48 protein-coding genes (2 of these 48 cut by a window edge) are annotated in these 57,671 nt (G+C 36.4%); 17 read left to right on the forward strand and 31 right to left on the reverse strand.

Annotated elements, in window-relative coordinates:
* Together celB and ACZSMY_RS16910 are read right to left on the reverse strand one after the other, a co-directional pair.
* Positions 1-500 carry the start of a PTS cellobiose transporter subunit IIC gene (celB, locus tag ACZSMY_RS16905; RefSeq protein WP_193064632.1) on the reverse strand. Its footprint begins 784 nt before the window's first position, so the window shows 500 of its 1,284 coding nt (coding positions 1-500); it begins with the start codon at positions 498-500; the stop codon falls past the left edge of the window.
* A gap of 21 nt (positions 501-521) precedes the next feature.
* The gene (locus tag ACZSMY_RS16910; protein WP_193064631.1) at positions 522-830 is read right to left on the reverse strand and encodes a PTS sugar transporter subunit IIB; all 309 of its coding nucleotides are present in this window, start codon (positions 828-830) and stop codon (positions 522-524) included.
* Positions 831-1,147: 317 nt separating this feature from the next.
* Here ACZSMY_RS16910 and ACZSMY_RS16915 point away from each other — a divergent pair, with 317 nt between their 5' ends.
* From ACZSMY_RS16915 to ACZSMY_RS16940, 6 genes are all read left to right on the forward strand, one after another.
* A complete protein-coding gene (locus ACZSMY_RS16915) occupies positions 1,148-1,570 on the forward strand; it encodes a PTS sugar transporter subunit IIA (RefSeq protein ID WP_289585063.1) in 423 nt (140 codons plus the stop codon).
* On the forward strand, positions 1,570-2,037 hold the full coding sequence (locus ACZSMY_RS16920; protein WP_226895060.1) for a PTS sugar transporter subunit IIB: 468 nt from the start codon (positions 1,570-1,572) through the stop codon (positions 2,035-2,037). The genes ACZSMY_RS16915 and ACZSMY_RS16920 overlap by 1 nt, the downstream gene beginning before the upstream one ends.
* 24 nt (positions 2,038-2,061) lie before the next feature.
* Positions 2,062-2,808, forward strand: a complete 747-nt coding sequence (locus ACZSMY_RS16925; protein WP_193064629.1) for a PTS mannose/fructose/sorbose/N-acetylgalactosamine transporter subunit IIC — start codon at positions 2,062-2,064, stop codon at positions 2,806-2,808.
* On the forward strand, positions 2,808-3,629 hold the full coding sequence (locus tag ACZSMY_RS16930; protein ID WP_193064628.1) for a PTS system mannose/fructose/sorbose family transporter subunit IID: 822 nt from the start codon (positions 2,808-2,810) through the stop codon (positions 3,627-3,629). The genes ACZSMY_RS16925 and ACZSMY_RS16930 overlap by 1 nt, the downstream gene beginning before the upstream one ends.
* Positions 3,630-3,643: 14 nt before the next feature.
* On the forward strand, positions 3,644-4,717 hold the full coding sequence (locus ACZSMY_RS16935) for an SIS domain-containing protein (RefSeq protein ID WP_465148016.1): 1,074 nt from the start codon (positions 3,644-3,646) through the stop codon (positions 4,715-4,717).
* 70 nt (positions 4,718-4,787) lie between these two features.
* Positions 4,788-7,553, forward strand: a complete 2,766-nt coding sequence (locus tag ACZSMY_RS16940) for a sigma 54-interacting transcriptional regulator (protein WP_052484894.1) — start codon at positions 4,788-4,790, stop codon at positions 7,551-7,553.
* A 350-nt stretch (positions 7,554-7,903) separates the two neighbouring features.
* Here the strand turns inward: ACZSMY_RS16940 and ACZSMY_RS16945 are convergent, their stop codons facing one another.
* The 3 genes from ACZSMY_RS16945 to ACZSMY_RS16955 form a co-directional block, all read right to left on the reverse strand.
* Entirely contained in the window at positions 7,904-8,146 is a 243-nt protein-coding gene (locus ACZSMY_RS16945; RefSeq protein ID WP_465148017.1) for a hypothetical protein, read from the reverse strand.
* 576 nt (positions 8,147-8,722) lie between these two features.
* Positions 8,723-10,237, reverse strand: a complete 1,515-nt coding sequence (locus tag ACZSMY_RS16950) for a sodium:solute symporter family protein (protein WP_465148018.1) — start codon at positions 10,235-10,237, stop codon at positions 8,723-8,725.
* Between the two features lie 103 nt (positions 10,238-10,340).
* The gene (locus ACZSMY_RS16955; protein ID WP_042529745.1) at positions 10,341-11,210 is read right to left on the reverse strand and encodes an N-acetylneuraminate lyase; all 870 of its coding nucleotides are present in this window, start codon (positions 11,208-11,210) and stop codon (positions 10,341-10,343) included.
* 282 nt (positions 11,211-11,492) lie between these two features.
* Between ACZSMY_RS16955 and ACZSMY_RS16960 the strand changes: the two genes are divergently transcribed.
* From ACZSMY_RS16960 to ACZSMY_RS16975, 4 genes are read left to right on the forward strand one after another with little or no spacing between them, the layout of a single operon-like run.
* Entirely contained in the window at positions 11,493-12,200 is a 708-nt protein-coding gene (locus ACZSMY_RS16960) for a FadR/GntR family transcriptional regulator (RefSeq protein ID WP_256705082.1), read from the forward strand.
* Positions 12,187-12,864: a FadR/GntR family transcriptional regulator gene (locus ACZSMY_RS16965; protein WP_042529741.1), complete on the forward strand. Its 678-nt coding sequence runs from the start codon at positions 12,187-12,189 to the stop codon at positions 12,862-12,864. The genes ACZSMY_RS16960 and ACZSMY_RS16965 overlap by 14 nt, the downstream gene beginning before the upstream one ends.
* Positions 12,865-12,874: 10 nt before the next feature.
* Positions 12,875-13,747 (forward strand): ROK family protein, encoded by an 873-nt coding sequence (locus ACZSMY_RS16970; RefSeq protein WP_465148019.1) that lies wholly within the window; start codon positions 12,875-12,877, stop codon positions 13,745-13,747.
* 4 nt (positions 13,748-13,751) lie between these two features.
* The gene (locus ACZSMY_RS16975; protein WP_256705083.1) at positions 13,752-14,423 is read left to right on the forward strand and encodes an N-acetylmannosamine-6-phosphate 2-epimerase; all 672 of its coding nucleotides are present in this window, start codon (positions 13,752-13,754) and stop codon (positions 14,421-14,423) included.
* Positions 14,424-14,535: 112 nt separating this feature from the next.
* On the opposite strand, the gene ACZSMY_RS16980 is transcribed toward ACZSMY_RS16975, so the two are convergent.
* The 8 genes from ACZSMY_RS16980 to ACZSMY_RS17015 all read right to left on the reverse strand — a co-directional run bounded on the left by ACZSMY_RS16980 (position 14,536) and on the right by ACZSMY_RS17015 (position 23,097).
* Positions 14,536-15,309 (reverse strand): excalibur calcium-binding domain-containing protein, encoded by a 774-nt coding sequence (locus ACZSMY_RS16980; protein WP_465148020.1) that lies wholly within the window; start codon positions 15,307-15,309, stop codon positions 14,536-14,538.
* A gap of 412 nt (positions 15,310-15,721) precedes the next feature.
* On the reverse strand, positions 15,722-16,492 hold the full coding sequence (locus ACZSMY_RS16985) for an IclR family transcriptional regulator (RefSeq protein WP_465148021.1): 771 nt from the start codon (positions 16,490-16,492) through the stop codon (positions 15,722-15,724).
* A 182-nt stretch (positions 16,493-16,674) separates the two neighbouring features.
* The gene (locus ACZSMY_RS16990) at positions 16,675-18,069 is read right to left on the reverse strand and encodes an NAD-dependent succinate-semialdehyde dehydrogenase (protein ID WP_368900953.1); all 1,395 of its coding nucleotides are present in this window, start codon (positions 18,067-18,069) and stop codon (positions 16,675-16,677) included.
* Positions 18,070-18,100: 31 nt separating this feature from the next.
* Positions 18,101-19,381: a TRAP transporter large permease gene (locus tag ACZSMY_RS16995; RefSeq protein WP_465148022.1), complete on the reverse strand. Its 1,281-nt coding sequence runs from the start codon at positions 19,379-19,381 to the stop codon at positions 18,101-18,103.
* 2 nt (positions 19,382-19,383) lie between these two features.
* Positions 19,384-19,857, reverse strand: a complete 474-nt coding sequence (locus tag ACZSMY_RS17000; RefSeq protein ID WP_465148023.1) for a TRAP transporter small permease — start codon at positions 19,855-19,857, stop codon at positions 19,384-19,386.
* A 172-nt stretch (positions 19,858-20,029) separates the two neighbouring features.
* On the reverse strand, positions 20,030-21,055 hold the full coding sequence (locus ACZSMY_RS17005; RefSeq protein ID WP_368900956.1) for a TRAP transporter substrate-binding protein: 1,026 nt from the start codon (positions 21,053-21,055) through the stop codon (positions 20,030-20,032).
* Between the two features lies 1 nt (position 21,056).
* Positions 21,057-22,004, reverse strand: coding sequence for a phosphotriesterase family protein (locus ACZSMY_RS17010; RefSeq protein ID WP_465148024.1), 948 nt, complete (start codon positions 22,002-22,004; stop codon positions 21,057-21,059).
* A 16-nt stretch (positions 22,005-22,020) separates the two neighbouring features.
* A complete protein-coding gene (locus tag ACZSMY_RS17015) occupies positions 22,021-23,097 on the reverse strand; it encodes a zinc-dependent alcohol dehydrogenase (RefSeq protein WP_465148025.1) in 1,077 nt (358 codons plus the stop codon).
* 110 nt (positions 23,098-23,207) lie between these two features.
* On the opposite strand from ACZSMY_RS17015, the gene ACZSMY_RS17020 reads away from it, so the two are divergent.
* Together ACZSMY_RS17020 and ACZSMY_RS17025 are read left to right on the forward strand one after the other, a co-directional pair.
* Complete coding sequence (locus ACZSMY_RS17020; RefSeq protein ID WP_368900958.1) at positions 23,208-23,945, forward strand: SDR family oxidoreductase; 738 nt, start codon at positions 23,208-23,210, stop codon at positions 23,943-23,945.
* A gap of 18 nt (positions 23,946-23,963) precedes the next feature.
* Positions 23,964-25,664 (forward strand): acetolactate synthase catalytic subunit, encoded by a 1,701-nt coding sequence (locus tag ACZSMY_RS17025; RefSeq protein ID WP_368900959.1) that lies wholly within the window; start codon positions 23,964-23,966, stop codon positions 25,662-25,664.
* A 265-nt stretch (positions 25,665-25,929) separates the two neighbouring features.
* On the opposite strand, the gene ACZSMY_RS17030 is transcribed toward ACZSMY_RS17025, so the two are convergent.
* Positions 25,930-26,493, reverse strand: coding sequence for an HAD family hydrolase (locus tag ACZSMY_RS17030; RefSeq protein WP_368900989.1), 564 nt, complete (start codon positions 26,491-26,493; stop codon positions 25,930-25,932).
* Positions 26,494-26,714: 221 nt separating this feature from the next.
* Between ACZSMY_RS17030 and ACZSMY_RS17035 the strand changes: the two genes are divergently transcribed.
* Positions 26,715-27,437: a GntR family transcriptional regulator gene (locus tag ACZSMY_RS17035; protein WP_465148026.1), complete on the forward strand. Its 723-nt coding sequence runs from the start codon at positions 26,715-26,717 to the stop codon at positions 27,435-27,437.
* Positions 27,438-27,717: 280 nt separating this feature from the next.
* Positions 27,718-29,178 carry an APC family permease gene (locus tag ACZSMY_RS17040; protein ID WP_193064655.1) on the forward strand — a complete coding sequence of 487 codons (1,461 nt, stop codon included), beginning with the start codon at positions 27,718-27,720 and terminating at the stop codon, positions 29,176-29,178.
* A 262-nt stretch (positions 29,179-29,440) separates the two neighbouring features.
* Here ACZSMY_RS17040 and ACZSMY_RS17045 read toward each other — a convergent pair whose 3' ends face one another.
* Both ACZSMY_RS17045 and ku read right to left on the reverse strand, forming a co-directional pair.
* A complete protein-coding gene (locus tag ACZSMY_RS17045) occupies positions 29,441-30,739 on the reverse strand; it encodes a S8 family peptidase (RefSeq protein WP_042529735.1) in 1,299 nt (432 codons plus the stop codon).
* A gap of 246 nt (positions 30,740-30,985) precedes the next feature.
* A complete protein-coding gene (gene ku / locus ACZSMY_RS17050; protein WP_341173276.1) occupies positions 30,986-31,843 on the reverse strand; it encodes a non-homologous end joining protein Ku in 858 nt (285 codons plus the stop codon).
* A 90-nt stretch (positions 31,844-31,933) separates the two neighbouring features.
* On the opposite strand from ku, the gene ACZSMY_RS17055 reads away from it, so the two are divergent.
* Complete coding sequence (locus ACZSMY_RS17055) at positions 31,934-33,718, forward strand: DNA ligase D (RefSeq protein ID WP_193064620.1); 1,785 nt, start codon at positions 31,934-31,936, stop codon at positions 33,716-33,718.
* Positions 33,719-34,237: 519 nt separating this feature from the next.
* Here ACZSMY_RS17055 and ACZSMY_RS17060 read toward each other — a convergent pair.
* The 5 genes from ACZSMY_RS17060 to ACZSMY_RS17080 form a co-directional block, all read right to left on the reverse strand.
* Complete coding sequence (locus tag ACZSMY_RS17060) at positions 34,238-35,647, reverse strand: M24 family metallopeptidase (RefSeq protein WP_042529730.1); 1,410 nt, start codon at positions 35,645-35,647, stop codon at positions 34,238-34,240.
* Between the two features lie 126 nt (positions 35,648-35,773).
* Positions 35,774-37,222, reverse strand: a complete 1,449-nt coding sequence (locus tag ACZSMY_RS17065) for a M81 family metallopeptidase (RefSeq protein WP_465148027.1) — start codon at positions 37,220-37,222, stop codon at positions 35,774-35,776.
* A 107-nt stretch (positions 37,223-37,329) separates the two neighbouring features.
* Entirely contained in the window at positions 37,330-38,727 is a 1,398-nt protein-coding gene (locus tag ACZSMY_RS17070) for a PTS transporter subunit EIIC (RefSeq protein WP_465148028.1), read from the reverse strand.
* 542 nt (positions 38,728-39,269) lie between these two features.
* Positions 39,270-40,682 carry a glycoside hydrolase family 1 protein gene (locus ACZSMY_RS17075; protein WP_193064617.1) on the reverse strand — a complete coding sequence of 471 codons (1,413 nt, stop codon included), beginning with the start codon at positions 40,680-40,682 and terminating at the stop codon, positions 39,270-39,272.
* Positions 40,683-40,938: 256 nt separating this feature from the next.
* Positions 40,939-41,724, reverse strand: coding sequence for a MurR/RpiR family transcriptional regulator (locus tag ACZSMY_RS17080; RefSeq protein ID WP_193064616.1), 786 nt, complete (start codon positions 41,722-41,724; stop codon positions 40,939-40,941).
* Positions 41,725-42,297: 573 nt separating this feature from the next.
* Here ACZSMY_RS17080 and ACZSMY_RS17085 point away from each other — a divergent pair.
* On the forward strand, positions 42,298-42,807 hold the full coding sequence (locus ACZSMY_RS17085; protein WP_256705087.1) for an excalibur calcium-binding domain-containing protein: 510 nt from the start codon (positions 42,298-42,300) through the stop codon (positions 42,805-42,807).
* Between the two features lie 61 nt (positions 42,808-42,868).
* Entirely contained in the window at positions 42,869-43,474 is a 606-nt protein-coding gene (locus ACZSMY_RS17090) for a class D sortase (RefSeq protein ID WP_368900964.1), read from the forward strand.
* A gap of 174 nt (positions 43,475-43,648) precedes the next feature.
* On the opposite strand, the gene ACZSMY_RS17095 is transcribed toward ACZSMY_RS17090, so the two are convergent.
* The 10 genes from ACZSMY_RS17095 to ACZSMY_RS17140 form a co-directional block, all read right to left on the reverse strand.
* On the reverse strand, positions 43,649-44,341 hold the full coding sequence (locus ACZSMY_RS17095) for a FadR/GntR family transcriptional regulator (protein ID WP_379585534.1): 693 nt from the start codon (positions 44,339-44,341) through the stop codon (positions 43,649-43,651).
* A 349-nt stretch (positions 44,342-44,690) separates the two neighbouring features.
* Positions 44,691-46,019: a glucarate dehydratase gene (gene gudD, locus ACZSMY_RS17100; protein WP_256705090.1), complete on the reverse strand. Its 1,329-nt coding sequence runs from the start codon at positions 46,017-46,019 to the stop codon at positions 44,691-44,693.
* A gap of 171 nt (positions 46,020-46,190) precedes the next feature.
* Positions 46,191-47,516 (reverse strand): gluconate:H+ symporter, encoded by a 1,326-nt coding sequence (locus ACZSMY_RS17105; RefSeq protein WP_465148029.1) that lies wholly within the window; start codon positions 47,514-47,516, stop codon positions 46,191-46,193.
* Positions 47,517-48,224: 708 nt separating this feature from the next.
* A complete protein-coding gene (locus ACZSMY_RS17110; RefSeq protein ID WP_332094556.1) occupies positions 48,225-49,913 on the reverse strand; it encodes a dihydroxy-acid dehydratase in 1,689 nt (562 codons plus the stop codon).
* A gap of 93 nt (positions 49,914-50,006) precedes the next feature.
* A complete protein-coding gene (locus tag ACZSMY_RS17115) occupies positions 50,007-51,437 on the reverse strand; it encodes an NAD-dependent succinate-semialdehyde dehydrogenase (RefSeq protein ID WP_256705093.1) in 1,431 nt (476 codons plus the stop codon).
* A gap of 53 nt (positions 51,438-51,490) precedes the next feature.
* A complete protein-coding gene (locus tag ACZSMY_RS17120) occupies positions 51,491-53,158 on the reverse strand; it encodes a thiamine pyrophosphate-dependent enzyme (RefSeq protein WP_465148030.1) in 1,668 nt (555 codons plus the stop codon).
* Between the two features lie 313 nt (positions 53,159-53,471).
* The gene (locus ACZSMY_RS17125; protein WP_455725924.1) at positions 53,472-54,158 is read right to left on the reverse strand and encodes a FadR/GntR family transcriptional regulator; all 687 of its coding nucleotides are present in this window, start codon (positions 54,156-54,158) and stop codon (positions 53,472-53,474) included.
* 377 nt (positions 54,159-54,535) lie between these two features.
* Positions 54,536-56,059, reverse strand: a complete 1,524-nt coding sequence (gene garD, locus ACZSMY_RS17130; RefSeq protein WP_465148031.1) for a galactarate dehydratase — start codon at positions 56,057-56,059, stop codon at positions 54,536-54,538.
* Positions 56,060-56,147: 88 nt separating this feature from the next.
* Complete coding sequence (locus ACZSMY_RS17135; RefSeq protein WP_256705097.1) at positions 56,148-57,161, reverse strand: mannonate dehydratase; 1,014 nt, start codon at positions 57,159-57,161, stop codon at positions 56,148-56,150.
* Positions 57,162-57,182: 21 nt separating this feature from the next.
* Positions 57,183-57,671, reverse strand: partial view of a tripartite tricarboxylate transporter substrate binding protein gene (locus ACZSMY_RS17140; protein WP_455725925.1) — the 3' end only. It continues 489 nt past the right edge of the window; the window shows 489 of its 978 coding nt (coding positions 490-978); its start codon lies off the right edge, out of view; the stop codon is at positions 57,183-57,185.

The following is a 57,671-nucleotide window of genomic DNA, read 5'->3' on the forward strand; positions in this document are numbered from 1 at the left end:
ACTCCAGCCGGCATTTTAATTGTCCAATTTTTTTGAGTGAAAAATCTATATAACTCAGCGGAAACGAATGCGGTAACAATTCCTAAAAACATGCCTTCCGCACCTAAGCTTACAGCCGGGATAGCACCAGCCACTCCTTCAAGAACTTGAGGTGTTAATATTAAGAAAGATGCGATGGCAACTGTACCACCATAAATAGCTTCCAAACCGTATCGCTGCGTTAACTTATAACCAATACCTACGATAACAAATAATCCCATAAGGCTTAACGTTGATTCTGATGCTGGCGCTAATGCATTTTGGTAAGTTGCAAACGCTTCTTCTCCAATTAACCTGTCTAAGAATGGCAGATTTGCCAAAACAACGAAAATGGAACCGAAAATAATAAATGGTAACGCAACCATGAACCCATCACGTAAAGCTGTTAAATATCTATTGTTGTTTAATTTATCCGCAATCGGCAACAGAATATTTTCCAAAAACTCCATAAACTTATTCATTTATTAGTCCTCCTTTGACGGTTATTTTTCAATCAATTCTAATGCTTGATTTAAAACAGCTTCCCCATCTACACGTCCATATGTCATTGGATCAATAACATCTAATGGAATTCCAACTTCTTCTGCTACAGGAGTATACTTCTTCTTCATGAATCTCATTTGCGGGCCAATCAAAAGAACATCTGCCTTTTCCATTTCACTTGGTGCTTTATCTTGCGCAACAGCCCAAATAGTTACTTCAATGCCTTTAGCTTCTGCTGCTTCCTCCATTTTTTTAACTAATAGACTTGTTGACATACCTGCTGAACATGCTAATAATATTTTTTTCATCTATAATTCCTCCTAAAGTGTTTTATTAAAATAATGTTTTGTGAAACTATCCTTATAGTAATTCTAAAACGCTTACAACTAAACACATTGTTTTTCCTCTTTGAAGGGGAAATACATTAAGATGCACAAAAAACATCTACACTCTCCAGTGTTGCACAAATCTTGCTTCATCTGCCTGTGCTTCGCCATATATAAAAATTCTTCAGCTTCTCAAATATTGATTCTACAACTTCCAACGAACATAACCAACACTAAAACCTTTAATACACACTATCTTGGCATGTTTTTTGCTAGATAAAAGTAAAGGAGGTGAACGAATGAGGTGTTTTATATTCGCAACACACGGCTATTTATCAGACGCATTTGTATATTCCATAGAAATGATACTGGGACAGCAAGAAAATATGCACTCTATCAAAATGAATCCAAATACGAGCACAGAATCTATCAAAGAACAATTGCAAAACATAGTTACCCAGCAAGAATCTGATACGGAATATGTAGTGCTCACAGATATTTTAGGCGGAAGTATTACTAATTTAATGGCCGAATGGATGACGAAAGAAAATATTCATGTTCTAACCGGAACCAATCTCCCAGTGGCTATTGAATTAATTAGTAACAACGAAGATATTAGTCTCAAACAACTTGTTCACAAAAGCATCTATCAAGGAAAAGAAGGGATTGTCTATGTTAATGAAGTTGTCGAAAGGCAGGAACAGGAAAGGATGGAATTCTGATGATTAAACTGGTAAGAATCGATGATCGGTTATTACATGGGCAGGTAGCTTTTGCCTGGTCAAAGCACTATGACATCAATATCATCTTGGTGGCGAACGATAATGCTGCTCAGGATAAAACGAAACAAATGGCTTTAAAAATGGCTAAGCCGCCAAGTGCCAAGCTTTATATTAAATCAGTTGAAGACGCTGTCAAAGATTTACCAAAATTGGACAACCCAAAAATGAAAGCGTTAGTCATCATTGATTCTACTAAAGACGCAAAAAGCCTTGTAGATGCCTCGGATAATATTAAAAGTATTAATGTTGGCGGAATTCGAATGGCAGAAGGAAAGAAATTAATTTCCCGAGCGGTGGCAGTAGATGACGAGGACATTAAAAATTTAAAGACCATTGAAGAAAAAATCGAAGTAGAGGTTCGCCAAGTTCCTAACGATACAAAAAAATTATTTAAAAACCTTGTTTAAAAACGCTTTGGAAGGAGGAAGAAAATGCTGCTGGAAGCGATATTGATAGGACTTGTTGGAGCAGTTGGAATCCTGGATGGCAGAATTTTTGGACAGACCATGATCGAACGACCATTAGTACTTGGTCCAGTGGTAGGGCTGATTCTTGGAGACCTGCAAACAGGGATCATCGTAGGTGCTACACTGGAATTAGTTTGGATGGGAATTGTCGGCATTGGTTCAGCCACTCCCCCAGATGTCACTACCGGAGGAGTATTAGGAACTGCATTTGCCATTATGACAGACAGTGGCCCAGAAGTTGCCTTAGCCCTAGCTGTACCAATTGCTATTTTAGCACAGTCTTTAGGAATTCTGGTTCGTACGGTAAATACTTTTTTCATTCACCGTGCCGACCGTTACGCCAAGCAAGGTGATTCAAGAAAGATAACCCTTATGCATTGGCTGGGAATTTCTTTATTCTTTTTAAATGGATTTGTACCAAATTTTTTAGGAATTATGCTGGGTTCAGAAACAGTTGAGGCTTTTGTTAATAACATTCCTGCTTTTATTACGAATGGATTAGAGGTAGCAGCTTCGATGTTTCCGGCATTAGGTTTTGCTTTGTTACTTCAAATGACGTTCAGTATGAAGCTTTCTCCATATTTCTTTTTGGGATTTGTCATTGCTATTTACTTTGGCGTAGATATCACTGGAGTCGCCATTATTGGAGCAATCATTGCAGTAATACTTTATCAGTTAGATAAATCTGATGAAGAGGAGGTTTCTTTATAATGGAAGAACAAAATAAACCGGGCGAGATTACTAAAAAAGATTTAAGAAAAGTGTTCTGGCGTTCTTTCACACTTCAGGGTTCCTTTACCTATGAAAGGATGCAGGCCTTAGGCTACCTTTATTCATTAATTCCGCTATTAATTAAATTGTATCCTAATAGCAAAGAACGAGCAGAAGCGTATCAGCGACATTTGGCATTTTTTAATACGACACCAGCTGTATCCAGTTTTATTATGGGTATATCCGGAGCCATGGAACAAAAAAACGCGAAAGACAAAGAGAATTTTGATAAAACTACAATAAATAATATTAAAGTTGCATTAATGGGGCCACTTGCAGGAATAGGTGATTCATTTTTTTGGGGCACATTTAGAGTCATTGCTGCTGGTATAGGCATCTCTCTGGCAAGCGACGGAAATATGTTAGGACCTATCCTATTCTTACTGCTATATAATGTTCCACATTTTTTAGCCAGATACTATGGAACTTTCGTAGGGTTTAATAAAGGAACAGATTTGTTAGACAAGATTCAGGAAAAAGGGCAATTTGAAAAAATATCTTTAAGTGCATCGGTATTAGGTTTGATAGTGATAGGAGCAATGACAGGAACATTGATTGACCTATCCACTCCTCTCTCTTTCAGTATGCAAGGCAGTGAAGTGAACCTGCAAGATACACTGGATGAGATTATGCCAAAAATGATACCGCTTGGTCTAACCTTATTTATACTTTATCTATTAAAGAAAAGCGTCAAAGTGAACTATATTATGTTAGGAATTATTGTAATAGGAATTGTAAGTTCAGTTTTAGGTATTTTCTAAAGGAGGAATTGAAAATGACTGTTAATTTAATGCATCAATATATTTTGGAAGAAAAGGAAGTACTGCTCCATTTACTCGAAAACAGAAAAAAGATTGTAGGACCTGTGATTCCATCTGTAAATAAAGAAGTGAGAAATGTATATATTATCGGTTCAGGGACTTCTTATCATGCGGCAGTAGCTGCCAAGCCACTAATAGAAGAAGTAACTAATTGGGAGGTTCAACCAACTTATCCCACCCATTTTATGCAAGAAAAAATATCGGACAGCAAAAACAATCTTGTTTTAGGTATTTCACAGGGAGGCAGCAGTCTGTCTACGATAAATGGGATAAAACATGCACAGAAAATGAATATCCCGACAGTTGGAATTTCAGAATATAAAGATAGTAATCTGGCCGATATATCTGATTATTATTTACCTATTGAAGTAGGAGATCAGGAAAAGGCTGGAGCAAAAACGAAAGGATATGTAGCATCTATCCTCACCTTAATGTTATTCTCATTAGAATTTAGCGAGTATAATCAGTTACTAAGTGACGAGAAGTACAATAATTATTTGGCAAGAATGAAGAAAACTTTCGAAAAGCTGGATGAAATTGTTCATGCTTCAGAAGAATGGGTTTATCAAATCAAAGATGAATTGACAAACGCCCGCGAAATCATGGTTATCGGGTACGGGTCCCATTATGCCACAGTATTAGAAGGGGCATTAAAACTTCTAGAAACGGTAAGGGTTCCAGTCATCGGGTATGAGATGGAAGAGTATATGCATGGTGTGTATAATTGCGTCAGTGAAGATAGTAACTTTATTTTTCTGGCATCCCAACACGAGAATCGGGAAAGATTACTAGCATTGGAAGAATTTCTGAGTAAAGTTACAAACCATTGTTATTTGATAGGAAGTGAAAAAACAAATGCTTCTCCGAAAGATTTGATTATTTCCAGAGATGAAGATTCAATATTTAGTGTCTTTGAATATATTATTCCTCTACAGCTTCTATCTGCTGTATTAGCAAATGAAAAAGGAATTGATCCTGCAGTTTCTAAATTCCAAAATTTCCATCAGCTGATGAAGAGCAAATCATAATAGGGCATTGCAGCGTATCTTCCGCCACGGATACGCTGCAATAACTATTTATTTTAAAAGGATGAGATAGATGGATATAGATCAACTAATTCAATTTCTAAGTCAACAATCCATAAATAGGAAAGCGCAGCAGCTGGGAAAAGGGGCTACGGCAACTTTGTTAAGCGATACATTTCAAATGAATCGAAGTGTAGCAAGTCGCCTGTTAAATGACTTATTTCACCGGCAAGAATTAATAAAAGTGAATTCGCGTCCCGTTCTATTCTATGAGAGAAAAACATTGGAAAACTTCTATCATAAAAGAGTGGATACATTTGTCTTTAAAAGTATTTCTGATTTAAAGAGCTATTTTTCTATCAATGAAAATATTTCAGATCCTTTCCAAGAGTTTATTGGTGAATCCATGGATACAAAAAATATGATTGAACAATGCAAGACAGCAATCAGTTACCCTCCGAGCGGGCTGCCAATTCTGATTACAGGAAATTCAGGTGTGGGAAAGAGTTACTTAGCAAAATTGATTTATGATTATGCTTCCAATGAAGAGATTATTTCAAACAATGGGAAATTCATTACTTTAAATTGTGCTGAATATGCAGATAATCCTGATTTAATTACTGCGAAACTATTTGGTCATGTAAAGGGAGCTTTTACCGGAGCGGATAATCACAAAATGGGTATTGTAGAAGCCGCGAATAACGGGGTATTATTTTTAGATGAAGCACATCGATTATCTTTTGAGAGTCAGGAAAAGTTATTTCTGCTAATGGATAAGGGAGTCTATAATCCCTTAGGTAGCAATGATATAGAGAAGAAGACAAATGTCAGGGTTATTCTTGCTACCACAGAGAACCCTGGCGAAGCTTTTTTACCTACTTTTACAAGAAGAATACCAGTGATTATCGATTTACCATCTCTTAATCAAATGTCTCTAAAAAACAGACAGACATTGATTAAAAAATTTTATAAAGATGAAAGCAAACGAATAAACAAAACCTTGGATATTTCTAAAAATGTAATCTACACACTCTTTAAATATGATCCTCCCGGCAATATAGGTGAACTTAAAAACGTTATTATTTTTTCCTGCGCCAGTGCTTTACAGGAAAATTCCATGGCTGATGACAATATTTCCATTAACATCAGACATTTGCCTGAGCATTTAATAAAACTATATGCAGACAATAAGTATTATTTAAACTATCAATTCAAACATATCTTTTTAGATGAAATGGTGATTGATTACGAAGATGGACCTACATTAGCTGACAAACATATTACAAAAACAGAAAGCATAATCCATCATTTGTTTAAAGATATACAGACTAAAGTAAAAAATCATCAAGATATACCTTTTTCGGCTCTAGTAGAAGATGTAAAAAAATATTTAGACGAACTGCAGTCTTTTTCTCTTTTAGAAAGCTCTGAACAGAAAGTTAATACTATCGAAAAATTATTGTTCAATGTTCTAAAAGTTTATGATTATACCTTCTATTCACAGCAGACTATTTCAAAAATAACGAAGTATATTATTTACCGAAATGAATCATTTTCAGCGTTAACAGATGAAGAAGGTGTTTTTAGAAAGCTTTTAGAAGGCTTAAAACATGTTTATCCAAGAGAATTCAATCAGGCAAATCTGATTAAAGAAGAAATGGAAAATGTATTAGGATTAACAATTAATTTACTAGATTTGAATATCATTATTTTGTTTTTAAGAAGTTTCGAGAAGCTGACGGATAGTAAAGGAATCAAATCAATCATTGTCTGCCACGGGGAGAATACCGCTTCAAGCATTGCAAATGTAGCCAATAGATTATTGGGAAAATATCTCTTTCAAGGGTTTGACATGCCTATAGAAGTCTCTGTTTCAGATGTTATCGAGAAAATGAAATTATTCCTTAAAACCATCGATAACCATAATGATATTATTATTTTTGTAGACATGGGTTCCCTTACACAATTATCTGATCGATTAGAAAATAGCTTTAAAGGAACGATTGGTTTAGTCAATAATGTGACGACCTCCATGGTCATTGAAGCAGGAGAAAGTATCCTTCAAAACAAACCAATCAAGCAAATATTAGCGAAAATGAAGAAACAGATACCAAAGTATCAAATCATTGAACCTCCTGCAAACAAAAAAGAAAATGTTATTATTACTACCTGTGATACTGGTATCGGAACGGCTATGAAATTTAAAGAGTTATTGGACAGGATATTTAAAAACATAAAAAATATTGATGTTATCGCATTTGATTATTCAACCTTGGAACATAACGAATCAGAAAGCGCTTTATTTGACTCGTACAACATTTTGGGTATTGTAGGAACATTGGATCCTGAAATAGAAGGAATACCCTTTGTAGCTATTGAAGACATAATCAACGGAGAAAATCAATTTAAATGGTATGAGATTCTTGGAACCGTATTGACAGAAAGCGAGATAACCGTACTTAACGATAAGCTTCTTAAGCAGTTTTCAATGCAAAGTGTGCTTGATCATATCACGATATTAAATCCTGAAAAAATCATTAATCATGTTGAAAGAGCATTAAGCTTGTTACAGGAAATATTTCAAATTAAATTATCTAATTCTTCCAAAATCAGTTTATACATTCATATCAGTTGTTTGATAGAAAGACTCGTCAAACAACAGCCAATAGAGATTTATGCAGAATTAGATAATTTTGAGCATAAGCATCGAGAATTTATAGGCGGTATTAAAAAGGCGTTCATTCAATTGGAAAATGTTTATAACATCACTCTGCCGACGAGTGAAATCGGTTATATCCACGATATTATAAAGCACAATCATCTGGATTTTGCGTATTAGAATTATAATTAAGACGCTTCAATGTGTTACTGGCTAGAATATTATAGATGTTTATCAAGGTTCAACCTATTAAAAACTCTCCGATATAGTAAAATTTTTTCATAAGTTCTTCACTATATCGGGAAGTTCATTTTTTAACTTTTAATATATCCTTTAGTTTTTCTAAGGAGGTCAGAGAATTCTTTTTAATAATATCTCATTATACACCTTAAAAGATGTGCTTACTTATCAGCATTCCGGCTGTTCATACAGTCGGGATATTAATTATTAATCCAGTATCTGAGGTGTAGATTTAGAGGATTAAAAATAGAGGTGGATTCATATAACATTAAATTTTTATAACCAATTTATCAACTACTTGATTTTATACCAGGAGTAAGTTCTAATTTTTTTAAATCAATCACAAAACGATGCTTTTTTAATATGTCCAAACCCAGTAAAGCATTATGGTTGTTCGGCAACAAACCGACATCTATTTCAAAATTTTTTATTGTGAAATTACCAATAACAATATGATTCATAGCCTTTGTATAAAAAGGTACTGTACTACCAATCCCATATGCTTCATAAATAGCATCTCCATTTTCATACATAACACCGATTTCTTCTAAAACATAAGTTGACCGTCATAGAATAATTTCATATCCCCTCCCCACTTTCACCATAGGATCTCTCCGTAAATGAATAATAAAATCTCGATTAGAAGTATGCTACAGCATTGTACCTTCTTTAGCATGAAAGAATTCTTTATTAGCATTCTTCTCTGAAACTGATTGAATCAGTTCTACTTCATCAACAATTTTTTTTCTCCTTCTTCATGATAATCCAGTATAGAAACCAATATAAACTGATTAGGAAATAATTCTCTCGCTTCTAGCCATCTCATATTCATATTCACCTTCCTATTATAGTATAAAGAAATACAGTATTTAGCTTAACCACCTTACCTTGTCAAAATATAGAAGATTCCCTCCCCGTTTTAACACAATCTCTAATACGTCCTTATATATTCAGTAAAGAAGGATTCATCATGATTAGTATAATCTTTGCTGCCTTGACAGAGTAATTGAAACATTTTAACTTCCCTATAGCTTCTCTTGATTAAAAGTATGATTTACCCCCACAAAAAAACACCTCTGCCCATCACAGCAACAGAAGTGTCTTTCACATTATTCCGCCTTACTTACCTCATCTGCATAACCTTCACTTTTCGTATAAATTGTTAACCCCTTAATATTCTTTCCTTTATCAGAAAAAACAAAACTCTCCAGATAACCGACAACAAAGGAAACTAAGAAGGAAACCATACTCACAGCAAATGGAGTCATATCCGTTCCTTGGACAAAATAAGCTACAATAGCCGCAGTTCCCAAACCTATAAAAACACCCGGCGTGTTTGCCCGTTTCGTTAAAATGCCTAATGCGAATACAGCTGCGATAGGTACTCCAAATAATCCAGTTATATCTAAAAATAGATTCCATGTTTCTGCTCTATTGGTAGAAACCAAGTATAACGCGGCAGTCATTCCTAATACGCCAGCAATAATAACTACCAACCTTGCAAGTAATACATCATTTCCCTTCTTCTTTTCAAAAAAGCGCTGTTTAAAATCAGTAATCACACAGGCAGAGATACTATTTAAACTGGAAGAAATAGTTGATTGAGCTGCTGCAAATATTGCTGCAATCAATAACCCTGCTACACCAGCTGGAAGCGTTGTTACAATAAAGTAAGGAACAATAGCCGACGTATTTACCTCTTCCGGTAAACCTCCCGAATTAGAGTAGTAACTATACAACATCGTTCCCATCCCATAAAATATCGGAATCGTAATAAGTGCAAGCGCTCCATTTGTCCAAAGTGATTTATTCGTTTCTTTCATAGATTTCGTTGTTTGGTAACGCTGTACAACATCCTGACTCGCTGTATATTGATGCAAGTTATTAAAAATCGAACCTAAGAAGATGATAGGTATCGCAGCTGCAGCAGTTCCAAACTGAAAGTTCCCTGCAGTGATTAACTTATCATTCTCTAAAGCATCCGAAATAATTGTTGAGAATCCGCCATTTATATAGTTTATCCCAACACCAATGACAAGGATAGCTCCTCCAAGCAGGATGATTCCCTGAATAACATCGCTCCAGATGACACCCTCTATTCCACCGAGGAAAGTATAAATAATACATAAGATACCTACGATAGAGGCAATCAACATGGGGTTTATATCTGAAACCGATGTAATGGCAAGCGTAGGCAGATACACAACAATTGCCACACGTCCAATATGAAATAAAATAAATAATAAACTTCCCACAACTCTTAATGACGCCCCAAACCGTACCTCTAAATATTCATAAGCACTGGTAACGTTCAGCTTTCTGAAAAAAGGGATATAAAAATAGATCAGGATTGGAATAATTGCAAAAATAGCAATATTCCCTGCTGCATAAGACCAATCTGTCAAAAATGCCTGCTCAGGTGTAGACATATACGTGATCGCACTTAATGTCGTAGCATAAATACTAAATCCTGCTGCCCACGCCGGGATTTTCCCGCCAGCAGTAAAAAATTCGTCTGTATTTTTACCAGCCTTCTTTGTAAAATAAAGACCCACTCCCAGCATTGCAATCAAGTATACAATAATGACCAACCAGTTAGCCGTTCCCAGCCCTATTTTATCCATCTTATTTCACTCCTCGAATTATAAGATTTTTTACACACCTTCTGATAAAGCGTTTTCTTATTCAAGCGCAAAAGCCATTAAAAATGACTTTTGCACGCATATATTACAATTGGAATTGCTCTACTAATTTAACTACTTCTTCCTGCTTTGATTCATCAAAAGCTTTCATTGGCTGCTTGGTTGTCCCTGCGTCGATTCCTTTTACTTTTAAAATTTCTTTCAATGTCTGATAGATTCCCAGTTCAAGCACTTTTTCAATTAAATCATTGGTAACATGCTGAATTTCATAAGCTTCGGAAACCTTATCCTGCTGGCAAAGTTCAAATATCTGTTTTGCCCGCTGACCGTTTACATTGTATGTGCTGCCGATGGCTCCATCCACCCCGGAAATAGCACCGTAAATCAACATTTCATCAAAACCGGAATAAATCAGTTTATCAGGAAACTTATTTCGCAGTCTTTCTAACAGGAATAAATTGCTATCTGTAAATTTAACACCAATTACTTTTTCATTCTCAAACAGTTCTTCAAATTGAGCCGTTGAAATAGCCACACCGGTTAAGGCTGGAATAGCATAAATAATCATATTATTATTCGTTTTTTCAATGATGGTTTCATAGTAGGTCTTGATTTCTTCAAAACCAAATGGATAATAAAACGGTGTCACTGCAGAAAGACTGTCATAGCCTAACTCTGTAGCATATTGTCCTAACTCTACCGCTTCATCTAAATTAATCGAACCAACCTGCGCAATTAATTTCACATCTGACTTTGCTTCTTCTTTCACTGTTTTAAAGATAAATTTCTTTTGTTCCAGCGACAACATGAAATTTTCTCCAGAGCTTCCATTAACATATAATCCATCGACTTTTTGCACATCTATATTCTGCCTTACAATTTCTCGTAAACCTTTTTCCTTCACCTTTCCTTCTTCATCAAAAGGAACCAATAATGCTGAGAAAATACCCTTCATAATAAAAAACCTCCAAAGTAGTTGAAATAAATAAGTCTTTAAATATATAATATGGTCAGACCAATTTTCGATATGTTCATCATAGAAGGTGTCACCTTAATTGTCAAGATAATTTTTAGTAAATTTCGATTCCTGTATGCGTTTTATTTCTTTGAACCTTGAGAACACGTTGGCAGGAATGATAATTCTTTTAGATGCAAAAAATTATTATTATCTTCTTTTTTGCCTTCTGCTTATGCTGCTTCCTTATGTGTTATGATTATTCTATTAGGAGTGGTGTAGATGGCAATTCAAAAAACATCATTAGTAGAAATAGCAATGGATAGGATTAAAACATATATTCTTGAAAATAAATTAAAAGAAAATGATAAACTGCCTACGGAAAAAGAACTTATTGCCAAGCTGCAGGTAAGCAGAACGGTAGTAAGAGAGGCGTTAAGATCTTTAGAATCTATTGGTATCTTAAAAATCAAACCCGGCGGCGGAGTTTTTGTAGGGGACTCTGATTTCCGTTCAATTAAATCCATTCTCAAACATCATTATGAAGCTCATGGCGTAAAGATTAGAGAGCTGGTTGAAATCAGAAAAATTCTGGAGCTGGGTGCTTTAAGGCTGATTATCGAAAAAAATTTAGATGTAGATTTCGATTACCTGGAAAGCTTGAATCAAGAGTACTACCAAGCAATTACCCATAATTGGGACACCAAAAAATATGATCAGCTGTTCCACCAGCATATTATCCGAGAAGCAGATAATGAAACGTTTTATAATTTCACCGAGGTGATTCAAGAGTATTTCTCGCTTGTAAAAATTGATTTAATGCAAAGCAAAAAAGACTTGTTAGCATCTTACAAGGAGCATAGCGAAATACTGGCAGGTCTCAAAAACAAAAATTTAGAATACAGTCATAAAATCATGTCTGTACATTTTGAACCTATCTTTGACTATATTTATGAAATGGAAGGGTTAAAAGAAGATGGAACCAATTAATGCATCGGAAAGAAAATCTTTAAAACAAACAATTATTCAAGAAATAAAACAATACATTATCGATAATAATTTAAAAGCAGGCGACAGGCTCCCCGCAGAAAGAAAATTTATGGAAATATTCGGGGTGAGCCGTTCTGTGATCAGAGAAGCATTAAGTTATCTGGAAAATACAGGTGTAACCAGAGTCCGCCAAGGGCAAGGTGCTATTTTAAATGAATCGAATATTGACAAATTACTTGATAGCTTCTTTTTTCTATGGCAGGTGAACGGCGGCGACTTAAAAGACATTCAAAGCCTGCGTGTCATATTTGAATCCAGCGCAATGGAAGAGATTATTAAAATTGAAAATAACAATAATCTTCTCAAACTGAAAGAGTCAGTTATAAATAATAGAGAAGCCGTGACAAGAGAAGCGTTTATAGAAGCGGATATGAACTTCCATAAACAGCTGTTAGAAGCCACGAATAATGTGTTGTTTATACAGATGACCAATATGATAACCAGCTACTTTTTTGAATCTGCATCACGTATCGATATAACACATCAAGAATTTCAAAAAATAAATGATGAACACGAAAAAATGGTAGATATGCTAATTAACAAGGATGTGGAAGGAGCAAAAAGTCTATTGACGGCTCACATAAATAATACGAAGAAAGTTTAGGTGGTGGAAGGTGAATTATGTATCGATAGATATTGGTGGAACGTTCATAAAATATGGCGTGATGGATACGAACCACGTCTTTCAATTCCAAAGCAAAGTGGAGACAAAAGTAAATATAGACGATGCCATCTATCACCAAGTAGAAGCCATTATTACGGAACAAAAGCACGCATACACGATTTCAGGAGTCGGCATCAGCACAGCTGGAATCGTTGATAGAAATAAAGGTGAAATCGTTTATGCCGGCCCAACGATTCCCAACTACGCAGGAACGGCTTTTAAAAAAAGACTGACGGAAAGATTGAATGTACCTGTATATGTTGAAAATGATGTGAACGCAGCCATGCTGGGCGAAGTTTGGAAAGGCGCTGCCAAAGGAGCAGACAACGTATATTGCTTAACGCTCGGTACCGGCATCGGAGGCGCTCATTACGATAATCATCGATTGTTTGATGGAGCTAATTTAAAAGCCGACTCCATTGGCTACCTTTTATATGATCCCGAGACCAAATTGAATTACGAGCAAAGAGCCTCCACTTCAGCACTGAATAATGTGCTAAAAAGTGAACTTGGAAATGCATTTCATGCTGAAAAAGCGTTTGAACTGGCGCGCTCCGGTGACATGAAATGCTACGATGTGATTTACAAATGGACCGCAGAAGTAGCAAAAGGTTTAGCCCAAATCATTCTAATGAAAGACCCTGCGATAATACTAATTGGCGGAGGAATCTCCAGACAAGGGGACTATCTGCTGAATCTCATTAAAAATCAGCTAACTATTTTCCTGCCAGCTCATTTTTTAAATACCGAATTGAAAATAGCGCAACTCTATAACGATGCTGCTTTATACGGAGCAGTCTTCCCATTCTTTAAGGAGGATTGATAACATGCTAGAAAAAGTGGAAAAGTCTTTAATCGTTTCCTGTCAGGCATTACCTGATGAACCGCTGCACAGTTCTTTTATTATGTCTAAAATGGCATTAGCAGCAAAAGAAGGCGGTGCTGCCGGCATCCGCGCTAACACAAAGGAAGATATTTTGGAAATAAAAAAAGAAGTGGGCCTGCCAATCGTAGGTATTGTTAAGAGAGATTATCCTGACAGCCCTGTCTTTATTACGGCCACCTATAAAGAAATAGATGAACTTTTAGAAAGCGGCTGTGAAATGATCGCTCTTGATGCAACTGCAAGGAAACGGCCAAATAAGATAGAGCTTAGCGAATTAGTAGATTATATACGCAGTCAGAACAGCACTGTGGAAATCATGGCGGATATCGCTACATTAGAGGACGCAAAAATAGCTGAGCGTTTAGGATTTGACTGTATTTCCACCACCCTTCACGGGTATACAGAAGAAACAGCCGGAGAAAAACTCTATCATCATGATTTTCAGTTTTTAAAGGACGTATTGGAAGCAGTTCAACTCCCTGTTATTGCAGAAGGAAATGTCATCACTCCAGAGATGTTTAAGCGTTGTCTGGATTTAGGTGCTTATGCGAGTGTTGTCGGCGGAGCAATCACCAGACCGAAAGAGATTACGAAGCGATTTTTGGAAGATTAACTATTTCTGCTTAATGAAAAACAACTATGGAGGTGGTACCGACCCTCCACAGCTGTTTTTCATTTTCTTCTATTATTAAATTTTTTCTTAAAGAGATGTATCAGTGGATGACTTACTCACATCCAACCCCGTCTCCATCCCGATCTAGATGAGGGCCATATCCAGGATCACCTTCACGCACTGGTGCTGCACCAGCTTCTCTTGCTGCCGTACAGTTCTGATATTGCACATTGGAACTAGAGGATGATTCACTCGAACCCGAACTAGAATCAGATTCTGAGCTGGAGCTAGAGCCAGATCCGGATTCAGAGCTTGAAGAACTGCCGCTGGAGCTTGCAGTAGCCGAACTGGATTCTGCACTTGTCACCTGAGACTCCAAGTCGCTAATGTCGCCCTTTAAGGATTCATTTTCTTCAGATAGTGCATCAACTTCATCATTTAGAGAGTTAATTTGCTCATTTTCCTCTTCCAAGGATGCTACCAGCTTTTCATACTCCTCTATGTCGTCAGAAGCTTCCTCTGCCTCTGCTGTCAAATCAGCTATTGCATCCTCATGCTTGCTTTCCAGTTCTGCAATCTCAGATGTATGCTGCTCTTCCAGCTCCGTAAGTGCTTGTTCATGATCAGCATGGATGCTTTCTAATTCACTGTTGAGTTCTGTATTTTCTTCTGTTAACTCTGTTACCTTCACTGTATTTTCGTCTGACCCAATAAGGCCTATTCCAAAAGCCATCAAAACTATTCCGCTTATTGCAGTACTATAGAATAACCGTTTATTTAATACTTTTTCCCGCTTAAGAAGACTCTTCTGAACGACATGGGAAATGATATAGATAAATGAAAAAATTAAAACTAAAACCCCTAGAATCAGTAATGCAAAAACCAATTTTCTTTTCTCCCCTTTTTAATAAGTTACTGCAACTCAAAATAACTGAAGAAGCAGCTTTGTCTATTTTTGCATCTCTATCCTATTTACCTGCTTGAATGATTGCTTGTCTTATTATGTAATAATGTATAAAGTTCGTTATTTATGCTTTTGTTTATACCGTTTATAAAGTATTCGGCATTTGTAACAGGATATAAAGACACAATACTATAATCATAGTTAATTACTCCTTAAAAAACAAGAGAAAATGAAGTATTGTTTGCTAGTTTTGATAAAAATTGAATAATTATCCTTATAATTGTTGGAATTTTAATTTTTATATGTTTATTTTATTTTCAAGCAAAAAAAAACCATGGAAAAGATGCTTCCTTCCCATAGTTGCTTAATAAAATATAAACTCTCATCACACAATTTATTCCTCCAAATGATAACCAAGTGTTTGAGATAATTCTTTTGCAGCGCTTTTTAGTACCTCTTGTATAAGCGGCACCCTCTCTTCAGAAAAACGGCTAGAAATAGCGCCGACACTAAGAGCTCCTGCAACTTTACCATCTATATCAAATATAGGGACACCTATAGCTGCTGTATTTTGATAAAGTTCTCCAATGCTAAATGCATAGCCTTTTCTTTTAATTTCCTCTAATTTTTTTCGCGTTTTCTTTTCTTCCTCCGCAGTTAAATGTAAACTTTGAATAATAGCTTCTTGCTTAGATGGTGGAAAAAAAGAGAACATTGCCTGAGGTCCTCCACCTAAATTAAAAGAAATAGAGTCCCCTATACTCGTTGTAAAAGTTTGAATATAGTAATCTCCTTTTACACTGTCTAGGCACATAGCCTGCCCATTTCTTTCAACAAATAAGTAACTGCTATCACCTAATCTTCTAGAGATAGACTCTAAATAACCTTTTGCAGAGTCACGAATATCAATTTTCTCTGCGAATTGTCTCCCTAATTTATATAGTTCAATTCCTAAACGGTAATAAGGTGTATTACCGTTAGTAAACTTCTCCAAAAACCCTATTTCTACCAATGAATTACAAAGCCTCAAAGCGGAAGTTTTAGAAAGTTTGGAGTTAATATGAATTTCATGTAATGACAAATAGCTATTATTTGAAAACAAATTCAATACAAGAGGGATTTTAACTATAGATTGTATCAAGTCTCTATTATTATCAGTGCTCATTTAAATTCTCCTTATTTTATTTATATTCTTCATTAATATTCATTTTTGTATAAACAGTTAAAACGACAATTTAAATAGAGCATGTATGTTCTAATTAATCACTATTTCGTCAAAATAACTTATTAACTATTATTATAGATTAAAATATGATTGAATAAAATGATAACATGAATGAGTGTTATTTAACTCAAATTACCTATAGATAAATATTTGGTTTCCAGGTACATTTCTATCCCTTCCAAACCGCCTTCACGTCCTAGTCCACTTTCTTTCAAACCGCCAAATGGAGCATATGCTGCTGAAGGGCTCCCGTCATTCCAACCTATTATTCCAAATTTTAATTGGTCATGAAAATACATCCCGGTTCGATAATCATTTGTAAAGAAATAAGCAGCAAGTCCAAAAGGCGTACTGTTTGCTATGGCAACCGCTTCACAATTATTCTTAAATATTGCAATTGGTGCAACTGGACCAAACGTTTCTTCTTGCATAATATCCATCTTATCTGTAACGTTAGCTAAAATAGTTGGATAAACAAAATAAGTGTCTTTTTCCGTATTCACATTATATTTATTTCCAATGACTACTTTTGCACCTTTACTTACTGCATCTTCAATTTGAAATTTAATTTTTTCATAGCTTTTCCTGTTAATTACGGGACCGACCTGTACATCTTCTTCTAAACCATTACCAACCTGCAGTTCTGTTACTGCTTTTTTTAACTTTTCTGTAAAAGAATCTGCAATATCTTCATGCACAAGGATACGATTTGCACAAATACAGGTTTGCCCTGAATTTCTAAACTTTGATAGAATTAACTGTTTCACTGCAAAATCTAAATCTGCATCTCTAGCAATAATGAAAGGAGCATGTCCACCGAGCTCCATAGATACATGCTGAACATTTGTTGCACTCTGTTTTATAAGTTCTTTTCCCACGGATGTTGATCCAGTAAAAGTTATCTTTCGGATTAGTTTGCTATTGGTAAATAGGTCTCCAATCAATTTACCCGACCCAATAACAAATTGTACAGCTGTTTTAGGTATACCAGCTTGATGGGCTAATTTAACAAGTTTTATTGTAGTAATTGGAGTTTCGCCTGCAGGTTTCACAATAAATGTACAACCTGCAGCTAAAGCAGGAGCTGCTTTTCTAGTCATCATCGCTGCTGGAAAATTCCAAGGTGTAATTGCCCCAACTAAACCAAGCGGTTCTTTGGAAACAATTGCTTTTTTAGAAACGGAACTAGATGGGATACTTCTTCCGTATACCCTTTTCCCTTCTTCTGCATACCAATCTATATAACTTGCTGCATAATCAACTTCATTCAACGATTCTGAAAGCGGCTTGCCACTCTCTAATGTCATGACTTTCGCTATTTCCACCTTGTTTTCCTTTATTAATCCTGACCACTTATTTAATAAACCGAATCGTTTGTATGCATCTAGGTTTGCCCATTGTTTAAAAGCATCATGTCCTAGTCTTATCTTCTCTATAATTTCACTGTCTTTATGGATTTTTATTCTTTCTATTAAATCTCCAGTAGCTGGGTTAAGTACTTCCAAATAATCATTCATTTCCTACAAACATCCTTTCATTAATTCATTATTATTTAATTAATCCCACTAGGAATAAGCTAATTTCTGGAACATAAGTTACAATAAGTAATACAATAATTAATGTAGCTAAAGTCCATTTCAAAAATTTAAAAGTCTTCTCAAAGCCTATCCCTGCTATCTTGCTTCCTATAAATAAGTTAACTCCAAATGGAGGAGTTATCATCCCAATAGATAAATTCAAACAAACGATGATTCCAAAATGTATTGGATCAACACCAATCGTTGTAGCAATCGGCAATAATAAGGGAACGAAAATTAAGATTGCTGCTACCGTCTCCATAAACATTCCTACTATTAATAAGAAGATATTAATTATTAACAGAATAATAATTGGATTTGTCGTAAATTCCGAAATTTGCATTGCCAATGTTTGGGGTATTTGTTTAATAGATAAATACTTCCCAAAAAGTGTAGCAAATCCAACAAAAATCATTATCCCGCCAGAAGTAGCTACTGTTTTCACAAGAATCTCATAGTATTTTTTCCAGCCAATCTCCTGATAGATAAATACACAAACAATTGAAGTATATACAACTAGTATGATTGCTGCCTCCGTTGGGGTAACAACCCCTCCATAAATTCCTCCTAGTATTAAAAAAGGTGTAGGGATTGCCCATTTAGCATTATTCAATTCTCTCCAAAAACTTTTTCTTTCTCTTGATTCTGATTCTTTATATCCTTCTCTTTTACTAATAAAATAATTAAGTATAAGTAATGAAATAACTATTAATATTCCAGGAACTACACCTGCAATAAACATATCACCAATAGAAACATTAGCTACAATTCCATAAACTATAAAAATAATACTGGGCGGAATAATAGGTCCTAGTGATCCACTGCTTGCAGATATTGAAACCGCGTACCTTGGATCATAATTATTTTGCATCATATATGGTATCATTATCCCGCCAATGATAGCTACAGTAGCTGGTCCAGATCCTGTAATAGCTGCAAATATAGCACTTGCCAATATCGTGATAATACCTATGCTGCCAGTAAAAGATCCTACGATACTTTGAACTAAATTAATAATTCTTTTTGCCATCCCGCCATTACTCATTATTTCTCCACCTAAAATAAAGAAAGGAATAGCAAGAAGTGGAAAAGAACCTGCTGCACTAAATAAAGTTTGCGTGATAACTTGTTCAGGAAAAGTTGGTTCCATAAAAATCAAGACTAACGTACTGACCCCGATAGCGATTACTATTGGTAAATTAAATAATAAGCACACAACAGCTATAGCTAAGAAAAGTAATAATAGACCCATACTTATTCCCCACTTCTTTTTAAAACTTTAAAATTATTAATAAATTCTACAATTAATCTAACTATTGTAAGTAAAAATCCTAGCGGAATTCCTGCATAAACCAACCATAACGGTAATCCCGTAGCCACGGAGACCCTTTCCTGATGCATGGCATCCAATGCATAATTAAATGTAAAGTAAACAAATATACAAGAGAATACAATCCAAATTAGAATACCTATCTGAGTAAAATAAATTCTATACTTTTTAGGTACCAAATTGCTTAGCGAATCCACTTTGATATGGGAATCTGCCATAATTGCATAGCTCATAGAAATATAAACAAACCAGACGAATAAGTAGATAGACAATTCTTCTCCCCAAATCAAAGAAGCCCCTAAGAAATATCTTAATATTATTTCTAAGAATAATACTACAATGATAATGATTAAAATGGCCGCGCTAATAACCACTTCAAAAGAGTATTTTCCTTTCATTTAAACTCCTCCCAATACTGAATACTTACAGTACAAGTTCTAACTAAACAATAAAGCTCAACATGAAAACGCCAAAATCTTTTGTTATTTTCACGTTAAGCTTTACAGTTTTACATATATCCTCGCTCTCCTCTTATTTTTAAAAGATTACAATATAAAGAGAGGAGACATACTATTCATTGATTAACGCATCTACATCATTATAAAAATCTGTTCCAGCACTTTCAATTGCATCATTAATAGTATTTTCACTAGCATTTCGGAATGCTTCAAATTGTTCTTCTGTAAGTTCCGTTATTTCTACTCCAGCTTCTTCAATTTCCTGCAGAGCTTGTTGATCCGTCTCTGTACCATTTGTCCTTGCCGTTTCAACTAATGTATCTAACTCTTCATGTAGAATTTCTCTTAAATCTTCCGGCAAACTCTGCTCAAAATCTTCATTTAACATGATGTAATGGACTAGCGCGACATGGCGTGTCAATGTTAAATAATTGGATGCTTCATAGAACTTGTCTGTCCATCCTAGAGCAGTCGCTGTATGAATACCGTCTATTGTTCCCTGCTGTAACGCTGTAAAAGCTTCTCCATAAGCAATTGTAGTCGGATTAGCCCCTAATTCACTAAATAGGTTTATTTGCAAATCAATTGGAGAGGATCTTATTTTTAAACCGTTTAAATCTTCTGGATACTCTACCGGGCGGACATTATTAAACACGTTATATCCCTTCATGTCATAGTTACCAATTACTTTTACATTTAATTTTTCTTCTAATTCTTCATCTAATTGGGTAGCTAATTCACTATCCAAAAAATTATATAATTTTTCATCATCAGTAAACATAAAAGGCACATCAAATATTCCAAAAGAGTTGGCTCCTGCATGATTTGTTATAATACCAGTTGCAATAGATGTTAATTCTGCATCTCCTGTATCTACTAATTCCATTTGCTGCTCTTCCGCATTTGCCAATGTTCCGCTTCCATAAATTTGCACTTCTATCTGTCCATCTGTTCGCTCTTCAATGTTTTGTTTAAATTCTTCATAGCTTCTATTAACAAAATTCGTTTCTGAACCTAACAGAGGAACTCGGATGACATATTCCCCGTTTCCTCCCTCTGCATTTGAATTTTCTTCTTGTCCAGAGCAGCCAGCTATAATAAACATCGAACAAATAAGTAAGAATAATATCTTTTTCATTTTAAATCACTCCTCGTAACCAATTTTTTGTATTTATTTCCATTACTTGACGAATTTTCTCTTCAGAAATATCATTTTCCAGCAGCTTAGGAATTACCGCTTCAAATATATGACTCATGCTCCAATTTGGAGACTCTTTCTTTTTATGTTCTTCACTATACCAATCTGTATTGCAACAATAATCCTGAGATAGGAAGATTTGATTCTCGTATCCTTCTTTAAGTAATTTAATTAAAATAGTATTTCTTTTATCTGTAGGAAGAAACTTGTCTAGCCCGTATCGATCCATTCCAATATATACACCTTTATCAAGCAACTTTTTTACATAACTTAAATTATCACTGTCTCCTGTGTGCCCTATTAAAATATGGGAAGGTTTAACTCCCTCCTCCAATAACATGCTTACTTGTTCTAATCCACCTTCATTTGCTGCATAAGAATGTGTCATTATAGGTTTACCCGTTTCAAGATTTGCCCTGGCAGCTGCCCGAATAACTTTTTCAATATCTGAAGTAATTCCCTGCTTATCTGATGAACATTTAATGAATGCAGCCTTTATATCCGTATTTTGAATACCTGTTTCAATATCTCTTATAAATTGTTTCTTCATGTAATCAACGGACTGATTTCTGAAATGAATAGGAATATCGTTATACGTATAAATTCCTGTAGCTACAAGTATATTTACACCAGTTGCTTCCGAGATTTGTTTTATAAAATTCACATCTCTACCCAGTCCAAGAACGGTTGGATCGCATATTGTTTTAACGTGATAATTCTTTACTTTTTTCACTTCATTTATTGCACTTTTTAATTCATAATCAACATCAAATAAATGAGGAAATTGACAGAACAATTCATCCGATCTTATTGTCATATGCTCATGCACAAGTGTAACTCCTAAATTTTCAATTTCTACCTCGCCCAAAACGGAATTTGTAGTTACCATTATATTTTCCCCTCACTTATAATTGAATCATATTTTTAATCTTTAAAGGATGCCTTTTGTGAATACTTAATATCGTATTTTCAAAAGGTATGATATTTAAGAACCCTGATAACACATCTTCTCTCTTTTTCAAAAATGAAACAGCATCAATCCAATCTGATTCATTGGCTCCAATCGTACCTGTCACTTTTAGTTCTTTATAAGTTATTAATGATAAGTTTACATTCATATTAAATTTATTAGTTCCTAATAAAAGCACCTGTGCTCTATTAGCGGATAAATTTAACAAATTATTGATAGCGTTTTCATTTCCGGTACAATCAATTACAGCATTATAATTTTCACTACCACTACTTTTTATCATATACCCATCAATAAACTGATTTTCTTTTAAATATTCTAAAATAGTACAATCACTTTCTAGTCCCAACACAGTAATATCTACGCCATAATCCTTCAGCATAAGAATGGTCAGTACACCGATTGCTCCTGCCCCAGTTACCAATACGCTATAATTTGGTTTTAATTTGAGTGTATTGATACCTCTTGCAACAACACTAATCGGCTCCAACCAGACACCGTTTTTAACATCCTTTAAAAAATTAACTTTTATTAAACTTTTTTCAGATAAATTAATATATTCGGTGAATGCTCCATCAACATTTATTCCTAATCTTTCTCTGTCTTTACATAAATTAATGTATCCACTTTTACAATTTTCGCATTCCATACAACTTTTCAATGTAGGCTTTCCAACAATATAATCGCCTACTTGAAATGCTTCGGAATCATTTGATACTTGTTCGATTCTTCCTACAAATTCATGTCCAATGGTTAAAGGTAATTTGTTATCATCGATGGGATACTTTCCTTCAATTAGTTTCATATCCGTACCGCAAACTCCCCCATATAGAACTTTCACTTTGTGTTCATTTGTATTCATTTCTTTTAATTGCTTTTCAACAATATCAATATCGGTTTCACTATTCTTTTTTACTGCACAAATACTTTTAATTTCTAACCCCTCCTTAATTCGGAATGTTATTTCGCATTGTGGTATCCTTATAATAAAACCGATGATTTCGTTTGTCAATAAAAACTTCAGAATTTTATTGACGATTCAAATAAATTGATATAGTATAGATTTTAATTAATACGGAACTACATTTCGCATTGTGGAATTATATACAGGTGGCAAAAATAATGAAAAATGTTCTAATTACTGGTGGTGGAAATGGAATTGGGTGCAGTATCGCTAAAAGATTTATACAAGAAAATACCTTTAAAGTGTTTGTCGTTGACAATTCATTTTCTGAATTAGAAAAAGTTCCATTTTATAATGATATCTTTACATTTCGATTAGATGTAAATGATGCACAAAAAGTAGAAGATACGATTAAAAATATACTTGTTCAGCATGGAGGAATTGATATTTTAATCAATAATGTCGGCATATCCCCTAAAGAGAATGGAATTGCAAGAACAATAGAAAATATCAATTTAGATGAATGGAATAAGGTAATATCAACAAATTTAACAAGTGCTTTCTTATTTATAAAGCATACCCTTCCATCCATGAAAGATAAAAATTGGGGAAGGATTATTACGATTTCTTCTCAAACTGCAAGAACTGCTGCAAAAATTGCCGGTTTACATTATGCAACCACAAAATCTGGATTAGTTGGACTAAGCAGGCAAATTGCTGCTCAATATGGTCAATATAATATTACTTCAAATTGTATTGCTCCAGGCAGAATTGAAAGTGATATGACAAATGGGGTATCAAATCAAGTAAATGAAATTTTTTTAGAACAAAACCCTATTAAAAGAATGGGAAAAAAAGAGGAAGTTGCCTCTTTGGTGGAATACTTAGCTAAGGATGAAGCTGGTTATATTACAGGGGCTACAATTGATATTAACGGTGGATCATTTATAGGATAATTAGGGAGGGTTTTCTCAATGGAAAATCATTTAAAATTGACAAACGCAGAAAGATTCGCACAAACACTTTATAAAAATGGCGTTCGATATATATTCGGACAAAGTAATCCTCAAACAATTATGTTAGCTAGTGAAGCAATCGGTATAAAACAAATTGGTTTTAGGCAGGAAAATGCAGGCGCTTACATGGCTCAAGGATATGGAATGATTTCTCAAAAAGTTCCTGTTGTCGCAGCACAAAATGGGCCTGCTGCAACTTTATTAGTTCCTGGATTAGCAGAGGCATTAAAATCATCACATGCTATGGTTGCAATTGTAGATGATGTCCCATTAAGTGATGAGGATAGAAATGCTTTTCAAGAATTGGATCAGGTATCATTATTTCAAGGAGTTTCTAAATGGACTAAGAAAATTAATAGTCCCGCCAGAATAGAAGAACTTGTCGATAGAGCTTTTATTGAGGCCGCCTCTGGAAAACCAGGCCCTGTCGTTCTATTATGCCCTAAAGATATTTTCTATGATACTACAAAAAATGAAGTCACTTATTCAAACGAAGAAAGCTATAGTTCCTACCCGCTAGACCGTCCAGTTTCTAATATAGAGCAAATTAAAAAAGCAGTAGAATTAATTAGCAAATCCTCCTCTCCTCTTATATATGCGGGAGGCGGAGTCAACACGTCAGGAGCTAGTGATATTCTGAAAAAAATACAAGAAGAATTCTCTATTCCTGTGGCTACGACAACTATGGGAAAAGGTACTGTAGATGAAAATCATCCTCTTACAATTGGGCCAATAGGGTATTATATGGGGAAACGCGGACGTACAAAATTTTTAAAGGAATTTGTACAGGAATCTGATTTAATCCTTTTGATTGGGAATAGGACTAATCAAAATGGCACAGACACTTGGTCGTTGCTACCTAAAGATGCTACGTATATTCACATTGATATTGATCACTCAGAAATAGGAAGAAATTATTCTTCATTAAGACTTTTAGGTGATGCAAAGGCAACGCTTGATGTTCTTTATTACTATTTAACGACAGAAAATTATAAAAATGCCGCTAAAAATATTGCTGTTGAAAAAATTGCAAATGCACGCCAAAAACATAAAGTTGAAGTAAATGAAATCATTGAACAAAAACATACTAAATTACGAATTGAACAATTTATGGAGAATATCAACAACGTCTTAGATGATGATCATATCATTGTATCTGATGCCAGCTTTTCCTCTATATGGACGGCAAATTATATTGATGCCTATAATCAGAGAAAATTTATTTTTCCGAGAGGTTTAGCTGGATTAGGGTGGGGGCTTCCCATGGCTATGGGAAGTAAACTAGCAGCAAACAAGAAAGTATTCTGTTTATCTGGCGATGGAGGCTTTGCCCATGTATGGAGTGAACTCGAAACATGTAACCGAGAAGGGATCGATGTAGTTATTGCTGTAATCAATAATACTGTTTTAGGATATCAGAAGCATGCAGAAGTAGCTAAATGGGGAAAGCATACTTCAGCCTGTATTTTAAATCAAGTTGATTATGTAAAAATTGCAGAAGCATGCGATATTAAAGGAATAAGAATAGATAGCACAGATAATTTAGAGGAAAAGTTGGAAGAGGCTATGCATCACAAAGGCAGTGTATTAATTGATTTGATTATCGATCCGGATTGTATTCCGCCATTACCTTTTATGGAACCTTTGGAAACAGTATAATTACTAATTATTTATAAACAGAAAACATTAATTATTAAAGAAAAGGACTATAGAATGTCGCCGTCCTTTTCTTTAATAATACTCCACAAAGCACTATATAAACTGTTGCAAATCTTTCCTACGATTTAAACTAACACCCTCCTATTGATAATTTTCCAACGTATTAACAGTTGAGACATCAGTTAATTTACTAGATTCTAATTATTGGTTGTATGCAATTCAATTAATTTCTTTGATTGACATACCTAATCAAGAAATATCCATACTACACTTTTTCTCTATCCCTACCACAACCAACAATCAACTCAACCGCTCTCGGCACCTGCTTCACATCCCAAACAGGCACAATCCACGGAGGTGTAATAACCTTCTCATCAAAATCCTTTCTTACAGAAACCTCCGGATTTTGCAGCCAAATTGAATGCATCCCAACTTTATTAGCTCCAATAATATCCGTGTCCCATGTATTACCTATCATAATCGCTTCATGAGGCTTGATGTTCAGTGCATCCAATACGTTGTGATATACGATGCCATCCGGTTTTTCTGGAATAGCTGGATCCAGCTCTGATTTCGTCGCAAAGACATATTCAAATCTATCTAAAATATGTAATCTTTTTAATAGATTTCGAACAACGTCGCTGTCACTGGTTGCTGTATTGCTGAGAATCGCATGCTTTAAACCCATATGACTTATGGATTCCAACACTTCCAGTACATGTTCCCTTAATTCTATTTCCGGATATTCCGTAAGCGGTTTTTCATCCATTCTTCCGTTTGGCGGGGTCGTTAATGTTTCTCCCAAATCCCATATGATGTGAGTTACCATCCATTTCATCCTCTCATTTTTATTCACGTTTCATCCTTCTATTAATTCATGTACATTATATCGTGAAAATAGCATCTTTCCTAATCATTAGAAGAAGATGCTTTCAAATAAAGTTCTCCAAACTCCCCTTCGAAATCACCCGCCCTCCATCAAAACATGCTATGATTAGCTAAACAATCAACAGCAAAGGCTTTTATGACAAAACCAATGGAGGGACAACAATGAGCTTAGACTATACCAATTCCATTCCGCTTCATGTCCAATTAAAGCAAAAAATAGAGCAGAACGTATATAATGGCCGTTATGCAGATAAAATCCCCAGCGAAAGAGAATTAATGGATGAATATTACGTCAACAGAAGTACTGTCAGACAAAGCATCCAGCAGCTTGTCCTGGAAGGCATCTTAGTGAAAAAGCCTGGAAAAGGAACCTTCATTGCGGTAAGTACCATTAATGACTGGCTTGGAAGTCTCAGCAGCACCTCTGAAAATATGGAGAAGATGGGAATGACTCCAGGAGCAAAACTGATTACATCGCAAGAAATTGAATTATTCGGAAGGTTAAAAAAAGTTACCAAGCTGGAAAAGGCCCACCATTTTAAAAGAATAAGATTCGCTAATGATATTCATATGGGAATCGAAAGGCACTATTACCCCGTTGCCTTAGGAAAGAAATTAGCACAATTCAACTTGGATCAGGAGACATTCTATGAGCTGCTGGAAAGGGAGTTAAAAGTCAAAACCTTTCAAGCAGAGCAGGAAATCAGAGCGGGAGTTTCCACAGCAAGTGATTCGGGGTTGTTGCACATTCCGGAGGGGTCAAGCATCATGATTGCAGAAAGAAAAATCACTGATAAAAACGACGGTTTTGTCGAATTTGAGAGAGCTTTTTATCGGGCAGATATGTATTCCTTCAAAATAAAATTGTCGAGAAATAGCAAATAATGACATAATCCTCTCCTTCGCGTTAACTGGTACGGACATTCTAACCATCTTGAGAAGACGATGTTATATCGTATAAAATATGGGGTATACCTATGTATATTAGCAAAATTGGCATTCACCAATCTGTTGGCTGAATGCCTTCGTTGCCTTTATACGGATAGCAGGGTTTTATACGGTTTAATCTGTCAAAAACAGACAATTTTTTTCAAAATAACACCGTCTATCATTCAGAAAAAATTCATACCATTCCATATTCGAAGGAGATTAACTTATGAGAGAAGTGAAAAAGAGAGAGACACTGACCAAAACACTCAAGCCGCATTGGGTCTGGGCGATTGCGTTAGGATCAGCCATTGGCTGGGGAGCCTTTGTGCAGCCAATCAATTGGATGTCCACCGCCGGACCGCTCGGAGTAATAATCGGCTTCTTTATCGGTGCCTTGCTCATGATTCTGATTGCCGTCAGCTATGGGTTTCTGATAAAAAGCTTTCCCGTTTCCGGAGGAGAATTCGCTTATGCCTATGTCAGTCTCGGCAGGACGCATGCTTTTATTTCCGGATGGTTTTTAACCTTAGGGTATATCTGCATCGTGGCACTGAATGCATCTGCATTTGCGCTGATGATTAAATTTATCTTTCCAAGATTGATTGAAAATATCCCGCTTTATCAGATTGCCGGCTGGGATGTCTATTTGACCGAAATTTTAGTAGCAGCCATTTTACTCGCTTTATTTGGATTTTTTAATATTAGAGGAACGACCCTGTCAGGAAGTATGCAATTCGTTTTTTGTATCGTTATGATTGCAGCTATTTTTATTCTGCTGCTTCTCGTCGGCATCCAGCCAAGTGCAGGTTTTTCTAATATTACACCAATGTTCCCGCCAGAAACAACAGCAATTGCTGCGATTATTTCCATTGTTGCCATTGCTCCATGGGCTTATGTCGGCTTTGACAATGTTCCGCAAGCTGCAGAGGAATTTGATTTCCCATCCCATAAAGCATTTCGTTTAATCGTCTTTGCTATTTTAGCTGCAGCTACATTATACAGTTTAATGATTATAGCAACCTCCATGATTCGCCCATGGGAAGGCGTTGTAGAAGAAAATCATATCTGGGGAACCGGATATATTGTTGAAGAGCTGCTCGGACCTTTAGGGTTAGCCATCCTTGCAGTCGCATTGACAATGGGAATTTTTACTGGGTTGAACGGCTTTATCATCTCATCCAGCCGCCTATTGTTCGCCATGTCCCGGGCAAAGATTATTCCGGAAGGCTTCTCCAAGCTTCATCCGAAATATAAAACGCCATACTGGGGCATCATTTTCGCAGTAATTGTTGCGATGCTGTCACCATGGTTCGGAAGAGAAGCATTGATGTGGGTGGTAGACATGTCCTCCATCGGTGTAACCATTGCTTATTTTTATACATGCTATGCAGCTTCTACCTTATTTAAAATGAAAAAGGATCACACCTTTAACGAGAAAAAACATATTGAAGCTCCCCGGAAGAAAATTATCGCTATTCTTGGGATGATTGCCAGCATTATCTTCCTTGGACTGCTGCTTATTCCAGGCTCTCCTGCATTCTTAGGAGTAGAGTCCAGAATTGCTTTAGCTGCGTGGATTATTTTGGGGATTATCTTTTACCTGATCAAGCGCAAAGATCTCAAGAAGATTCCGGAGAAAGAATTGAGTTATTATATTCTCGGGAAGGAAGAAATTGAGATTGAGAAGGATGAGTAAATAGCAGGAACGGAAAAAGGATTTTCAAATGGAAGGTTTGAAAATCCTTTTTCCGTTCTTGTGTGATGAATTAAATTATTCACTTCTATTTTATAGTAAGAAGAATGGAGCAACACCAATATTATCGATTGGTATTGGTGACAGATGCATACTCCGGCATATACCTAGAGCCGAATCATGAAATACGGCATCTTCCGCAGCATAAAATACCTTGTTTTTTATATCAGCTTTTCTCCCAGTCCCATTGCTTAACCTGACTTTCCTACAAAGCTTCAGATGGAGCTGAGAGCTGGTAATTCTTCGCCATACGAGCAGCACTTTCTGCTTCAATATATCCCCATACGTCATCAAGCGTTGGATGAGAGGTTGCTTTTAAGATACTCTTAATATCATTCGGACTAAGATTCGGATTAGCTTCCAGCATAAGAGCAATAATCCCTGCACAAATTGGTGTTGCCATGGAGGTACCTGACAATTGAATATAACTTTCATCGATAACCATCTCTGGCAGTTCCGATTCAATTGCCGATCCTGAAGCCAGCAAAGAAATAATGTTGGTGCCTGGGGCGTAAACATCCGGTTTAACGAGCGTATCAATCGTAGGGCCTCTGCTAGAATACTCTGCGATAACGTCATCCGCACGCTCTAACGTGTTCTGATCATCTGTCGAACCTACTGTAATAATAAATGGGTCGATTGCTGGTGTACTGATAGTTGCTGCACTAGGTCCGCTATTTCCAGCAGCAGCAACGACAACTATTCCTTCATGCCATGCAGCTTGAGCAGCTAGCGATAAAGGATCGTCCCGGAATGATTCATACGCCGGAGCCCCAAGCGAAAGCGAGATAATCTGAATATGATGCGCTTCTTTATGGTCGATACACCATTCCAAGCCTTCAATTATGGTGGATAACCTCCCGCTTCCTTGTTCATCCAGAACCTTTATTCCAATGATAGAAGCTTCTGGTGCAGGGCCTGTATACTTTCCATTGGAGGCACTTCCATTTCCTGCAGCATCTCCTGCGCAATGTGTCCCATGTCCATTATCATCATACGGATCATTTTCCCCATTTATAAAATCTTGAAAAGCTACAATCCGATTCGCAGGGGTCGTCAAGTCTTCATGCGGATAAATACCTGTATCAATTATTGCCATCGTAACGCCTTTTCCAGTTAATCCAAGCTGTTCTCTTACTTTTGCAGCGCCTGTTTGCTCACTGGCAATATCCAAAAAGGAGGTTACAATCCGATCGTAAAAAATACGATCTACTGCTTCATGGTCTTTAATTTGTTTAATTCTATCCGGTGTTAGATGTCCTTTTATAGCATTTATACTGTGGAGTTCTCTGCCTAGTTTATTATGGGAGTCAACGTTGCATACTTTTAAGAGGTCGTCTTTTTTTCCTTGCTCACAATTCTTTCTTAAATAAACGATAATGGGGATTTCATTGTTGTTGGTTTCTTGATTAGTTACTTTCCGAGAATTTCGTAATTGTTCCACTAAGCCAGGGTCAAGTTTATGTCCGGCATCTTCGAACCATACTTTTTTCCGTTTGCTCATCTTACTCCTCCTCGTAAAATATTTATTTTGCATACATAGATTACCACTGAAGAATATAGAAAACAATCGGACAGGTTTACTATTTTTAGAAGATTTTAAATAAATATACAGTAGTTTTATTGTAAACTACCATTTAAATTTGTTAAAGCAAAACGGATTTATTGCCTAACATCGACTGTATATCATCTTCTTCTAAAATAACAGGATAACAAATACCAGCCCCCGATATTAAGGACTGGTATCCTTTTATGAAGTAGCCTTTTTTGTCTTTGCATCCCTTTTGGCAGTAGTCGTTTTCTTTTTCGGCTTCGTTGTTTTAGGCTTATCACTTTTAGCACGATCCAACGATTCCTGCAACGCATCCATTAAATTAACCACATTATCCGGCTTTTCTTTGGTATCTTTACCAATTTCAACTTCTTCATTGTTTTTCTTGGCTTCGATTAATTCCATGAGTGCTGTTCGATAATTATCTTTATATTTTTTTGGTTCAAACTCAGTCGTCAATTGTTCTATAAGAAGCTTGGCAGTGTCCAGCTCTTTTTTACCAACTGATTCTTGACTAGGAACATTGGGTACATCTTCAACTCCCCGAACCTCATCCGGGTAATGTATTGTTTCAACTACTATCGCAGTTTTATACACTCTGATTACAGCAAGCTGTTCTTTAGAGCGTATCATCATTTTTGCAATTCCAATCTTACCAGTATCTGTTAGCGCTTCTCTTAGCAATGCATATGCTTTTGAGCCGCCCTCACTAGGTGATAGGTAATAGCTTTTCTCAAAATAAACAGGATCAATTTCTTCCAATTGAACAAAATCAACAATCTCTACAGCTTTGTCTTCTTGCTCTTTCTTTAGTGCTTCTAATTCTTCGTCATCCAATATAACAAATTTATTTTTTGCGTATTCATACGCTTTTACAATATCCTCACTTTTTACATCTTTATCGCAATTTGGACAAGTCCTTTCATATTTAATAGGCATCTTACATTTCTTATGCAACTGCCGCAGTTTTATATCCTTATTTTCAGTAGCGGCATGCATTTTGACAGGGATATTGACCAAACCAAAACTGATTGTTCCTTTCCACATCGTATGCATTCCGTTCACTCCTTTTTGATTTATTTTGCTGATTTGTATGTTTTTTATACAAAGATATGAGGCATCCTATTTAAAAAGAGGTGATTATATATGGACTGGATGAAACCAATAGAAAGAACAGATATACCAGAAGGGGATGAATGGTTGTATGAGGTTAAATATGATGGGTTTCGCTGTGAACTAAGCTGGACTGATAAAAATATTATTTTAACTAGTAAGAATAACCTGGATATCTCTAATAAGTTTCCTGAAATTATTAACTGGTGCAATGATAATTACGATTACTTTAATAGCAAATTACCACTAAAAATAGATGGCGAACTTGTCATATTAAATCATCGCTACCAAGCTAATTTTGCAAAAATCCAAGCACGTGGCAGGACGAAAAGCATTGACCGTATAAAAAAACAGGCAAGTAATAGACCTGCAGCATTGATGGCATTTGACATCGAGGAAATAAGAGGCAAGAAACTTACCAATAATAATTTATCTTTACGGAAAGAAATTCTTCATCAATTATTAGAGCCAGTTTCCGATAACGAAGTTTTAAAATGTGTAGAAATATTTTCTTCTGTTAAAGAAATCCAGAAAGTCATTTCAGCATCAAAGTGCGAAGGTATTGTTGCAAAACGAAAAGACAGCACTTATCAAAAAGGTAAAAACCATCATGATTGGTTTAAGATTAAAAGTTGGAGAGTTATTCAAGGCATTTTAACAGAGTATAACCCAAGTAATGGTTATTTTGCTGTGAACGTATTAGATAACGATAATTTAATACGTATCGGTACATGTAAACATGGCTTATCTAAAGAATCGTCTGAAACAGTACAAAAACTTTTTAAAGAGCAAGGGAAATTAGTCGAGGGTAGTTATCATCTACCTCCTGCAATAGCCAGCATGATCAATACACTGGATTTATATAAGGGAGAGTTGAGAGAACCTAATTTTAAGAGTATTAACCCCAACACTTCATATACTGAATGCACATTGGATAAATTACAGTTAGACATGGCTCAAATTCCAATCGAGACTTCTAACACGGATAAATACTTATGGCCAGATGTTTTTAAAAAGAAAGACCTCTTAGTTTATATCAGAGAAATATCACCTTGGATGCTTCCATTTTTAAAACAACGCGCTTTAACAATTATTCGCTGTCCCGATGGGATAAAAGAAAAATCGTTCTTTCAAAAAAGTATACCGAATTATGCACCGGACTTTTTATCATTTGATGCTACTGATGATTTAATTGTATGCAATCAGTTAGAAAGTTTAGTTTGGTTAGCAAATCATGGTTCCCTCGAATACCATGTTCCTTTTCAACGAATTGGACAAGTGACACCCTTGGAAATTGTATTTGATCTTGACCCGCCTGACAGAGAGAACTTTGTTTTAGCAGTAAAAGCAGCCAAGCTATTAAAGCAGATATTAGATGATTTAAATCTTGTATCTTTCGTGAAAACATCTGGAAACAAAGGGCTACAAATATATATTCCTATTCGAGAGGGGAGCATGACATACGACGAGACAGTTTTTTTTACCGAGACGGTAGCAAAAACATTAGAAAGAGCATTTCCAAACGATTTTACGACAGAACGATTAAAGAAAAAAAGAAAAGGACGTTTGTACATCGACTATATTCAACACGGTCAAGATAAAACATTGATTGCTCCTTATTCGCCAAGGATGACAAAAGAGGGTACAGTTTCTATGCCTTTATATTGGAATGAAGTCCATAAGGGATTAGAACCAACAGCCTTTACAATTGGAAATGCAGTAGAACGTCTACAAGAGGTCGGATGTCCATTCGCTGGATATTTCGAAACGGGTAGCAAACAAAAGTTAGATAAAGTGTTGAAAATGGTTAAAAATTAAAAGCCTATTTCTGATTCCATTCTAACGCTATTTACATTATCTATTATAAGTAATAATCACAATTGCAGAGTTACGGACATAAAATGGTCCATGGGATATTTGGCAACTCCTTTGATAGATAGTAACTTAAAAATTAGATGCCCGATTTGCATAACGGGCGTCTTTTTTGTTTTCTTATCATATTTATACATTTGAATCCTTAGTAGAAGAATGAAAAACATTACTAGGAGAAATAAAATAGCCTGACACTGTCAAAGAACTGGTGACAGGCTATTGCCTAAATTTATATTTTCCCGAAAAAATCCCTTTTGTATTATTACTGGATAGTTACATCTCATTTTTATAGTATTTTATTTCATTTCTTTTTTGAGAAAGAATAAATTTTCATATCTCTTAATACTCAGAGCATAAGGCACCATATCGTTTGTTTTCTTTTACCTTTCTTTCTAATACTTAAAACTCACTCCACGTTGCTGCTGTAAATATTTCAAAAAATTTAGGCGCAATGATTCAACTTTATCAGTCATGATCATAATAAAACGCAAGCTTCTTATCCAACAGATATGGCCGTAAATAAGCAACCATACTGCATAACGGTAAAACATCCTCGCTTAATTGGATGCCGAGCGTCTCTTTTATATACGCTTTTCTTTTCATCATCCGTTCCCAAAGTGCCGGATAATGATCTCTAAGCTCCTGTTTTAACACATCGTCCGCAATGGCTACTGTACTTTCCGCCGAAACACCATCGTATCCATCAACACGCGGAATAATATCTGTTTGAAAAATCATGCCGCTTTTGATAACTTCCTCTGAATCCCTATAGATTGGCGACGATAGCCATTCTTCATCCGCCGTCAAATGTCCTGGACATAGTCCCCAGTGATATGCTTCCTGTGGCAAAACATGGTTCATCAGCTTATACATATCCCCGCCCGGCATTCCAATTTGGATATTCTCCAGCCAAGCTGTAATTGCAGTATAGTACGGTGCTGCCAGATCCTCTATATAATGCTTTTTACTCTCCGGTAAATCCTCGCTGTTCATAACAGCATATCCTGCTCTGCTCGATAATCCGCCTTTATATCCTACGGTTAAAGAGATGGCATCCCCTAGTGTAACCTTTTTAGAAGTTGGGTATAAATTACCGTTTTCGAATCGTTTACCCGTTGATGCAATCGTGACGACATTATTTTTTTGACCGTAGGCATGGAGTTCATTTCCTAATTCCATTTCAGAAATGCCAACCTCCAGCTTGTCTATCGCACGCAAGACACAATCTGCTGCCAGGGATGCCCCAAATTCATAATGAGCCATTTCATTCGCATTATTCACCCTGCGAACGCCACGATCCCCGCCGATGAAGATATCTGTATGGTTCGTAATAGAACCTTCCTTCCCGACCATTTCCCGAACCGTATCTACAATAAAAGAAGGAACATCAAATAAAGTCCGGTTATCCTCTACCTGGCTGGTAAAATGCTTCCATCCAGCCATTCCAATTTTCATTGCATCCTTGATTCCGGCTTCCTGAAGAACACTTGACATCTTACTGTGAGGCTCCATCGGCTGATTAGGCAAGGAAAAATGCGGACAATGAATTCCTTTTGCTGGAATTCTCGAAAATTGTACTTTATTATAGTTTTCATTTCCCAAGACCAGAAAAGCATCTCCATTAGCATGCAGGACTAATAAAGCCTCTTCAAATCTAGGAATAAATCCAACTAAATATTCAAAATTCCCGCCATGTTCCACATCCGCGTAAACCAGCAGCGCATCCAATCCATCGTGACGCATCTCATCTAATATCTTTTCTCTTCGTTGCTGCATCGTTGTATCATCCAGCAATATTGGAGTCCCTGTGCAATCTGGAGCAGGAGCATCCATTTCTATTAATTGTGCTTTTTTAGAATCATATTGTTTTTCCATTTAACTTGCCTCCAATGTATACATGTTTTTATTTGATTGGTTTTATTAATCAGAGGAACATGCATTTATTCCAATCCTGTGCATTACCTTGTTTCTTAGCAATGGGTAGTACCATTCTTGCTCTTTCTAAATATCATCAATAGGAAACATGGGGCGCATAATGCGCTTGAATGGAAGTTTTGCTGTGTCCTGCAGCGTTGCCCCCTGCGTTAATGACATGATATTTAATTTCCCCTCTTTTTTTAATTCCGGGAAAATATATCCCTGTTTAACAATGATAATATCATAGTCTCTATAATCGAGACCAGCCGCATGAAACTGTTCAATTTCAACAAACGGATGGTTGTTTCCTGAAACAACGATATCTATCGGTTTATCCTTGATTCTGACGGTTATACAATCACCAAAGTTCCCCTCTCTCACATAAGCATAACCAGCTAAATATCCTTTCGCTTTAATAACAACATCTAAATTTACATTTGCGGATAATTCGTCTATATCCATTCCCAAAGAAATGCTTGTTTCTTCCCCCGCTTCATAGCTTTTCAGCTTATCTAAGGTTTCTGCGTCATGAATACTGGCAAATAAAAACCGTTTGTTATGACCTTTATCAAGATGTAATACCTGACGTAAAATAAAGGTATTGCTCCCTACCGATCCCGATGTTACATTATCTCCTGAATCCGTAATGAACACTGGCTTTCCTTCACACGCTAATGCCATTTTCATTGCTTCCTCCGGCTGTGCAGTTAAGCCAGTATAATGGAATTCATAACGTTTATTCCATACATATTCCGCCAACTGATCCGCAATTTGATCTGCATATTCCTGATCAGCCTCTGTTGAAGGAATAACAACAATTCCACACCCTGCAACATCACAGTCATGACGAATATACCCAACATGCCAGGAACAGCTTAATATTCTTGAATCCGCTTCTAATTCATCCATATATTGATTAATCGATTTTACTGGTTCATCTGCGGAGACGCTTTGTTCTCCGCCTAAAATCATTGATAATTTACGATATACTGGGGTAATATTTTGACGTTGCTCCAACAAATCAACGAGCTTTTCACAAATAAATTCAATTGTTTCTTTAATATCTGTATGTGGAGATTCGCGATAACTGCGAATCAGTGTGGTACTTTCTACATACGCTTTAGACAGGTTACCATGCGGATCACTTACTACCGCAATTGGCAAATAAGGGCCTGTCAGCTTGCGAATCATCTTCATAATATGATGATCCCCAGATCCGCCTTCCAAATCTTCTACTTCACTCGCCCCGTGTAAATGAAGAAAAATCCCATCAATTTCATGAATATGCTTTTTAATATCTTCCAAGATTCTCTTTTCAATATAATCAAATGCCGTTTTTTCTAAAACGCCGCCAGCTGATGCATCAGCATAAATGGAAGGAATTATCTCCACACCTTTTTTAGCAAACACATCTTTACATTTCATTTCCCGAATGCAATCCTCTCCAAATAAGAGATCAAAATCCTCTAAATTACTTTTATACGGAATATTGGCATTCGATTCAAGAATAAATCGTGCAATCAAAACTTTCATCGATTTCACCTCATCAACTTTTTTAAGAAATATATCCGTTCCTTCCAGCCTTTCAAGGCCCGGATATATTTAGTAAATCTTTTTATCTCCAATGAAAAATCTTTATTTTATTCAGCCTTCTCTGTTGATTTCGTTCTTGAAATAATAATCCTGCAGGAAATATAGGAGACAACCACCCCAACAATTCCTACGATTGCCGCTAAAAATAAATTCCCTAATCCTCCTTGATTATCAATGAAGAACATCGCAGTAAATAACCCTGGGGTTCCACCCATAATATAGCTTTTCAATCCAAATATACCAGCAACCAAACCAGCACTTGCAGCTCCAATTGCAGTGCCTATTAATATTTTAGGCCGCGTAATCAAAGCACCGTAGAAAGCGGGTTCTGTAACCCCGCAAAGTGCGGTTACACCAGAAGAAACAATCATACCCTTCTTCGCTTTATCATTTTTTATGGAAGTAGCTGCTGCTAAAGCACTTCCGCCAATGCACAGGTTGGAGATGAACCCCATAACCATAATGGCAGGGTCATATCCAATCGTTGCAACACTGTTAAAACCGATTGGCATAATCGCTTTATCTAATCCAAACATAACCATATAAGGATAAGCCACAGCGAATACCGGCATCGCCAGTCCGCCGATTGTACTCATTAACGTTGTAATCCCTGAACCCACATAGTCACTTAAAAGGGTTCCGATAGGTCCTAACACGATTAATGTTATTGGTACAACAATAATCATCGTTAATAGCGGTTTCAAAAAATAGATGACGATTTCAGGAATAACCTTCTTAAAGAATTTGTCCACGAAATACATAAGCCCAACACCAAGCATAACTGGTAATACGCTGGTGCTATAGTCCACCGCTGGAATTCCGATTCCTAAAAAACTTAGCCCTTCTTGACCGCTAATATTCGAGCTGACAAGCAACGCTCCCAATACTGCTCCCAAAATAGGTTCCATTTTTAAACGTCTCGCCATTGTAAATCCTAGATAAACTGGTAAGAAGGTAAATGCTGCATTGAAAATAGCATCGATAATGACTGCAGTGCCAGATTCCATGTCTAAACCAAAATAGTTGATTAATAGATTTTTAACGGCAAGAATGATTCCGCCAGCAATCAGTGCTGGAACAATAGGCATAAATACGGCAGCCATAAAATTACCAAATTTGTTTAAATAGTTCATAAAACTCATTTTTTGCGGTTCTTCCGCTTCTTTTGCAGAGCCTGCTTCGTTATTTTGCCCCTCTTTCCACCCAGACACCTCTAAAAAATCGTTGTATGCTTCATTAACATTAGGCCCGATGATAATCTGCACTTGGCCAGCTTTCTTAATGACACCTAACGTATTTTCAATCCCTTTTAATGCTTCCTCGTTTATCAGTTCCTCGTTATTATAATGTAAACGAAGTCTAGTGGCGCAGTGTTCAACATAATTTAAATTATCTACACCGCCAACGTGCTCCAATACTTGTTTTGACATCTCAACATATTTCATTTTTTATTCCCTCCATTTCTGCCTGCTTATTAATAAAACAAAATTTCACTCAGCGGGATTTTTACGGACGATTCTCCGCGATAAATCCAACAATGTGGTACTAAAACAAAATTTAAGTCCTATTGACGTCTGAACAAATTAATATGTTAACATTTTCACAATCAAACCTTTTATAAATAAAATCGATTCTTCTGGCTGTGTAGTTATTTTAGGTTAAGATGGGAATTCGATAGCGGAGCAGCCAAACCCATAACATCGATTCCCTTGTAGACTTTTACCTGTCTATAAAATACCGCTTACATAGTTAAGCACATCTAAGTCGGCTTTATAATCACCATACGATTTATCAAGGACAACAATTTTATTTCTGTTATTTTCATTTATTTCACTATATATATAGACTATACCATTCCGTTTGAAAAAGAGCTTAAGCGGACATGCATCATCACACTAGAAACAAATGGACAGGTTTTACCCCTTCACTTTCATGCCCGCCAAACTCTATTTCTTTCCATCATCCATCAGCAAACAAATAACTGTTTTTAGATATCTCTGTTTTCCGCAATTAGATTTTTATACCAATAGTAGCTTGCTTTCGGTATCCGTTTCGTATCATTCTCAAAATCGATCCGGACAAGCCCATATCTTTTTTCATAGCCATTAATCCAGCTGTATAAATCCATCGTGGACCACATATAGTAACCCTGTACATTCACGCCTTCTTCACGCGCTTTTAACATGTAATGAATAAAATCTCCACATAGCTCGATTCTGTTATCATCATTTACATATCCATTCTCATCAGGTGTTTCATATTGTCCGTGTCCATTTTCCGCAATATATACTAAAATATCCCCGTACTTTTCTTTGATTTCCATCAAAGCATTATACATACATTTAGGATAAACTTCTCTTCCCCAGAGGTTTCTTTTAACATGAGGATCAAAGGAGCTTTCAAAGACATGTTTAATGCGTATCCCTTCTTTTGAATTAGATCCTTTCCCTCTGTTATTATGGAACACTTCTGTTTCACCTTCAGAATAATCGGTTACATATTGACGGTTATAGACGTTCAAGCCAATATAATCTACTTTACCTTTCGCAAAATCAGAAACGTCCTCTTGATAGACGAAGCTTGGGTCAACTCCCCAATCCTGAAGCACTTCACCTAACTCTTCTGGAAGCTTCCCAAATACACTTGTATCCAGAACCATGCGATTATAAAAAACATCCGCTCTTAACCTTACTGCATCTTTTTCTTTTGTTGCAGGATCCAATTCAACATTCCCGTTATCATGAACAATACCGATTCGGCCATCCATGCCTAATTTCCGGTAAGTATCAACGGCCTTGGCACTGCCTAACATCAGATTGTAGAGAACATTCCAGAAACGATTAAAATCCAGCTTGTAGTTTGGCGGGTAGTTACCGACCACATAACTGCAATAAGCATAATACCTTGGTTCATTTACCGTAGACCAAATCTTCACCCGATCTCCGAAATTTTCAAAACAAACTTTCGCGTACGCATCAAAGGCATCGATAATTTCTCTATTTTCCCAACCGCCAATTTGAGACAATTCATATGGCAAATCATAGTGAAACAACGTCGCATTCGGAGTAATCCCTTTTTCCAGGCAATAATCGATGACATGATTATAAAAATCAATTCCTTTTTGGTTTACTTCGCCAACACCTTGTGGAATAATTCTCGCCCATGAGATAGAAAATCGATAGGTGTTTTGGTTACCCGCTGCCATCAGGTCGATATCTTCTTTATATTTGTGGTAAAAATCAGAAGCGATATCACCATCTACCTGATTAATATTTAAAGAACTGTTGTGGTTAAAGACATCCCATTCACCCAGACCTTTTCCATCTTCATCCCAGGCTCCTTCACATTGATATGCTGCTGTAGCAGAACCCCATAGAAACTTGTCATGTACTTGTTTCATTTAAATACCTCCCTGCAATAATGATGAATAACCTTCATCTAAATCCAATGTTAGCACTTTCAAAAAAACGAAGTGGTTCAGAATTTGAACCATCGTAAAATTGCCATGGTTACCAATATGGAAAACAAAAAGCCCGCTCCATAGAGCAAGGCTTTGACATGGTATCCTTTTTATCCAGCAATTTAAACAAGCTATAAATGTGCTAAACAGATTTACTAAGTTTTTTTATGAAGGCTTTTGAAAATAAACAGCATAGTCAAGTATACAATGACAAATACTGCATCGATAATAAATCAAGAATATAAGTAATCCCGTACTTTCCATAAATCCCTAAATAATCAGCTGAGAAACCATCCTTGCTAATATAAAAAGTTTTATCATAGCTATTCTTCAGTTTCTCCGCTTTATTTCCCGTTATTAGAAATTTATGTCCTTTTAAACTCTGAACAAATTCTAATGACAACTCCGCAAATTTACCAGATGCAGAGATGGTAATAATGACATCTTCTTCATGAAGTAATTTCAGAATTTCATTCGTGGTGAATGACCCAGAAATAACATGAATCACTTTTGAGGCAAACATCAGCTCTTGTTGAAATCTTAATGCATTGCCACTCGTATTGTTTGCGCACAGAATCACTACATTTACATCCTGATTGATTAACTCACAAAGATAATTGATATCCTCGTCTGTTATTTGTTCGTCAATGTCAGTAATCATTTCATCAACTAGATTTTTTATATGAATGCGATAGTCAGGCTCTGCTTTTATGTCCCGATGTCTTAAATCACTGGGAAAAACAAGCTTGGAAATGGAGTTCTTCAATGAACTGAAATTATCATATCCTAACCTTAAACAAAACCTTCTCACTGCAGATCTGGATGTAAAACATTCCTCCGTCATTTCCCATATGCTGACGGAAGAAATACGATATAAGTTATTCAAAATAAAATGAGCCAATGTATAATCGGTATTTTCTGGATTTTCTGAGTTGATGATGAAAGACAAGGAATTTAATAAACCTAAATTATTTATTTTCATTTTATTCACCGTCACTTACCATATAATAATGTTACTGTTTTTGTTATTGAAAATAATATACTGGAGTTTAATATAGTTATTAACATACCCAAAGAATTTAAAATATGTTCTTATTTCTATAAATTCTATTATACGGGGTGGAATCCGAAATTTGAAAATAAAAAGAGATTTCGTTACTAAATTAAGAACTATATTGACTTTTTATCTGCTCCCATTACACTAAAAACCCTGGAACAACACATATCAATTCAAGATATTGTTCCAGTTTTTTTTATTTATTCTATACCATTCAAAAGATTTTTTCTTCACTCGTTTCCAGTGGCCGTTTCTATCGGCATCAAAATTATTATGATGGAAGATTTATTTGGGTTTATTAAAAAGCACAAATAAGCTAGATAGTTATTACTTTATTAATAAATTGACAGTTTATTATTTCATTAAATTAAGAATATTTTACAATATAATTACTATTATGTTACATTAGTTATAGTAGTTATTTTTTGATAGAAACTATTATAAAAATAGAATCATTTTATAACTACTGCTAAAAAAATACATATAGGGGGTAACAAAATGAAAGGGAAACGTTTAACGCTAGTTGCTTTTCTTGCGGTTCTTTTTATGTTCGGTACAACGCCATCGGTTTTTGCTGCAGATGATCTGAATTGTTCTGATTTTGACACGCAGCCAGAAGCTCAGGCACATTTAGATGCCGATCCGAGTGATCCGGATGGATTGGACCGAGATAAAGACGGTATTGCTTGTGAGAACTTGCCTCAAGGCGACTCTACTGCCAGCAATAACGATGCAAACGAATCAGAAGAAGCTTCTGAGGACACATCTACTGATGAATCTACTTCCTCTGAAGATGCTGCTGCATCTGAAGAGGAAACATCATCAGAAGATGCTACGTCTACAGAAGAAGCTTCATCATCAGATGATGAAGCAACCTCAGATGAATCTGCTTCCTCTGATGAAGAAGGCGGCGAGCTGCCGAACACCGCAACAGCATTACCACTTGGTATCCTAGGTGGATTAGGTGCAATGATTCTTGGCGGACTTGGCTTGCGCAAGCGTCAATAAAATGTTAGATAGGCAGACGGCTCAATCGTCTGCCTTTCTCTCATGTAAGGGGGATAAACAAATGATTCGAAAATTATCGCTGCTCTTGATTGCGATTGGTTTTCTTGTTGTTGTTTATAGCGGCTGGAATTACTTTCAAGCAACGCAATCGGTTCAGGAAATACCAGAGAAGTCAGAAACGGCTGAGGCAGCAGCTATTAATATACCAGAAAAAAGTGATGAGGAAGAGACAGTTAATCCATCCACACTCAATTATGAGGTAGACGCCGGTTCAGAGATAGCCATGCTAGATATTCCAGCTATGAATAAACGTTTTACGACATATTGGGGAGCGGATGAACGCACCCTTGACCAAGGTGTGGGGATGTATGTAAGTGAGTGGACGACAGTTCCAAACCGCGAAGGCGGGCATACGGTACTATCCGGGCATCGTGACACTGTCTTTACTGGTCTAGATGAGCTTGGACAAGGGGATATATTGGAAGTCCATTACAATGGCGAGACCTTTGAATATGAAATTAATAAGACATGGATTACCGATGCAGCGGATCGTACTGTGATTGTCGAGAAAGAGGAGCCGACATTGACGCTGACAACATGCTATCCGTTTGATTTTATCGGGTATGCGCCTGATCGTTATATTATAGAAGCTACGCTTGTGGAGTGAACGGGCGGAAAACTGATCCGCCCTTGTATGGTGTTTGGCAGAGATAATTTTATAGAGTGAGATAGACACATTCTAATTAATCTGCTTAGCCAAAAAGAAAAGTTACTACAGTAAGGTATAAGTAATTCATTTAACTGTCATTATTACTTTTTCTATTCTATATACAAAAAGAATCTATACATCATTTCTAGACAAGATTTTTTCGCGGACATAACTAAGATGTTTATACATCTCTTTAAATGATTGAACTGGATCTCTGTTCTTTAATGCTTCATAAATCGCTGTATGGTAATCAATTGTTATCTGAGGTTCACGAAATGGTATAAGGCTGTCCGTTTTTTCATGAGCCATCAATAAAGAATCAATCATACCCTCTACTACAGGGTTATTTGCACTTTCAGCAATTATACTATGAAATTTTTTATCATATTGTCCATAGTTGTTATCTACATTTGCTTTAATGCTATCAATTGTCCCCCTCAACTCCTCTAGCTGCTCCTCTGTAATTTTCTCTGCCGCAATTGTTACTAGTCCTAATTCTAACGTCATTCTAGCTTCGATAATAGCTGGGATGTTATTGATTGACAATGCTAACATTGCTTTAAACGGGCTGCTTCCAACCTTTTCATTTATGTATGTCCCTCCTCGCGGCCTCCGCTTAACAATTTCTAATGTTTCCAAAGAGCTAAGCGCCTCTCTTAATACCGGCCTGCTCACATCAAGGTCATTCATTAATGTTAATTCAGATGGAAGCTTATCTCCAGGGTGAAGTTGTCCATCCATCAGCATAGAAATAATATGTTCTAAAACTTGCTTGGATAATGTATTTCTTTGTATCGGATTCTTATTAAATTCAACCAAGTCAATCTTCCTTTCTTTAATGTAGATAATTTATCAGTACTAATCATTATATTGATCAAAAAATTGAATGCTGATATAACCCTTCTCTTCAGAAACATCCATATTCTGTGGAAATTTATTACTATAAAAATGCATATCTTTTATATAGAACTATTGAATGCCATTATACACTATATTGAAATAAGTTTTCTACCGGCTATGGATTAAACATTTGTAAGCATACAAAAATACCAAAATCAGCAATATTCAACAGCTAATTTTGGTATTTAATGAAACCTGCATTTTGTTAATTTTTTATTCCAATACTTCTAATAACCTCTTTAAAAAACTTACTTTTAACAGTTTCAGGATACGCTTATCGCACAAGACATGGACGCTTGTTATCAAATTCCCATCCAGAAATTAAGTACTTCATCGCTTTTGCGTCATCTCTCGCACTCAACGCTTCTTTATGATAAATTTCATTAGCTTTCACCACTTGCTCCATATCAATTTCTACTCCAAGACCTGGTTTATTCGGAACAGCAATTTTACCTCCCTCTATTTTAAAAGGATCTTTAGTTAAACGTTCAATCCCTTCCTGCCAAATCCAATGCGTATCAATTGCTGTAATATTCCCTGGCGCAGCAGCTGCTACATGAGTAAACATTGCAAGAGAAATATCTAAATGGTTATTTGAATGCGAACCCCATGTTAAACCAAATTCATTACATAACTGCGCAACTCTTACTGATCCTTCCATTGTCCAAAAATGCGGATCTGCTAATGGGATTGAAACACTGTCTAGTTGCAGCGCATGTCCTAACTGTCTCCAATCTGTTGCAACCATATTTGTAGCTGTTGGCAACTCTGTAGCTTTCCGGAACTCTGCCATCACTTCTCTTCCGGAATATCCATTTTCAGCGCCGCACGGATCTTCTGCGTATGTTAAAATTCCATGCATATCCTTACATAATGAAATGGCTTCATCAAGTGACCATGCTCCATTAGGGTCCAGTGTAATACGAGCATCAGGGAAACGATTTTTTAAAGCTTTAATAGCTTCTATTTCCTCGCTTCCTGATAACACTCCACCTTTTAATTTAAAGTCTTTAAATCCATATAATTCATAAGAAGCTTCCGCTAATCGCACAACTGCTTCAGGTGTCAATGCTTCTTCATGGCGTAACCGGTACCAATCATTCTGAGCATTGTCTCCAGACTCGTAAGGTAAATCTGTTTTATTTCGATCGCCAATATAAAATAAATATCCAAGTGTCTCCACTTCATCACGCTGTTGACCGTCACCAAGAAGTGCTGCAACAGGTACATTTAAATGCTTGCCTAATAAATCTAAAAATGCAGCTTCTACTGCTGTCACAGCATGAATTGTTGTTCTTAAATCAAAAGTTTGTGCACCCCTGCCGCTTTCATCCCGATCAGCATATGTGCTTCGAACTTTATTCAGTACAGCTTTATAATTACCAATAGTTTCTCCTATAATCAATTGTTTTGAGTCTTCCAATGTTTGACGTATTTTTTCCCCGCCCGGCACTTCTCCAATCCCTTTTTGACCACTTGAATCTTCAAGAATGATTATATTTCTAGTAAAGTATGGCGCATGCGCACCGCTTAAATTCAATAGCATACTATCTTTTCCAGCTACTGGGTATACTTCCATTTGTGTAACAGTTGGTGTATTCATGATTATCAATCTCCCTTTATATTATTTATTTTAAAAATACTTTGCTAGCTATATGACGAAATACATTTATACATAAGCAATCTGCAAGACCTTCTTTCTAGAAAGCTGATTGCCCTTCATATTCCTAAAAATTTGGGTTTAAATTATTTACAATCCTATTTTCAGAAAAGACTAACCTATAACCATATTCAAAATATATACGCCAATCAGTCCCAATATGGATAATGCAGTGGTGTACGTCGTTCTAACCTTAATTGCTTGAGCTACTGTGAGATTAAAATATTCTTTAAATAACCAGAAACCTGGATCATTTACATGTGAAAACGCAATACTGCCAGTGGTAACAGCAAGAACCATCATTTCTAAACTTGTGCCCGAGGATTCAACAAGTGGAAGTACGATACCAGCAGCTGTCATTACAGCTACAGTAGCTGATCCTAGAGCAGTACGCATAATAACAGCAATCAACCATGCAAGTAATATGGGGGAAATTGCCCAACCATCTGTTAGTGATTGAATATAATCAGCAACGCCGCTATCTACAAGTATCTGTTTAAAGGCTCCTCCAGCTCCAATGACCAATATAATGATTGCCATTGGTTTAACACTATCAACACATGATTGCATGACATCTTCTAATGAACGGCCAATTCTTATCCCCAGGACATAAAAAGAAAGCAATAACGCAATTAATAATGCAATTGGTGCTGATCCAAAGAACATCATAACATTCAAAAAAGGATGGCCTTCTGGTAAAGCAATTTCAGCAGCCCCTAATACTGCCATTAAAAAAACAGGAATAAGCGCTGATATAACACTTGCACTAAAACTCGGCATTTCTTCTTCTTTAAATTCTTTTCTACTTATTAGTCCGTCAGGAATCGATGGATTCATCTTTTTTACGATACTTAATCTCGGCCATAATAAAGCAATCAATGCTCCTACTGGAATAGCTATAATAAGGCCATACAGGAGGGTTAACCCCATACTTGCATCAAATACCCCAACGACTGCTGCCGGACCAGGATGTGGCGGTAAAAAACTATGTGTTGTTGATAAACCGATTGACATCGTTAATCCAACATAAAGTAAGTTCAAATTTGTTTGACGAACAATAGTGAAAACTAAAGGAATTAATAAGACAAAAGCTACTTCGTAAAACATGGTAACACCAAGGATAAACGATACAATCAGCATCGCTACCTGCACGCGCTTGATTCCTAGCTTACCAATTAAAGTATTGGATATCCGCTGAGCAGCACCACTATCTGCCATAACTTTACCCAGCATTGCTCCAAACCCAAGTATCAGAATAAGGTCATTCAGCTGTCCCCCAATTCCATCTGAAATAGATTCCATTACAGTATTTAATGGCATTCCTTCTAATAGTCCAACTAGTATGGCTACTAAGATTAATGCTATAAACCCGTTAAACTTTAATGGAATCATTAAAATTAAAAGAAACACAACACCTAACGCAACAATCAACAAAGGCAATTTTTGACACTCCTTACAAAGATAAATTGATTCTATATCATGTTGCAGTATATTTATTTGCTAATTTCATGCTCATGATGCTCAAACGAATCGCCTATGTAATTGGTTTGTTTTAAAGCTCTAGTTATCATTCTATTAATTGAACACCTAGTATAGTTACAAATTAGTAGATTGTAATATTACATCTAAAAAAACAAATTTTATACTCCAACAAAATATGTAATAATTCGTACATCTTTATTCATTCTTTCTTAAAATGCAGAAAAGGTATTACGTTAAATATTTCATTGAAAATGTAATCTCTTCAGCATTAAAAAAATCAGTAATCCTAAAAATACTCGAAACCGCATACATAAAAGAGATATTAAATTTTATCTATTATACATATATACAATAGTTTTGTTTTGGGAGGAATTCATATATCTTTTTAAATAAATATGGACTGGGGACAAAGGTGTTTATACCAGGTAATTTCAAGCCATATATTGTACAGATACATACTTTAGAAATATACTTTGCTTTATTTGTTGATTATTCTTTTGAATCTAATATTACCTTTTGTCCCAGTCTGACTCAAAACGTGTAAAACTTAAAACTCATTCATAATTAACATGTAACGGTTACCCATACATTGCTATAATAACGGCTCTGCTATATCTTAACTATCAGCCTATTCAACCTTTCAAGCAGGATATTAAAAGGACTTTATCAGGACTTTGTCGGCAACATAAAATCGAAATCACAACCTTCATCTGCTTGCAAGACATGTTTACGATAGAGCCATTTATAACCTCTTTCATCATCAAACTCAGGTTTCTGCCAACCTTGTTTACGTTTTTCAAGCACTTCATCTGAAACATCCAGATTCAAAATGCGATTTTCAATATCCAGCTCTATTATATCGCCGTCTTCTATCAATCCAATTGGGCCACCTACAGCTGCTTCCGGTGCCACGTGTAGAATAACGGTTCCAAAAGCGGTACCACTCATTCGACAATCCGATAAACGAACCATATCACGAACACCTTGTTTTAATAGTTTTCCAGGTATCGGAATCATTCCAGCTTCAGGCATTCCCGGCGCTCCAACAGGACCAGCATTTTGGAGAACAAGTACACTATCTTTTGTAACTTCTAAATCCGGATCATTTATTCTTGCTTCCATATCTTCTAATGAAGTAAATACAACAGCTTCTCCTTTATGTTTCATCAATGTTTTATCGATGACTGCCTTTGGTTTAATGATCGATCCACTTGGTGATAAATTACCTCTTAAAACAGCAATTCCTCCATCTGCATGCAACGGATTATCCAATGGTTTAATTATATCGCGATACACCTCTTCAATAGTTACAGAAGATAGATTCTCTTTCATTGTTTTTCCAGTCACCGTCATTTCATTCACATTTAAAAGCGGCTCTAATTCTTTTAAAACGGCAGGTATCCCGCCAGCATGGTATAAATCCTCCATTTGGTACTTACCAGCTGGTCTCATATTAGCAATAAATGGTGTTTCTTTACTTATTTTTTCAAATTGATCTAAATTCAATGTAATGCCAAGTCTTTTTGCCATTGCTGTCAGATGTATGACCGTATTTGTAGAACCGCCAATAGCCATCAATAATCTGATTGCATTCTCAAATGCTTCCTTCGTCATAATATCTGACGGTTTAATGTTTTTTTTCACTAGTCTAACAATTTCCCGCCCAGTTTCTCTTGCCATATGCATACGTTCATTAACTGTTGCAGGTGCTGCCGCGCCTCCTGGAAGCATCATACCTAAAGCTTCGGAACAAGCAGCAATTGTACTTGCTGATCCCATCACCATACAATGTCCAGCAGTTGGAGCCAGCTGTTTATTGATTTCATTGATTTCTTTTTCATCTACCGTACCTGCTTTATATTCCTGCCAGTAAAAACGGCAGTCAGAGCAGGCTCCCAAAGTTTTTCCTTTATATTTCCCATTATTCATTGGTCCGCCCGTAAATAAAATAGCAGGCTTATCAGCACTTGCTGCCCCCATCAATTGGGCTGGCGCCATTTTGTCACAGCCGCCAATCAAAACAGTTCCATCAATTGGTTGTGCGGTAATCATCTCTTCCGTATCCATTGCAACTAAATTCCGATATAACATCGTTGTTGGGCTTGTAAACATCTCCCCTACTGACATGATTGGGAATTCCAAAGGGGTGCCGCCTTCCATAATAACTCCTTGTTTAATAGCTTCTACCATCGGCTGTATATGGGAGTGGCACCGGTTTACTTCACTAAATGTATTACTTATTCCAATAACTGGTTTTTCATAATCTTCCTCGTCATGCCCCAAGTGCCTTCTAAAAGCCATTTTCAAAAACTCACTAAACGCTTCATCACCATACGATGCATTTGATTTCTTCATCGTCATCTCTCCTCCCATTTAATTATCATCTTAGGATGCAAGCACTGCCGTACAGGTTTGAATCCCGAGCTTAGCATGTATTTACTATCACAGTTATTGTTCATCTAATTGGAAAGAAAGATATTTGTATTCCAAATAATCTTCAATTCCCTGCCTGCCGCCTTCTCGACCGATGCCTGATTCCTTCACTCCGCCAAACGGAGCTTGGGCAACAGTTGGCATAGGATCATTTATGCCTACAATCCCATATTCCAAAGCTTCGCTGACTCTTACAATTCTAGAAGCATCCTTCGTAAATATATAAGAAGCAAGACCGTATTCACCACTGTTCGCCCGCTCTATCGCTTCTTCTTCTGTTGTAAACGAAAAGATAGGAGCAATAGGTCCAAATGTTTCTTCGTATGATATCTTCATATCATGTGTTGCGTTTACTAAAAGTGTTGGTTCAAAAAAGTTGCCTTTTGCGTATTCTCCATCGGCAAGTCGCTTCCCGCCGACTAATACTTCTGCTCCTTTTTCTGTTGCATCCTGCACCTGTTTTTCTACTTTATTGACTGCATTATTATCGATTAATGGTCCAATTGTAACCCCTGGCTTCAGTCCATCACCGACTATTAATTTCCTTATTTTTTCTGCAAACAATTCAGAAAAAGGCTTCACAATACTTTCATGGACATAAACACGATTGGTACAAACACATGTTTGACCCGCGTTTCTAAATTTACTAGCAATTAAAGCTTCTGCAGCTTGCTCTAGATTAGCATCTTCAAATACAATAAATGGTGCATGTCCTCCAAGCTCGAGTGATAGCTTTTTCATCGTATCTGCAGATTGTCTTACTAGCTGTTTTCCTACTTCAGTAGAACCAGTAAATGTAATTTTACGCACATCAGGAGAATCCATTAATGCTTTTGTGATCTTACTTGCAGATCCATGAAGTAAGTTCACTACTCCCTCCGGAACTCCTGCATCATGACAGGCCTTAAAGACTTCTACAGCTGTAAGAGGCGTGGAAGAAGCTGGTTTCAATACAACAGTACACCCTGCAGCCATGGCTGGAGCTATCTTCCTTGTAATCATTGCAATTGGAAAATTCCATGGTGTAATCGCTCCAACAACTCCAATCGGTTGGCGGATAACCGATAAACGTTTACTTGGAGACGATGCAGGAATGGTTTCTCCATAAATTCGTCTTCCTTCTTCCGCAAACCATTCTAAATAATCGATTGCTAAACTAATCTCCGCTTTTGACTCTTGCACAGGTTTCCCCATTTCTGTTGTAATTACTTCAGCAATCTCATCCGTTCTAGAACGTAAGATTTCCGCAACGCGATTTAAAAAATCATACCTTTCTTTTGCAGTTCGTTTAGACCAAGCAGGTAAAGCTTTTCTCGCAGCGTCAATTGCGAGCTTCGTTTCATGTTCTCCTCCTTTTGCGACTGTTCCAAGAAGTTGACCAGTAGTTGGACTAGTCACTTCTAAATTATCTTCTGAAGTTTCCCATGTCCCATTTATATAAAGCATCTTATCTCCTCTTTTCTATCCCCGCATCATATGCAGAAAATTATTTGATTAGATTATTGTTCCTGATTTGCTGATAAAATTGTTGGGTCAGTCATTACTTCGATCAATGCCGGAAGTCCAGATGCAATCGCTCTTTCAAATGCGCTTGCAATATCTTCATTCTTTTCAACTCTTTCACCATGTCCACCAAAATTAATTGCATATTCTGCAAAGTTTGGATTTGTCAATTTTGTTCCCACTACTCGTCCAGGGAATTTCGCTTCCTGATGCGTATGGATAGTTCCAAACATATTATTATTTACAACAATAGAGATGATAGGAATATCATAGCGTACAGCTGTTTCAAATTCTTGCGGAGTCATCATAAATCCGCCGTCACCTGAAATAGAAATGACTGTTTTATCTGGATGAGCTACTTTCACTCCAATAGCCGATGGCATCCCGTAACCCATCGCTCCTGATGTAGGTCCAAAATACGCCCCCCCTTCATCATATTTGAAATAACGGGAAATCCACGAAAAGAAGTTACCTGCGTCACTTGTAATAACCGTATTCTTTGGCAGTTCATTTTGAATATAATGGATGACTGATTTCATATTTGCGTATTCTTTATTATCCGTTAATTCAGGTGTTGAAAATTGTGTATACTTTTCGTTTGCTTCTGTTACTTTCTTTTGACGCTCCACATTTTCTTCCGGTTTAATCACGTTAAGAAGCTCTTTTAAAAATTCCTTTACATCGGAAACAATAGGTAATGACGGTGTATAAACTCTCCCCAAAGTATCTGGTGAAATATCTACATGAATCAAACGGCTATTTTGTTCATTTATTAAAGAATAATCATCTGTTGTCATTTGCGAGAATTTAGTTCCAAGCGCTAAAACAAGATCACTATCTTGAATATATTCACTCAGAGACTTTCTAGCTCCCAACCCTAATGCACCAATATAATTTGGGTGCGAATTCGGGAACGCATGGAAGCGTCTAAACGCTGTAGCTACGGGAATTTGCATGGCTTCTGCTAATGCAACAAGCTCTTGAGTAGCTTCTGATAGAATTACGCCTCCGCCAGCAATAATAACTGGTTTTTCAGCATTTTTTAGTTCTTCGGCAACTTCTTGTACTGCATCTGCATCAGGACGAATCATAGTTACCTTTATTGGTTCATGTGTATCTCTAGTTACAATGTCATCTTGCATATCCTCTGGCAATGAAACCAGCACTGGCCCAGGCCTTCCTGAACGTGCTACATGAAAAGCACGGTGCAGAATTTCCGGGATACGGTCAGCATCATCGATTTCTACTGTCCATTTACATAAATCTTTAAAGAATGAAACAAAATCTACTTCTTGAAATGCCTCACGGCCTCTATACGGACGTTCAACCTGTCCAATCAATGCTACAAGAGGAGTAGAATCTTGCTGCGCAGTATGTAGCCCAATCGACAAATTCGTTGCACCCGGGCCTCTTGTTGCTGTACAAACACCTACATCACCTGCAGCTTTCGCATAACCTTCAGCCATAAATGAGGCGCCACCCTCTTGTCTCGCAGAAATGAAATCGATTTCATTTTCTTCGTAAAAAGCATCCAGTACATTCAAATAACTTTCTCCAGGAACGCCAAAAACTTTCGTTACACCTTCTTTTTTCAAAACATCAACAATCGCTTGACCACCAGTTCTTTTCTCTACTTTAGTATCGCTCTGACTAACTTGTGTCATTTCTTTTCCACCTTTGCTATTATTTTTAATTCATCACATAAAATTTCTTTCTAATATTAACTCCATGTACTGCCTCCTCCTGATTAGCAATATTTGAAGGTTGCAATATAAGTTTTTTAATGATTTGATTTTAATTGTAAGACATTAATAATTGTTTGTCAATAATCATTATTTAATCTTCTGATTATTATTTTCAATAGCTTCTTTCATTAAATGAAAGTCTATAACCGCACAAAAAATGACTCCTAAATTAATACAGAAGTCATCTAACACTTATTTAAATTTTAGATAGTAAAAAGTTCCGTACGAAAAGTTATACATCTATTCTAGACATGATTTTTTCTCGTACATAACGGAGATGTCGATACATTTCTGTGAATGACATAATTGGGTCTCTTTTTTTTAAAGCTCTGTAAATCGCTTCGTGGTATGCAACCGTTATTTCCCGCTCACGGTAGGGTATCAAGCTATCAGTCTTTTCATGCGCAATCAATAATGAATCAATCATCCCTTCCACTACTGGGTTATTTGCGCTTTGGGCAATGATTCTATGAAATTCGATATCTAACGCCCCATAATTATTATTCACGCTTTTTTCAATATCACTGTTTATTTCCTTTAACAGATCTAATTGTTCGTCAGTTATTTTTTCTGCTGCTAAAGTAACTAGTCCTAATTCTAAGGACATTCTTGCTTCAATAACAGCTGACACATTATTGATTGTTAATGCTAACATTGCTCTAAAAGGACTATTTCCTACTTTTTCATTGATATACGTTCCTCCACGCGGTCTTCTTTTGACAATTTCTAATGTTTCTAAAGAACTAAGCGCCTCTCTTAATACAGGGCGGCTTACATCAAAATCCTCCATTAATTTTAATTCAGACGGAAGCTTATCTCCCGGATGAAGCTGCCCATCCATCAACATGGAAATTATTTGGTTTAACACTTGTTGTGATAATGTATTTCTTTGTATTGTTCCTGTTTTAAATACTTCCATTACCTTCACTCTCCTTGTACTTAGCAATCAGTATGTTAAAGAAATCACATGTCATATAGCACATTTGATTATTTAGTGAATTATGTAAATAACCTGCGGATAAATTACATCAAGGTTTATTATTATAATTACCGCCCGTAATTGTATGACAAATATATAAGTTTGTCAATTTCAATAAATTTCCAAAGAATATATCATATAAACTTCCCCTATATCATAGTTGTATATTTACTCCCTGCTATCTTTATCAACTGGAATTTTTATTTCTAAAGTTCTTTCCATTGATTTAAAGTCGATATAAAAAGAAGGATAGAGATTATATCCCTCTCCTTCTTAACACCATAAAAGCTACCCATTATTTATAGACATCCGATTAGTTACGTAACTGGTGCAGGATTAAATAAGGCTAAATCGTTTCGAATACCACATTTATCTGCACAAGTTGTTTTCTTACCACTAGCAGTAGCAATAATATCATGAAAAATTTCCCATCCTACATCTTCAATAGTCGCTTTTCCTGTAGCAATCGTTCCCGCATTGATATCGATTAAATCGTTCCATTGATTTTTTAATTCATTTCTTGTTGAAACCTTTAATACAGGTGCCATTGACAGATTATAAGGTGTTCCTCTGCCCGTTGTGAACACCTGTAAATGCATACCAGCAGCGAGCTGCAAAGTTCCACAAACAAAATCGCTTGCGGGCGTAGCAGCAAAATTTAATCCTTTTTTTCGAACCTTTTCTCCTGGAGATAAAACATCTGTAATTGGAGATGTTCCAGATTTAATTACTGAACCAAGAGACTTTTCAACGACATTAGATAATCCGCCTTTTTTATTTCCTGGCGACGGATTTGCTGACCGGTCAACATCACCTTTATTCAAATATTTATCATACCAATCCATTTCTCTAACAAGAGCGTCCGCTACTTCTCGACTATCTGCTCTTGGTGTTAATAGATGGACCGCGTCCCTAACCTCTGTTACTTCAGAAAACAAGACAGTTGCACCAGCTTTAACCAGCAAATCTGCCGCATACCCTACAGCTGGATTTGCTGTAACGCCTGAAAATGCATCACTTCCCCCACACTGAACACCTACTACTAATTCAGAGATTGGAAATTCTTCTCGCTCTCTTTGGTTTAGCCTTTCTAACCTTTCTTCAGCCATCTCCATAATAGTTTGAATCATATTTGTGAAGCCATTTTGATCTTGTAACATTACAATATTATCATTATCTTTTCCATCATTTAATCGCGTTGGTTGGAGCTTTTCGCATCCTAAACCGACAACCATGATTTCCCCGCCAAAACTAGGATGTTTCGCTAGATTTTGAATGGTGCGGATAGGAATTTTTGCATCGCCAGCGTTTATTGCAACACCACAACCATAGTTATGATTAATAGCAATAACGTCTTCAACATTTGGGTACTTTGGAAGAAGTTCTTCCTTTATCTTTTGTACAGCAAACTCTAAAACCCCAACGACACATTGAACACTTGTCGTTATCCCGAGTATATTCTTCACCCCAGCTGTACCATCAGAGTTTCTGTATCCTAAAAAAGTGTATTCTTCATCTAAGGGTTCCTTCGGTTCTGCTTTCCCGTAGGTCTTTAATGTATTTAGTTCTGGAGGTACTGGTAAATTCATTACAGCGTCTCTTATCCAGGATCCTTTTTCAATTCGACCTTTAGCATATCCAATAATTTCTCCGTATCGGATAATTTTTCCATCTTTTTCTATGTCCTCTAAAGCTACTTTATGCCCTTGAGGAATCATATTTTTTAATTCGAGACCACACTTAAAAACAGTTCCTTGCTTTAAACCTCCATTATTAACAATAATCGCGGTATTATCTATTTCTTTCACTTTAATATAGAGTGGTTCCATATCTTCTTGCATTTTCTCACACCACCTCTTTGTTGTTTTTCAGTAAATGTATGAAATACACTTACACTAAACATATCATCACATTCTATTGTATATTTCATTACCCTGTAACTTCGTTTAATGCAGTAAGTAAGGCTTTAATATATCCAATGGAATAAGCAAATCCCAGGTTAGATGATTTCCAGCCAATATTCGAATTTGCCCATTTTTTATCTTGGTCTGCAATGTCACCTGCAAGGATAGGTACATGATCAGGGTTTAGACAACCGTTAAAACCTACTTTCTTTAATTCCAGCAATATCTTAAACATATTCAAGTCCCCATCATCTAGTAAAGCTTCTTCAAATGCTCCAGCTGTCGGTAAACTTCCGCGTACATTTCTAAAATGCACTAAGAAAATTCTGTTTTTTCTACCAAAATGATTTATTTCATCAATGACTAATGAGGATCCACCTTCTTCCGCACGCGTACCGATGCAGTAAACAAAACCTACGTTTTCATTCGGAAAGTCATCAATTATCCTGTGTAAACCAAGTCCTCCGAAGGGAGAATCTGGATGTGGTGTATCAGATGGATGCATAGCTATATTCACACCATTTTCTTGAGCAGTCGGCACTAATTCTTTATAGGCCCTTTGAAAAGAACGCCACCACTTTTCCAGTTCTTCTAAAGTCGGACTTTCTGCTTTATCCTTCAATAAACCAACGCTCTCTCCTCTAGAGATGGCTCCGCCTCTTTGAATCGCTTGATAAGTCTGTGAACGACCATAAAATACATCGCCTTCAAATCGTTGTCTGACGATTTTTATATTTGCTTCTCCAAAGACTTTAATGGCATTTACGGAGTTTTCCAATTGCACCTCACTGCCATCTTGATTATCCATAAATGAACCGGTTATATTTGGCAAGGTAACTCTATTAATATCCATCCCCCATGAGCGGATTCTTCTTTGAAGTTTTAATAAACTATCCAAATCTGGAAACCCTTGTTCCTTCACACCTGCAAAAGAGTTCCCGTTCCCAAAATCAATCCTGTCCACACCTAGCTGGGACATTTGTTGTAAATCCAAATCTGTTAATTCAGTGGTGTTAACGGTTACGGACACTTTCATCATTTACAGCCTCCTTCTATATTATTAATTAGCCGCGTCATAAACTGCCTGGTCATTCTCAGTAATTTCTTTTAACTTCTCAGCTGTTTCTTCTGAATCTAGATAACTTGGGGTTAACCAACTGTTCTTAATCTCCTCTTGAAAGGATTCATCTTCAACTACATTTTCTAACGCTTCTGAAAATCTTTCTACGACCTCATCCGGTGTTTCCGGGTTAAAAGCCCAATAAAAAACTTTATCTACTGACATATCTACACCTTGCTCGGTAAACGTTTCAACATCTGGGGCTCCTTCCAGACGCTCCTCAGCAATTACACCGAGGGAAACAAAATCGCCAGATTCAAGAAAATCCTGCACTAATCCAAGAGAAGTTGGTACAATGTCAACTCTTCCTCCTAATAAAGCGGTAATTTTATCAGAAGCACCACCGGCATCAACTATATTAAATTCAACTCCTGTTTTTTGTTCAAACTCTAACACTTGCAAATGTGTCATCGCTCCAACTTCTGTAGC

Source organism: Oceanobacillus sp. B139/18 (assembly GCF_055524595.1).

Coding starts and splice junctions, on each gene's coding strand:
- ACZSMY_RS17030 (WP_368900989.1), bottom strand. CDS start 26,493: ATGGTAACTCACATCATATGGGATTTGGGAGAAACATTAACGACCCCG.
- ACZSMY_RS17090 (WP_368900964.1), top strand. CDS start 42,869: ATGATTCGAAAATTATCGCTGCTCTTGATTGCGATTGGTTTTCTTGTT.
- ACZSMY_RS16950 (WP_465148018.1), bottom strand. CDS start 10,237: ATGGATAAAATAGGGCTGGGAACGGCTAACTGGTTGGTCATTATTGTA.
- ACZSMY_RS17120 (WP_465148030.1), bottom strand. CDS start 53,158: ATGACACAAGTTAGTCAGAGCGATACTAAAGTAGAGAAAAGAACTGGT.
- ACZSMY_RS17135 (WP_256705097.1), bottom strand. CDS start 57,161: ATGATGAAAGTGTCCGTAACCGTTAACACCACTGAATTAACAGATTTG.
- ACZSMY_RS16915 (WP_289585063.1), top strand. CDS start 1,148: ATGAGGTGTTTTATATTCGCAACACACGGCTATTTATCAGACGCATTT.
- ACZSMY_RS16975 (WP_256705083.1), top strand. CDS start 13,752: ATGCTAGAAAAAGTGGAAAAGTCTTTAATCGTTTCCTGTCAGGCATTA.
- ACZSMY_RS17125 (WP_455725924.1), bottom strand. CDS start 54,158: ATGGAAGTATTTAAAACAGGAACAATACAAAGAAATACATTATCACAA.
- ACZSMY_RS17085 (WP_256705087.1), top strand. CDS start 42,298: ATGAAAGGGAAACGTTTAACGCTAGTTGCTTTTCTTGCGGTTCTTTTT.
- ACZSMY_RS17055 (WP_193064620.1), top strand. CDS start 31,934: ATGGACTGGATGAAACCAATAGAAAGAACAGATATACCAGAAGGGGAT.
- ACZSMY_RS17035 (WP_465148026.1), top strand. CDS start 26,715: ATGAGCTTAGACTATACCAATTCCATTCCGCTTCATGTCCAATTAAAG.
- ACZSMY_RS16955 (WP_042529745.1), bottom strand. CDS start 11,210: ATGAAGGGTATTTTCTCAGCATTATTGGTTCCTTTTGATGAAGAAGGA.
- ACZSMY_RS16985 (WP_465148021.1), bottom strand. CDS start 16,492: ATGAGCACTGATAATAATAGAGACTTGATACAATCTATAGTTAAAATC.
- garD (WP_465148031.1), bottom strand. CDS start 56,059: ATGCAAGAAGATATGGAACCACTCTATATTAAAGTGAAAGAAATAGAT.
- ACZSMY_RS17045 (WP_042529735.1), bottom strand. CDS start 30,739: ATGAGCAAACGGAAAAAAGTATGGTTCGAAGATGCCGGACATAAACTT.
- ku (WP_341173276.1), bottom strand. CDS start 31,843: ATGCATACGATGTGGAAAGGAACAATCAGTTTTGGTTTGGTCAATATC.
- ACZSMY_RS16995 (WP_465148022.1), bottom strand. CDS start 19,381: ATGGGTCTATTATTACTTTTCTTAGCTATAGCTGTTGTGTGCTTATTA.
- ACZSMY_RS17080 (WP_193064616.1), bottom strand. CDS start 41,724: ATGAAAATAAATAATTTAGGTTTATTAAATTCCTTGTCTTTCATCATC.
- ACZSMY_RS17000 (WP_465148023.1), bottom strand. CDS start 19,857: ATGAAAGGAAAATACTCTTTTGAAGTGGTTATTAGCGCGGCCATTTTA.
- ACZSMY_RS17110 (WP_332094556.1), bottom strand. CDS start 49,913: ATGAAGAAATCAAATGCATCGTATGGTGATGAAGCGTTTAGTGAGTTT.
- ACZSMY_RS17060 (WP_042529730.1), bottom strand. CDS start 35,647: ATGGAAAAACAATATGATTCTAAAAAAGCACAATTAATAGAAATGGAT.
- ACZSMY_RS16945 (WP_465148017.1), bottom strand. CDS start 8,146: ATGTATGAAAATGGAGATGCTATTTATGAAGCATATGGGATTGGTAGT.
- ACZSMY_RS16910 (WP_193064631.1), bottom strand. CDS start 830: ATGAAAAAAATATTATTAGCATGTTCAGCAGGTATGTCAACAAGTCTA.
- ACZSMY_RS17065 (WP_465148027.1), bottom strand. CDS start 37,222: ATGAAAGTTTTGATTGCACGATTTATTCTTGAATCGAATGCCAATATT.
- ACZSMY_RS16930 (WP_193064628.1), top strand. CDS start 2,808: ATGGAAGAACAAAATAAACCGGGCGAGATTACTAAAAAAGATTTAAGA.
- ACZSMY_RS17025 (WP_368900959.1), top strand. CDS start 23,964: ATGGAAAATCATTTAAAATTGACAAACGCAGAAAGATTCGCACAAACA.
- ACZSMY_RS16925 (WP_193064629.1), top strand. CDS start 2,062: ATGCTGCTGGAAGCGATATTGATAGGACTTGTTGGAGCAGTTGGAATC.
- ACZSMY_RS17070 (WP_465148028.1), bottom strand. CDS start 38,727: ATGAAATATGTTGAGATGTCAAAACAAGTATTGGAGCACGTTGGCGGT.
- ACZSMY_RS17010 (WP_465148024.1), bottom strand. CDS start 22,004: ATGGTAACTACAAATTCCGTTTTGGGCGAGGTAGAAATTGAAAATTTA.
- ACZSMY_RS17075 (WP_193064617.1), bottom strand. CDS start 40,682: ATGAAACAAGTACATGACAAGTTTCTATGGGGTTCTGCTACAGCAGCA.
- ACZSMY_RS17005 (WP_368900956.1), bottom strand. CDS start 21,055: ATGAAAAAGATATTATTCTTACTTATTTGTTCGATGTTTATTATAGCT.
- ACZSMY_RS16935 (WP_465148016.1), top strand. CDS start 3,644: ATGACTGTTAATTTAATGCATCAATATATTTTGGAAGAAAAGGAAGTA.
- ACZSMY_RS16920 (WP_226895060.1), top strand. CDS start 1,570: ATGATTAAACTGGTAAGAATCGATGATCGGTTATTACATGGGCAGGTA.
- ACZSMY_RS16940 (WP_052484894.1), top strand. CDS start 4,788: ATGGATATAGATCAACTAATTCAATTTCTAAGTCAACAATCCATAAAT.
- ACZSMY_RS16990 (WP_368900953.1), bottom strand. CDS start 18,069: ATGAATGATTATTTGGAAGTACTTAACCCAGCTACTGGAGATTTAATA.
- ACZSMY_RS16965 (WP_042529741.1), top strand. CDS start 12,187: ATGGAACCAATTAATGCATCGGAAAGAAAATCTTTAAAACAAACAATT.
- ACZSMY_RS16960 (WP_256705082.1), top strand. CDS start 11,493: ATGGCAATTCAAAAAACATCATTAGTAGAAATAGCAATGGATAGGATT.
- ACZSMY_RS17020 (WP_368900958.1), top strand. CDS start 23,208: ATGAAAAATGTTCTAATTACTGGTGGTGGAAATGGAATTGGGTGCAGT.
- ACZSMY_RS17115 (WP_256705093.1), bottom strand. CDS start 51,437: ATGCTTTATATAAATGGGACATGGGAAACTTCAGAAGATAATTTAGAA.
- gudD (WP_256705090.1), bottom strand. CDS start 46,019: ATGAATACACCAACTGTTACACAAATGGAAGTATACCCAGTAGCTGGA.